This window comes from Clostridium sp. (assembly GCF_017888565.1).
Lineage (GTDB): Bacteria > Bacillota > Clostridia > Clostridiales > Clostridiaceae > Clostridium.
Genome location: NZ_JAGHFX010000004.1, coordinates 57672 through 115342 on the forward strand (window position 1 = coordinate 57672; position 57671 = coordinate 115342).

At 29.4% G+C, this 57671-nt stretch carries 48 protein-coding genes (2 of these 48 cut by a window edge); 5 read left to right on the top strand and 43 right to left on the bottom strand.

Going from position 1 to position 57671, the window contains the following annotated elements; translation table 11 throughout:
• The 25 genes from nifJ to ilvN all read right to left on the bottom strand — a co-directional run.
• Window positions 1-103 carry the start of a pyruvate:ferredoxin (flavodoxin) oxidoreductase gene (gene nifJ, locus J7M87_RS00535; protein ID WP_291647627.1) on the bottom strand. It extends 3425 nt beyond the left edge of the window, so 103 of the gene's 3528 nt are visible here — the first part of the coding sequence; its start codon is at window positions 101-103; its stop codon lies off the left edge, out of view.
• Between the two features lie 225 nt (window positions 104-328).
• Entirely contained in the window at window positions 329-1036 is a 708-nt protein-coding gene (locus J7M87_RS00540) for a pirin family protein (protein ID WP_291647628.1), read from the bottom strand.
• A gap of 319 nt (window positions 1037-1355) precedes the next feature.
• Entirely contained in the window at window positions 1356-1955 is a 600-nt protein-coding gene (locus J7M87_RS00545; protein WP_291647630.1) for a nitroreductase family protein, read from the bottom strand.
• 94 nt (window positions 1956-2049) lie between these two features.
• On the bottom strand, window positions 2050-2472 hold the full coding sequence (locus tag J7M87_RS00550; RefSeq protein ID WP_291647632.1) for a MarR family transcriptional regulator: 423 nt from the start codon (window positions 2470-2472) through the stop codon (window positions 2050-2052).
• 254 nt (window positions 2473-2726) lie between these two features.
• Window positions 2727-8591, bottom strand: a complete 5865-nt coding sequence (locus J7M87_RS00555) for a glycoside hydrolase domain-containing protein (RefSeq protein ID WP_291647634.1) — start codon at window positions 8589-8591, stop codon at window positions 2727-2729.
• A 584-nt stretch (window positions 8592-9175) separates the two neighbouring features.
• Entirely contained in the window at window positions 9176-9337 is a 162-nt protein-coding gene (locus J7M87_RS00560; RefSeq protein WP_291647636.1) for a hypothetical protein, read from the bottom strand.
• A gap of 142 nt (window positions 9338-9479) precedes the next feature.
• The gene (locus J7M87_RS00565; RefSeq protein ID WP_291647638.1) at window positions 9480-9872 is read right to left on the bottom strand and encodes a hypothetical protein; all 393 of its coding nucleotides are present in this window, start codon (window positions 9870-9872) and stop codon (window positions 9480-9482) included.
• 64 nt (window positions 9873-9936) lie between these two features.
• Window positions 9937-10950 carry a ketoacyl-ACP synthase III gene (locus J7M87_RS00570; protein WP_291647640.1) on the bottom strand — a complete coding sequence of 338 codons (1014 nt, stop codon included), beginning with the start codon at window positions 10948-10950 and terminating at the stop codon, window positions 9937-9939.
• Between the two features lie 370 nt (window positions 10951-11320).
• A complete protein-coding gene (locus J7M87_RS00575; protein ID WP_291647642.1) occupies window positions 11321-11839 on the bottom strand; it encodes a GGDEF domain-containing protein in 519 nt (172 codons plus the stop codon).
• Between the two features lie 23 nt (window positions 11840-11862).
• The gene (locus J7M87_RS00580) at window positions 11863-12954 is read right to left on the bottom strand and encodes a cache domain-containing protein (RefSeq protein ID WP_291647644.1); all 1092 of its coding nucleotides are present in this window, start codon (window positions 12952-12954) and stop codon (window positions 11863-11865) included.
• 331 nt (window positions 12955-13285) lie between these two features.
• A complete protein-coding gene (locus tag J7M87_RS00585) occupies window positions 13286-15388 on the bottom strand; it encodes a hypothetical protein (RefSeq protein WP_291647646.1) in 2103 nt (700 codons plus the stop codon).
• Between the two features lie 388 nt (window positions 15389-15776).
• The gene (locus tag J7M87_RS00590; protein ID WP_291647648.1) at window positions 15777-15947 is read right to left on the bottom strand and encodes a hypothetical protein; all 171 of its coding nucleotides are present in this window, start codon (window positions 15945-15947) and stop codon (window positions 15777-15779) included.
• Window positions 15948-15971: 24 nt separating this feature from the next.
• Entirely contained in the window at window positions 15972-17798 is a 1827-nt protein-coding gene (glmS, locus tag J7M87_RS00595) for a glutamine--fructose-6-phosphate transaminase (isomerizing) (RefSeq protein WP_291647649.1), read from the bottom strand.
• Between the two features lie 757 nt (window positions 17799-18555).
• A complete protein-coding gene (locus J7M87_RS00600) occupies window positions 18556-18816 on the bottom strand; it encodes a GIY-YIG nuclease family protein (protein ID WP_287598081.1) in 261 nt (86 codons plus the stop codon).
• 139 nt (window positions 18817-18955) lie between these two features.
• Entirely contained in the window at window positions 18956-19501 is a 546-nt protein-coding gene (locus J7M87_RS00605; RefSeq protein ID WP_291647655.1) for a hypothetical protein, read from the bottom strand.
• Window positions 19502-19803: 302 nt separating this feature from the next.
• Complete coding sequence (gene menA / locus J7M87_RS00610) at window positions 19804-20760, bottom strand: 1,4-dihydroxy-2-naphthoate polyprenyltransferase (protein WP_291647657.1); 957 nt, start codon at window positions 20758-20760, stop codon at window positions 19804-19806.
• Between the two features lie 242 nt (window positions 20761-21002).
• On the bottom strand, window positions 21003-21431 hold the full coding sequence (locus tag J7M87_RS00615; protein ID WP_291647659.1) for a hypothetical protein: 429 nt from the start codon (window positions 21429-21431) through the stop codon (window positions 21003-21005).
• A gap of 101 nt (window positions 21432-21532) precedes the next feature.
• Window positions 21533-22537 (bottom strand): ketol-acid reductoisomerase, encoded by a 1005-nt coding sequence (gene ilvC / locus J7M87_RS00620; RefSeq protein ID WP_291647661.1) that lies wholly within the window; start codon window positions 22535-22537, stop codon window positions 21533-21535.
• 16 nt (window positions 22538-22553) lie between these two features.
• Window positions 22554-24227, bottom strand: a complete 1674-nt coding sequence (gene ilvB, locus J7M87_RS00625; RefSeq protein ID WP_291647663.1) for a biosynthetic-type acetolactate synthase large subunit — start codon at window positions 24225-24227, stop codon at window positions 22554-22556.
• Between the two features lie 20 nt (window positions 24228-24247).
• Entirely contained in the window at window positions 24248-25906 is a 1659-nt protein-coding gene (ilvD, locus tag J7M87_RS00630; protein ID WP_291647665.1) for a dihydroxy-acid dehydratase, read from the bottom strand.
• A 14-nt stretch (window positions 25907-25920) separates the two neighbouring features.
• Window positions 25921-26997 carry a 3-isopropylmalate dehydrogenase gene (gene leuB / locus J7M87_RS00635; protein ID WP_291647667.1) on the bottom strand — a complete coding sequence of 359 codons (1077 nt, stop codon included), beginning with the start codon at window positions 26995-26997 and terminating at the stop codon, window positions 25921-25923.
• Window positions 26998-27064: 67 nt separating this feature from the next.
• Window positions 27065-27553 (bottom strand): 3-isopropylmalate dehydratase small subunit, encoded by a 489-nt coding sequence (leuD, locus tag J7M87_RS00640; protein ID WP_291647669.1) that lies wholly within the window; start codon window positions 27551-27553, stop codon window positions 27065-27067.
• Between the two features lie 100 nt (window positions 27554-27653).
• Window positions 27654-28913, bottom strand: coding sequence for a 3-isopropylmalate dehydratase large subunit (gene leuC / locus J7M87_RS00645; RefSeq protein ID WP_291647671.1), 1260 nt, complete (start codon window positions 28911-28913; stop codon window positions 27654-27656).
• Between the two features lie 16 nt (window positions 28914-28929).
• Entirely contained in the window at window positions 28930-30525 is a 1596-nt protein-coding gene (gene cimA / locus J7M87_RS00650; RefSeq protein WP_291647673.1) for a citramalate synthase, read from the bottom strand.
• 173 nt (window positions 30526-30698) lie between these two features.
• Window positions 30699-31211 (bottom strand): acetolactate synthase small subunit, encoded by a 513-nt coding sequence (gene ilvN / locus J7M87_RS00655; RefSeq protein WP_278599614.1) that lies wholly within the window; start codon window positions 31209-31211, stop codon window positions 30699-30701.
• Between the two features lie 839 nt (window positions 31212-32050).
• On the opposite strand from ilvN, the gene J7M87_RS00660 reads away from it, so the two are divergent.
• Window positions 32051-32401 carry a hypothetical protein gene (locus J7M87_RS00660; protein ID WP_291647678.1) on the top strand — a complete coding sequence of 117 codons (351 nt, stop codon included), beginning with the start codon at window positions 32051-32053 and terminating at the stop codon, window positions 32399-32401.
• A gap of 179 nt (window positions 32402-32580) precedes the next feature.
• On the opposite strand, the gene glmM is transcribed toward J7M87_RS00660, so the two are convergent.
• The 3 genes from glmM to J7M87_RS00675 form a co-directional block, all read right to left on the bottom strand.
• Window positions 32581-33924, bottom strand: a complete 1344-nt coding sequence (glmM, locus tag J7M87_RS00665) for a phosphoglucosamine mutase (protein WP_291647681.1) — start codon at window positions 33922-33924, stop codon at window positions 32581-32583.
• A 116-nt stretch (window positions 33925-34040) separates the two neighbouring features.
• Complete coding sequence (locus J7M87_RS00670; RefSeq protein WP_291647683.1) at window positions 34041-34340, bottom strand: YerC/YecD family TrpR-related protein; 300 nt, start codon at window positions 34338-34340, stop codon at window positions 34041-34043.
• 94 nt (window positions 34341-34434) lie between these two features.
• Window positions 34435-35268, bottom strand: a complete 834-nt coding sequence (locus tag J7M87_RS00675; RefSeq protein ID WP_291647686.1) for an AIM24 family protein — start codon at window positions 35266-35268, stop codon at window positions 34435-34437.
• A gap of 146 nt (window positions 35269-35414) precedes the next feature.
• Between J7M87_RS00675 and J7M87_RS00680 the strand changes: the two genes are divergently transcribed.
• Complete coding sequence (locus J7M87_RS00680) at window positions 35415-35594, top strand: hypothetical protein (protein WP_291647688.1); 180 nt, start codon at window positions 35415-35417, stop codon at window positions 35592-35594.
• A gap of 415 nt (window positions 35595-36009) precedes the next feature.
• The gene (locus tag J7M87_RS00685; protein ID WP_291647690.1) at window positions 36010-37140 is read left to right on the top strand and encodes a zinc-dependent alcohol dehydrogenase; all 1131 of its coding nucleotides are present in this window, start codon (window positions 36010-36012) and stop codon (window positions 37138-37140) included.
• Between the two features lie 320 nt (window positions 37141-37460).
• Here the strand turns inward: J7M87_RS00685 and buk (J7M87_RS00690) are convergent, their stop codons facing one another.
• From buk (J7M87_RS00690) to cdaA, 6 genes are all read right to left on the bottom strand, one after another.
• Window positions 37461-38531 carry a butyrate kinase gene (buk, locus tag J7M87_RS00690; RefSeq protein WP_291647692.1) on the bottom strand — a complete coding sequence of 357 codons (1071 nt, stop codon included), beginning with the start codon at window positions 38529-38531 and terminating at the stop codon, window positions 37461-37463.
• A gap of 20 nt (window positions 38532-38551) precedes the next feature.
• Entirely contained in the window at window positions 38552-39622 is a 1071-nt protein-coding gene (gene buk / locus J7M87_RS00695; protein ID WP_291647694.1) for a butyrate kinase, read from the bottom strand.
• 26 nt (window positions 39623-39648) lie between these two features.
• Complete coding sequence (gene ptb, locus J7M87_RS00700) at window positions 39649-40557, bottom strand: phosphate butyryltransferase (RefSeq protein WP_291647696.1); 909 nt, start codon at window positions 40555-40557, stop codon at window positions 39649-39651.
• A 225-nt stretch (window positions 40558-40782) separates the two neighbouring features.
• Window positions 40783-42384, bottom strand: coding sequence for an FAD-dependent protein (locus J7M87_RS00705; protein WP_291647698.1), 1602 nt, complete (start codon window positions 42382-42384; stop codon window positions 40783-40785).
• 337 nt (window positions 42385-42721) lie between these two features.
• Window positions 42722-43987 (bottom strand): CdaR family protein, encoded by a 1266-nt coding sequence (locus tag J7M87_RS00710; protein ID WP_291647701.1) that lies wholly within the window; start codon window positions 43985-43987, stop codon window positions 42722-42724.
• Entirely contained in the window at window positions 43960-44811 is an 852-nt protein-coding gene (gene cdaA / locus J7M87_RS00715) for a diadenylate cyclase CdaA (protein ID WP_291647702.1), read from the bottom strand. The genes J7M87_RS00710 and cdaA overlap by 28 nt, the downstream gene beginning before the upstream one ends.
• A 151-nt stretch (window positions 44812-44962) precedes the next feature.
• Between cdaA and J7M87_RS00720 the strand changes: the two genes are divergently transcribed.
• Together J7M87_RS00720 and J7M87_RS00725 are read left to right on the top strand one after the other, a co-directional pair.
• A complete protein-coding gene (locus J7M87_RS00720) occupies window positions 44963-45955 on the top strand; it encodes a hypothetical protein (RefSeq protein ID WP_291647704.1) in 993 nt (330 codons plus the stop codon).
• A gap of 68 nt (window positions 45956-46023) precedes the next feature.
• Window positions 46024-46605, top strand: coding sequence for a cell wall hydrolase (locus J7M87_RS00725; protein ID WP_291647707.1), 582 nt, complete (start codon window positions 46024-46026; stop codon window positions 46603-46605).
• Between the two features lie 208 nt (window positions 46606-46813).
• Here J7M87_RS00725 and iadA read toward each other — a convergent pair whose 3' ends face one another.
• From iadA to J7M87_RS00770, 9 genes are all read right to left on the bottom strand, one after another.
• The gene (gene iadA / locus J7M87_RS00730) at window positions 46814-47986 is read right to left on the bottom strand and encodes a beta-aspartyl-peptidase (protein WP_291647709.1); all 1173 of its coding nucleotides are present in this window, start codon (window positions 47984-47986) and stop codon (window positions 46814-46816) included.
• Between the two features lie 17 nt (window positions 47987-48003).
• Window positions 48004-49167, bottom strand: a complete 1164-nt coding sequence (locus J7M87_RS00735; protein WP_291647712.1) for a tetratricopeptide repeat protein — start codon at window positions 49165-49167, stop codon at window positions 48004-48006.
• 21 nt (window positions 49168-49188) lie between these two features.
• A complete protein-coding gene (locus J7M87_RS00740) occupies window positions 49189-49713 on the bottom strand; it encodes a chromate transporter (RefSeq protein ID WP_291647714.1) in 525 nt (174 codons plus the stop codon).
• Window positions 49714-50250 (bottom strand): chromate transporter, encoded by a 537-nt coding sequence (locus J7M87_RS00745; protein WP_291647716.1) that lies wholly within the window; start codon window positions 50248-50250, stop codon window positions 49714-49716.
• A gap of 135 nt (window positions 50251-50385) precedes the next feature.
• Complete coding sequence (ptsP, locus tag J7M87_RS00750; protein ID WP_291647718.1) at window positions 50386-52005, bottom strand: phosphoenolpyruvate--protein phosphotransferase; 1620 nt, start codon at window positions 52003-52005, stop codon at window positions 50386-50388.
• A gap of 384 nt (window positions 52006-52389) precedes the next feature.
• On the bottom strand, window positions 52390-53424 hold the full coding sequence (locus J7M87_RS00755; RefSeq protein ID WP_291647720.1) for a ribonucleotide-diphosphate reductase subunit beta: 1035 nt from the start codon (window positions 53422-53424) through the stop codon (window positions 52390-52392).
• Window positions 53425-53461: 37 nt separating this feature from the next.
• Window positions 53462-55693, bottom strand: coding sequence for a ribonucleoside-diphosphate reductase subunit alpha (locus J7M87_RS00760; protein ID WP_291647722.1), 2232 nt, complete (start codon window positions 55691-55693; stop codon window positions 53462-53464).
• A gap of 225 nt (window positions 55694-55918) precedes the next feature.
• Window positions 55919-56275: an arsenate reductase family protein gene (locus J7M87_RS00765; RefSeq protein ID WP_291647724.1), complete on the bottom strand. Its 357-nt coding sequence runs from the start codon at window positions 56273-56275 to the stop codon at window positions 55919-55921.
• Window positions 56276-56356: 81 nt separating this feature from the next.
• Window positions 56357-57671, bottom strand: the 3' portion of a protein-coding gene (locus J7M87_RS00770) for a HAMP domain-containing sensor histidine kinase (RefSeq protein WP_291647726.1). Its footprint extends 461 nt past the window's final position; the window shows 1315 of its 1776 coding nt (coding positions 462-1776); its start codon lies off the right edge, out of view; its stop codon occupies window positions 56357-56359.

Below are 57671 nucleotides of genomic sequence, written 5' to 3' on the forward strand. Positions count from 1 at the left end.
TAGGTGAAGATGGAGTAATTGGAAAAATTGCACTTACTTCTGTAAAAGCATAGGAAACATATGCTGCAGCAGTATTCCCATCCATTGTTTTTGTTTTTCTCATATCTTTATTAGTCCTCCTTATGATTTAAAAATAACTGCATTTATAAATAAACTTATAATAATTTAAGTATTTGCATAGAACTCGTCTATTATTCAATTTTAAAAACATGTATTTAAAATACTATACCAAAATTTTCTTCTATTTAAAAGATAATAATTATTCTTAAATAATTATTAAACAATATTCTTTATTCAAAATAAAAAAGCAGGAGATAATTCTCCTACTTTACCACTTTAATTCCTTCTTCATTTCAATCACAAGTATATGTGATTTTTTATCAGCCTTTATTAAAATATCTTCTTCAACTATTTCAAGTGCATCTCTTTCATTTAATTCTAAACTATTAATTGTAGAATTTCCTTCTATTTGAACTAAATAAGCTTGTCTATTAGAAGCAACTTGAAAATCTATTTCTTTTCCTTCATCTAATTCTACTACATAAAAGTTTGCATCTTGATTTATTTTAATAGCAGCCTCTCCATCTTTGCTTGAAACTATATTAAGCCATTTATTTTTTCTATCGTTCCAGTTAAATCTATAATCACCATATGCTGGCTTATATCCTTTTTTATCTGGAATAACCCATATTTGTAATAACCTAGCTGTACTGTCTCCTAAATTATATTCACTATGATATACACCTGTTCCTGCACTCATATATTGAACATGGCCTCTAGAAATAGTATTTTTATTTCCCATAGTATCGCCATGAGTTAATTCTCCATCAACTACATAAGATACTATCTCCATATCCTTATGTGGATGTAAATCAAAGCCAGTATTCCCTTCAATCAAGTCATCATTTATAACTCTCAATACTCCAAAATTCATATTATCTATATTAAAATATTCTGCAAAAGAAAAATGGAATATACTCTTAAGCCAACCTAAATTACTTTTTCCCATGTTCCTATGATCTAACTTTCTTAACATAATCAACCCTCCTTAGTTTCTTATAAAATGAAAAATTAAACTTAATGATATGTATCAATGAAACTAATTCTTCATTTAATAATTTTAAGTAAAGAATTATAAGTTGGCGAAGATAAATAGAATATGTGAAATAAGCATATAGCGAGCAATTAGAAGTACTTGGTGAAGGAAAAACTACTAGGCCTTAGTGTTGTTGGTTTGTTTGAGCGCAGCGAGTTAACCAAAACTCTTGGCATAGTAGTTTTTCCAATCCTAGTACTTCTTTGCACAGCTATTTGGCTTATGGAACATATCTAGTTATCGTAGCCTTTATATTCACTTATTTCATTATCTTTACTCTGTTTTCTATTGGTGAAAATTCTTTTTCTCCAGCTGGAGCAGTTCCTTTACCAAATGGCATTTGAGCAATCATTTTCCAGTTACTTGGTATATCAAATTCTTTTCTAACTTCATCTTCAATTAATTCAGTATAATGTTGTAATGTTGCTCCAAGTCCTTCAATTGATAACGCTGTCCAAATAGCAAATTGTAACATTCCTGAAGTTTGCTCTGCCCAAACTGGGAAGTTATCTTTATAAAGTTCAAATTGTTTTTGTAATGATTCTACTACACTAAAATCTTCGAAATATAATACTGTTCCGTGACCAGCTTTAAATGAATTTATTTTTTGTTCAGTTGAAGCAAAACTTTCTTCTGGAACTATTTTCCTTAAAGCTTCCATTGCAATATCCCATAACTTATCATGTTTTTCTCCAAATAATACAACAACTCTTGAAGTTTGTGAGTTAAAAGCAGATGGAACGTGCTTTACTGCATCCTCTATTACTTCTTGAATTCTTTCGTCTGATACAGGTGACTCCTTACTAATTGAATATATACTTCTTCTTTCTTTTATTGCATCATAAAAATTTTTACTCATTTATATCATTCTCCTATCACATTATATAATCATTAAGGTTAAGTTCTTCAAATAAATTTTACTTAATCTCTATAGGCATCTTATTCAAAAAATATTATTTTAATGCCTTTCTTAATTGAATTAATTTATCTACTAAATCTTTCTTTGACTCTTCATTTAATTCACTAAATAAATCATCTAAAAACTCTTTATGTTTTGGAAATATATATGAAATAAATTCCTTACCTTCCTCTGTTAAAGAAACGTAAAATATTCTTTTATCTTTTTCACATTTCCTTCTAACAACTAATTTCTTTTTTTCTAATTTATTTATTACATATGTTATTGTTCCACTTGTTACCAAAATCTTTTCAGCTACTTTTTGTACTGGTTGATCACCTTTATGATATAGCATTTCTAAAACGCCAAATTCGCTAATATTCAGTCCAAATTCTTGAACATTTTTTTCTATTTCAAAAAACATATCATTATAAGTTCTAGCCATAGCAATAACTAGTTTTAAATTTATATCACTCATATCTTCACCTACATTATCTTGATTTCAAGATAATTATATTCCTAAAATATCTTTAAGTCAAGATATTTATTGATAATAATTATCGCTTAATAAATCCTTATTTTTCCAAATATAAATATTCAAAAGCAAAAAATCAAATATATACGAAAAAATATTGATGGCTCTTTTGAATAAAAGTGGATTCAACCGAACCCACTTTTTCTATTCATTAATATTTTCTCATAATATTTATATATTTTTACATATCAAATATATTACATTCTCTTTCTGTAAACCACTAACCCTGATAAAAGTAAAATAACTCCTATTACTATAAATTCACTCTTTTCTGATCCGGTATTAGGCAACTTACTATCCTTTATAGTATTGGTTGTTATTATTGTATTCTTATGACTTGAAATATCATTATCTAAACTATTAGATGAACTACTTTTTTTAATTAAACTATTTAAGGCTAGTTCTAACTCTTCTACTGATTTCTCAATTTCCTCCTTAGTTGCCTTTTCATCCACCATAACAGTCATAGATGATTTTAAGTATAACTGCAATTTATTCCAACTTTCATCTGTATAATCATTAGCATTTAACATTTCTATTTTATTTATTAATTCTTCTAATCTCGCCTTACTTGGCTTTAATCTTAACCTTAGAAACCTTTTAACTAACTTATCATATGTTTTAGCAACTTCTTTCTCCAAAGCATTTTCATCATTTATTACTTTCTTAGCATAATCTAATTCACTTTGTAATTTTCTCCAACCATCTTCTAGATATTCATTCTGATCTAAAGAATCAATCTTTAATATTAATTCTTTCAATGCAGTTTTATCTCCTTTTTTAAATGATAGCATGCTCATTACTTTACTTAATTTATAAAATGCTTTATCTATTTCCTCTTGTGTTGCATTTTCACTTTCTAATATTTTTTCTGCTTCTTTTAATGATTTCTTAAACTCATTAACAACTATTGGTACAACACTTAAAAGCTCTTCCTCTGTAACTTTCTTAGCCTCTAATACCGCTATCTCCAAGTGTTTTTTAAATTGCTCTGTAGGAGGATTGATCTCTTCATCTTTTTCTACTAACGTTTCAATAGCATCTGATAACAATTTTTCTGCTTCATCTATTTGAATTTGTGATGATTCATTAGAATCAAAAATCGATTTAGCAAATTTATATTTATCCATTAAATTGCTATAAGATTCTTCAGTGTATAAAGTTGAATCTATTTTTTTAACTTCTTCTAATAATTCTTCTAGGTCATAGCGATTAACTAATCCCAAAGCATTATCAATTTCTCCTAATTTAAATCTAACACCCATAATATACGTATTATTATTTGTATTAGTATCAAAGTTACCATATGAATTAAGGAAGAATGTACCATCATTCATGACAACATTTCCTGCATATCCGCAATCTCCTGCACGAGCTGAGTTAGTATAGTCATCACCTAAAATAATTCTATATTCTCCTTCATTACCATTCATTAAATCATCATAGGTTCCAACCCATCCAACCCAATCTCCTGCCATCCAATCATTATCATTAGTACTACCGTCATTATTAGTATCTAATTTAATTTCTCTAAAGCTAATTAATAACCTTCCACTTATTGGATCATAAGTAGCCTTGTGTCTTTCTCCATTTAAAGAACCTTGAACATATCTTGGACGACTCCATGTTTCACCTTCATCATCTGAGTAAAAAATAGTAGATGTATGCTTGTGTGATTGACTTCTTGCAAGTGCAACTATTCTATTTCCATCTGGTGATCTAAACATTCCAACTTCACAAATTTGAGCTTCTGATTCAACATCTCTATATTCACTTAAATATGGTTCAGGAGTTGACCATTGCTCTTCTCCATTCTCATCAAATGTCAAATAGGATTTATAATTAATATATGAGTAATCATGAAATACTCCCATCCATTTATCGATAAAATTACCATTTTCATCTTTTAATTGAATTAAACTTGCCATTGCAACAATAGTATTTATACCAGTTTCCCATTCTACATAGTCACTCCAAGTTTCACCATTATCTTCAGATATTGATGTCTTGAAACCTTTAAATGTACTTCCATGCCAAGCTGGTCCTCCTGATATTGATATTAACTTTTGACTTCCATCTATAAAGTTTAATTTATAAATTGTAGGCGTCTCCTCTGAATTTTTCCAAGTCTCATTAACTGAAATCCTTTTCTCCCATGTTAATCCTCCATCTGTGCTTTTACTCAATAATGCCTCTCCAAATCCATGCCCTTTTGGATAAACAGTTAAAATTGTCTTATCATCGTCTAATAATATGCTATCAGGCTGTCCAAGATATTGCCCTTCTTGTCTATCTATAACTATTTGTTTACTTGGATCTATTTCATAAGTTTTTAAAGCATTTTGTAAATTTATTGGTTTATTAACACGAATTTTAACTTCCTCAGAATATCCTCCTGCCTCATTTTCAACTCTTACTATAGTATCTCCATACCTAACCCCTGTTACTGATCCATCTGATTCTACTATGGCTATATTAGTATCTAAACTCGTAAACTTTATAGTCTTATCATCATTATTTGAAACTAAATTGGTAATTATTTGAGTCTTTTCTCCAATATTTATTTCTTTATATTTACTATCAATATTTAATCCATTTATAGATTTTATCTGATTTACTTCAGATTTAGTCAAAGCTCTATTATATATCTTAATCTCATCTAAATCTCCAATAAACCCGCGCCCACCAATAATTTTTAATGGTGCTCTCATTAAATTAGTTTTAGTATATGCATTAGTATCACCAACTTGGCTTCCATTAACAAATAAAGATAATCCATTTGATTTTGAATTTGTAACAGCCATATGAATCCACTCGTTATTAGGAACTATATACTTAAAACTTAATGTACCTGAATTAACATGGACTCCAGCATTTTTTGAATTAGCTCCAACTCCTACAGCTAAATCTATAGATTCTGAGTTTTGTTGCGTTGAACCAGTAGACTCTCTTCCATCCCACATAACCGAGGATGTCCCTGTACTATTTCCTCTCTTTACCCAAAAAGCTATTGTCCAATCCCATTCTAACTCTGCTGGTTCATTAATAACTAATTGGTCACTAGTTGAAGTAAACTTTAGAGCATTACCTGACTTGCCTTCTATAATTTCTCCGCCAGTCAAAGCTCCATTATAATAAACTCCATCTCCCCAATCATTCTTTATAGTATTATCATTTACATCATCAAAACTATAGTATGCTACTTCAGCTTCTTTTTCTATAAGTCTATTATTTACCACTACAGTTATAGTTGAACTCTTTGTTTGATCAATAACAGATGTGGCTGTTATATTTGCTATCCCAACTTTATTTGCTGTTATTAATCCCGAATTTTCAATAGAAACAATATCATTATCACTTGATATCCATTTTACAGTTGGATTTAAAGTGTTTTCTGGCAAAACACTTGTAGTTAACTGCAACTTATCTCCTACTAATATAGTTTTGTTTCCTTCATTTATTGAGACTGAATCTATAGTATTACTTCCACTATCCCTTAATGAAATATATTTCTTACTTATATTTTTTATTTCGTCCTTGATATTTTGCATATCCTGTGGCAGTGCTTCTCTTGTTTCATTAGTAGCATATTTTGCTCCACCATGTTGCCCAACACCATTTTTAGCTCCAGAATAGTTTAGTTTAACCATTTCAAATAATTTATTAATATCATCTTCTAGGCGTGGAATCTCTTTTTTCATTAGATACAATTTATTTACATCTCTTATACCTTCGGCCATTTTCTCCAGTCTTACTGAACTTTTCACCTTTCTACCTTCAGAATCCTTTTCATCCGGATATATTAAAAATGTATCTCCAGCTTCAAATGCCCAATGTGTTGTATCTCTTAATGGATCAGCTACCCATGCATCATAGGCCCAACGCATGTACCCTGTAGCACCTTGTGCTGCTGTAAACATCATTGTCCAATAACTCTCTCCTGGCATACTTAAAGCTAAAGAATTAGGAAAATGTTCTGTACATGTATAAATTGTAGTTTTATATTCCTTTTCAGATTCATTCCTTTCATTCACAAAATTCTTATACGCTTCTAAAGATCCCTTGGCTGCTGTTGATCCCACACTTAAATCATCTACTCTATTCGTTATATACTTGTAATTTTCACTAAAGTGATCCATTGCTGCTGCTTTCTTTAGTATATTACCATGTCTATTTTTAACCTTATCTACTACATCAAAAGCTTTATCCATATTTCCTCTTTCATCTATACCTATATAAACATCATCAAACCATGTTTTTTCATCTAAATGAGCTACTAGCTTATTTAAAAATTGTAACCATACTTCCTCATACCTAGCTGTCCCTGGTGATAACTCCTCTGACTTAATAGATGAACTTGTTTCATCATAATAAGTAACTCTATTTCCCCAAGGTATCATACTATAACAAACAATTTTATCTCCTATTCCTAAATTTTTATTAAATTGAATCCACTTATCAAAATCAGTAAAATCAAATTCAAATTTTCCATCTGCTCTTTTAGTCCACTTTACCATAGATGGATATCTTACCTTATTTTGACTATACGTCTGTCCTCCCCATGCTTCTTCTACTATTGAAGCCGTAATAGCATGTCCCCCTAATTCCTTGTACTTATTCATAATTGGTGTCAATATATCGAAATGCTCTTGTGAAAATGGCTCTACTCCATAGTACTCCGCCGAACTATATGGATACTGCCATAATTCTATATCAAAATCATATTCTATACTTTCTGGCATAGTTACATCTAATACCTCTAATGCATAGTTAAACTCTATATCATCTACACCTTCACCACTCACCGTTAATGTTCCCGTGTACATTCCAGGGTTAGCATTTCTAGGTATATTTATCTCAATCCAAACTTGCTGAAGAGAATTTGCAACCATATTTATTGGATTTGATGTATACAATATATCAGGCACACTTTTTTTCAAGCTATCATCACTTGGCGTTTGACTTGGATTTGAATTAGGACTATTATGATACCCCGCATCCCCTATATATGCCTTTGTTTCTTTTATAAAGGTAGATACTATATTTTCTTTAGATATAACTCCACTTTCAGAATTAAAATCACTTGCAGTTACTATTAAATTACTTATTGCACCTTCTTTCGATGCCAAAACGATTTCAGATATGACCTTATCAGCTTTCCATCCATATAATTCTTCATTCATGGTACCAAGAGTCATAACTTCAGCGTATCTATCCTGAGTATAGTGAGAATTAGTATCAACAATTGAACCATGAATCTCAGGATTTCCTGGTATAACTGTTATAGCTACAGAACTAGTTATATTAAACTCCTCTGAAGTTACTTGTATAATTGCTTTTCCATCTGAAACTGCTGTAATTAATCCCTCATCTGAGACTACTGCTACTTGTTCATTATCACTTGAATATTTTAAATCATCTGCCGCAGCATAACTTGGAGTAAATGTAGGATTTAATTGTTTCTTAGATCCTTCTATAATTTCTATGTCTTTTTCTAAATTGATTGATTCTACAACATATTTATTGTGTGTAATTTCAACTCTATCTACTTGTAGTACTGCTTGTTTGTGATTAGTATCAGAGTTTACACCTATTGCTTCCACCTTCAATGTATATTTACCTTCTGATAATCCTCCCCAAGCATATAAAGGATCTGTTTTATCTACTCTTGCATCAACTATATGTTCACTACCTGATACAAGTTCCCCTTTATCATTATAAATGGAGTACTTAGCTTTACCATTTTGAGGTGTCTTATTTCCATACACTTCTACTCTATTACCTATAAAATCTACAGTATAATATTTTTTTTCTGGATTTTCTTCTCCATTTTTTAATACATTATAATGCTCTGAACTATTTTCACTACCTGTCGAAACCCAATTATCTCCATAATAAGTAAAATAATTACTTTCTCCTGTAATAACCGAATCATCAATAATTGTCCTTACATTACTATTTTCCATTCCATGAACTAATACCATACTTACTTGTGTATACTGTACAAAAAATATAAAGGATAAAAGTAATACGCCAATTCTTTTCAATTTACTATTTTTCAAATTATTTCCTCCTTAAATTTAAAAATTTTTTTAAATTCTTTATTTAATCCCCCCTTTTAAACCTCTATACTATAACAGCGTAAAAATACTTAAATAACTTTATATCTAATTAAAACATTTACATCGTTTTCTTTTAAAATCCATTTACTACTTTTAATTTATCTCTAACTTTAATAACGCTATTATACACCTTTTATTTTAGCTTACTTTATAACCTTTTGTATATATTTTCCATTTTATATAATTCATATATTAATGACTATTTTTATAAACAATAAACTATACATATATTTATAAATTAAATAACATATAGATATTTTATATTTCCTTAAATCTAAAAAAAGCACATAAACTCTCTAGAACAAACAATTTAGAGATTTTATGTGCTTTTATATTGTTATTTACAACAATATAATTATTTTTCTTTTATGTATAATATAACTATATGTAGGACATAGAATATAAAAAATTCGCATCTGATTGATTTTCTTAGTTATTATATCAAACTTCTATGAAAGTAAACCCCTATTTTTTAATGATTAATTATAATTAATTACTTTATCTAAATTCCCATCTAACTTACTCTATTTATCTTTTAATTCTACTAATTGTGATATTCTATGATTTATCGTAATAAAAATAGATAACGGTACAATCCAAAGAACCTTTATATACTTTGAATTTACCTCTTCTATAATACAAGCTACATCAACAGTTAAAACAAGTAATATTATCCAAGTAATCACTCTTCTCTTAGACGTTTCTGTAATCCATTTTAATTATTTTAAATTTAATTTAGGTAATAAAAAAATACATAAAGCCTCTGTCAAAATTAACAAAGGCTTTATGCACTATAACTTTTATAAGTTTAATATTAATGTTTATGTATTATATTCTTTCTAAGGCATCATTAAAATTATCTACATATTGAATTGATTCCGTCCACCCAGGTATTTCTTTTCCTAATCTCTTAAATTGAGATATAGTAACAACATTGCCTTGTGTAACTAAAAATCTGCTCTTAAAAGGAACTTCCATATATCTTTGTAATAAAGTTCCTAACATATTTGCTACTGCTGGACTTGACGGCTTTAATTCTGCCGCATCAATTACTAAAGCATAATCCTTTGATGGAAATGTCTTAGTAATAGCATCATAATCCTTTAAAAAAGATCCCCCATCTTCTTCACTAAAAAATCCTGAAGCTTGTGCATGAAAAACCTTCTTTATCTTGTCCACATTTAATTGATAATTTGAAGTTTTCCCTTGGTATTTTATCATAATTAACCCTCCTAAATTTTTTTATAAATTTACCAATATCACTGAAACATTGGTGTATTTATCTTTAGAATTTAAATAATAGTACAGTTACTACTGAGCCTGACCCCATAGATGCTAATGTAACATAGTCACCTTTTTTTATTTTTTCTGACTTCAATGCTCTATCAAGAGCTATTATAGGACTTGTAGTTCCAGTATAGCCGAATTCATCTCCAATATAAGTTGTCCTACCTTTATCTATATCTAACTTCTCTAATGTAAGTCTAGCATCAGGAATTGTAAATTGAGAAAAAATAAGATGATTAATATCATTTACCCTTATTCCATTATCTTCAGCAACTTCTTTAATTAGTTTTACCCAAACATCAGATATGAAACTTCCATCAAAAGGCTTCCATGACCATTTTTTATCATCCTCTTCTTTTATTCCATCTCTTATAATTTTTGAGTATCCAGCTTTAGGCATAAGTATATTATTACATTCTGATGCTTGAGCTAAATGCGTAGAATCAATAAATCCTCTCTTTTTATCTTCATCAACCTTTTCTAAGGCAACTGCAGCTGCTGCATCTCCAAAGTTTGAATATGATACTGAATCATTAGGACTTCCCACAGAACTAAATAGAATTCCACCCACAACTAGCGCTCTTTTAAATCTTTTATTAGTCATTAGTATTCTGCTTGCTTGATCTAATGCAGTTATCATACCTAGACAATTTGTATTTGTGTCATATGCCATTTGTATTTTAGCTTCTTGACCACCTAACATCTCTAGCACCTTGATTGCATTAGATGGTGATGTATATTCTGGTGTATCTGTTGCAAAAATAAGTAAATCTATATCATTGATATTTAATTTTGCATCTTTTAATGCATCTATACTTGCCTTGTTAGCCATTGTTATAACAGTTTCATTAGGATCATTAGAGATATATCTATACTCTCTTTCTAAATGCTTTAATAACCCTGCCACTTCGATTCCCATTTGATTAAAATGATTAATAAAATAATCATTATGTACTCTATGTGCAGGATGATATACTCCTGTACTTATAATATTAATATTTTGATGTCTCATAGATATCTCCCCTTACCGCTTAACTATTATGTATTTTTTAATATTAATAAATTATTACCCTATATATCATTACAATAACCTTCATATTTTTCATTATATATACATATTATAGTATAATATCCCAAATTACAACATTTTAATCAGAATTTTATTATGATTATAAATATTCTTATATATTATTTATTATAATTTGTAAAAAAAAGATAAGGATTATGCTTTCTAGTGATACATAATCCTTATCATTCTAATTGCCTTTTTTTTCAAAATCTAATACTATATATTTTCATTAAATATATAACACTAAATTAATAAACTATTAGAATCGTTTTTGATTAGCTAAAATATTTTGTTATGCTAAAATATTTATATATCAATCTTTCAACTTAGCATAAGTATATCTATTTTTCCCTGCACTTTTAGATTTATATAAATACTCATCTGATAATTTAATTGCATCAATTGGATTTTTGCTATGATTTGGATAAAAAGCTCCCCCAATACTGCATCCTACATTCATTGTTTTTCCTTGTATAATATATGGTTTATTTATTTCTTCAATTAATATATTTGCAAAGTTTATACTATCTTTTATAGGCTCATCTGAATTAGAATTTGTAATTACAATAAATTCATCCCCACCCATCCTTGCTACAAATACATCTTCCCTAGCATTGATATTGAGTCTTTTAGAAACTTCCTTTAACATCAAATCACCTGAATCATGTCCATATGTATCATTTATTAATTTAAATCCATCCAAGTCTAAATAATAAAATGTATAAATTGATTCTTCAGTTATTTCCTTTACTTTTATCTTTTCAAAATATCTTATAAGTGCTTCTCTGTTTGGTAAACCTGTTAATTGATCACGATGTGCTATTCCTTCCATCTCACCAAGAGCATTTTCAGTATTTATAAACTATCTATAAGGCTTCTTAATGATACTGAAAGTAATTCTATATCTTTTATTCCATGATATTCTGGTATTTCTACTTGCTCTCCTAACCTAAGTTTATCTGCTGATAAAACAATTTTCTTTAATGGTTTTGCTATAACTCCTGCAATAATCCATCCAATATAAGCAAATATAATAGCTAATACAACTCCTATTATAATAATAAAATTTCTAAGTTCTTCTACTGGTTTATAAGCTATACTTAATGGCTGACGCACTAAAATTGTCCATCCTAATCCCTTATAATCTTTATAACCATTTTCAGATGAATATCCAGTTAAATACTCCTTTCCATCTTGCCATGTCTCAACAATCCAATTACTTTCATTGCTTTTAGAATTATCAATACTCTCTAATTCAAGATTTTCTCCTAACATTCCATAAGGTCCAAGTAATACAGTATTGTCATTACTTATAATAAATAAATCTAGGTCATTCCTATACTTTAATGGGTTCATTATAGAATCTTTTATTTCATCTGCCCATTTCCAACTTAAGTGAGTAGCTAATATACATTGTAAATTTCCATTCTCATATTTTATAGGAATACTAATATCAACAAATTTCATTTCCTCACCTGTAGGATTAGAAAGCAAACTGGAAAGCAATACAGCTTCATGTACATCTCCTATAAAAGGTTTCTCTAAAGCTTGATTATATACCGGTCTTGTTGATATATTTTTATCTTCTAAAATTCCATCTGTAGCTATAACTACATTTCCTTCTGTATCTAAGACTCCTATCCATGCATATTCTGGAGCATTCTTTTGTAATTCTTCAATAAGATTTCTTATCTCAGTTATATTTTCTAAATTTCTAAAAGTATAAATCTTACTTAAAAGCGATACTTCTCCATACCTTGACCACATATAATGATCTAATTTATCAGCCATCTGATATGATACTTCAGAAAGTGTATTCCCAATTTGATTTTTATATCCTTCTGTACTTCTAACACTTATGGCAGATGTAATAACTACAATAAGAATTGTAATTATTATTGAAAAGCTTAGAGCAAATAGTGATCTTAAACTTATAGACTTCTTCATTCCACTCCCCACAAAATATGTATATAATTTCAAAATTAAACCATATTTATATTATCATGCATATTAATATGTAAACAATATCTATAAACTATATAAAACACTTAAAACTATATAAATTAATTTTCTTAGCACTTCTAAGCAATTTACTAAAAATCCATATACTATAAGATTCTTAAAATCACTTTCTTTTTTTGTAATTGTACAAATTTCTCTTTCAATATTATTAGAATTAAATTTTGTATTAATAACCTACACTAAAATAAAAAACTATTGCAAAGAAGTAAACTTCAATACAATAGTTCTTTATCTTATTTTATTTTATAATATATCTTTACCATGGGAGCTTTATTTCCCATAAAAAGTTATATGTTATTTCGTCAAATGATTTTTCTGATATATTTATACGCAATCTATTTTGAATGTCTTTTTCACTTTTGGTAATATCAAGAAGTATAATATAAGAATTAGTAGCTGACACTGGGTGATTATATACGTTATAAACTTTCCCTCCAATACGAGGTAAATATAAATCAGATTTTAAAACATCGTCTATATAAATTTTTGTGTATACTCCACAGTAATATACTTCATAATATATAAGTATCCCTTTATCAGCATCTAAATAACCTTTCCCAAAAAGCTGGCCTTTATCCATTGAACAAACAGTTTCAATATGAGGAAAATATGGTGCTATTAAATCATTTTCATTATCTACTGGATTTATATATAGATCATAACATACAAGATTTTTGATGTTTTGGATAGAAATATCCATATATTTTTTAATTTTACTTTTATCTGCTGCTCTATCTATGCTATAACCCGAGAGTATATTATCTTTAAAGCTTTTAACATTAAGCCAAAAAAATATTGGCAATCCCTCTGGAGTAACCTCTTTTAATGTTACAAATATCCACATACCAAGTCTACCACATTTATATATAGTTTTTATTAGAGATTCTTCATCCATAGTGTGATTCATTCCAAAATAGGAGAATTGAGGTTCACTTTGTACATATTCTTCTTCTGGTGAAATCGGGTTAGGTACCTGATGTGTTCTTTTGCAGATACTACTTGGATATATATACATGTATTTCTCTGCAATATACATAGAATCATATAGCATTTTGCCCCTTAAACCACCAGTTACTAAATCAGCTAAAGATGCTTTCTTTTCCCAAGGAACAAAACGTTTTTCCATCACAAAATCTATAGATACATATTTTTCAATAGCTTTTATGAATTCATCAAAGCCTTTTGTATTGGTTATATTTTCCAAATCCTTTTTAAAGGTATTATATACATCAAATAAACACTTCTTAAATGTAGTCCAATAAGTTGCAAATGCATTTGAAATAGCTGGAGGTATAGTTGCTCCATAGGTATTAATTATAGATGGTATATATCCTGCAAAAATGGCTATAGCTGCTTTTTTAGCTTTTTCTAAGCATCCATAAATATAATATTCCACAAGTTTTTTAAAATTAGATACATACTCTAATTGTATTTGCAGTGAATAAGGAGTATTTTTAATAAAAAGGCACATATTATACTTTTGTAGCTCTCCTATTGCTTTATTTTGGATATCCTGAAGTACTTGCTGAGGAGAATAGGATAAACTATCAAACTGTATTTGCTTTTTTAAATTATCTAAATTCGTGTCAAGTTTAATATCACTTGGTATATTTAGCATTGTTCCTATATCTTCTGGAATAGGAATTTCTTTAATTAATGATGGATTTATATTCATATCTTTTAGTGTTTTAGGAAGATCCAAATGTTTTTCTGCTATTACAGGTAAAAATTCTATTTCTTCTAAGCTTGGCCAGCTTCTTGGCCATGAAACATTGGGAATTTCATCATTAGCAAGCACCTTTAAATCGTTTTGGAATTTATTTCTAGCACCATTTAATGAATCCCAGAAATTTTTTCTGCTTCTTAATTCTATTAATTTTTCTTCAAGCTCTTTTAGTTCTTTTGTATGTTTAAGGCATTCATCATTTATTTCAGAGCCATAAGGTGCACATTCATTGCTATATAGAAGCCGCTTTTTTTCATCTATATCCTTTTCCAATTTTCTAATTTCTTCATTATTATTTCCAATCAATTTATTAAGCTCATCGTTGATTCTTTGGGCTGTTTTTTTTACTGAACTTTCAGTATTTTTAAACTCTTGTTTAATTTTATTCATACTTATTTTAAAAGATCTGTAGTATTGAGGATAATCATTTACTCTAGTTATATTGCATTGAGAAATTTTAAATTCTGGTATAAAAAACTCTTCTCCTATTGGAATAACTTTTTTTGTTTTTGCATAGTCTGGTATTGTAAATGTATCATCCTGCCTAAGATAAAGAGGTAAATTATAATTTTGGAGAATATAAGTACAGTAGGATTGTTGGTAATACCAAGGATAATTCTTAAAGTTATTCAATTTACCATACCTCTCTTTATATATTAATACTGGAAAAGCTACGATTAAAGAAGTTAGTGCTAATAAACTTCACTGATTGGCATTTTCTATTTATAATATTTAATTTGAAACCTATATATAAATATGAAAATGATAACATAAAGGTTACTGTATCATTTACTCAAGCATGTATTAAATATAAATGAAAATAATGCTACACTATGAGAGGTTTAACTGTCTATAGCTTCAAGTTTTCTTGAATATTCCCCACAAACTTATAATATGTGGCGTGTTTTATATACTAAATTATATAATAATCTTTATGTAACCACCTACTAAAAGATTAGTATTAAAATACAAAAAAACTATGCATCCAAAGGTACATAGTTTTTCTTGTAATTTATTTAGATTAGTTAGTTGCCTTATTTGATAACTTTTCTAAATCAGCAATAATGACTTTTACTAAATCTAATTTACCTTTAGCATAATCTTTTTCACTTAGTAAATCCATTCCAAGCTCTAGTGCTTTTTCTGTTTCTCTATATTCATTTAATAAATTATTAATTAATTCTTCTCTCATAACTCTTCTCTCCTTATAATAAAATTATTCAACAGTAACTGATTTTGCTAGGTTACGTGGCTTGTCTACGTCACAACCTTTTTGTTTAGCCATATAATATGATATTAATTGAAGTGGAACTACTGATAATACTGGTGTTAATAAAGAATTTGTATTTGGAATATAAATTACATCATTGCAAACTTCTTTTGCATCTTCGTCCCCTTCATTTGCTATTGCTAAAACTCTTGCCCCTCTTGTAACTACCTCTCTGATATTACTTATCATTTTGTCTCTTAATCTATTTTCTGTTAATAATGCTATTACTGGAGTTCCATTTTCTATTAATGCTATTGGACCATGCTTTAATTCTCCACCTGCATATGCTTCTGAATGGATATATGATATTTCTTTAAGTTTTAAAGAACCCTCTAAAGCAACAGCATAATCTAATCCTCTTCCTAAAAAGAAAAGATCTTTATCCATATAATTTTTAGATGCAAACTTTTGTAATTCATCTTTCTTAACTAATATTTGATTTACCTTTTCTGGTAAGTTCATTAACTCTTCTTTAAGCTCTTCTGCTATTTTATTATTAATTATACCCTTAACTTCTCCAAAGTATATTCCCAAAATATACATTGCTATTAATTGTGTTTCGTAAGCTTTTGTTGATGCAACAGCTATTTCTTGACCTGCCCAAGTATAAAGAACATGATGTGCTTCTCTTGAAGCTGAACTTCCAACAACATTTGTTATAGCAATAACTTTTGCTCCTATTTTCTTAGCATCTCTTAAAACTGCTAGAGTATCTGCTGTTTCTCCTGATTGGCTTACAACTATTAATAATGAATTTCCAGTTATTAATGGCTCTCTATATCTAAATTCTGATGCTATATCAACTTCAACTGGTATTTTAGCTAATCTTTCAATTATAGTTTTTCCAACTAATCCTGCATGGTAAGCTGTTCCACAAGCTACAATAAACACTCTATCAAAAGATTCTAATTCTTCTTTAGTGATATTTATATTATCTAATTGAACTTTTGAATCCTTTAAAACTCTTGAAGTTAAAGTATCTTTTATTGCCTTTGGCTGCTCATGAATTTCTTTTAGCATAAAATCTTCATATCCACCTTTTTCAGCAGCATCAACATCCCAAGTAACATGATATACTTCTTTATTTATAACTTCACCATCTTCTGTTTTAATTTCTATTCCATCTCTAGTCATTACTACAAACTCTTTATCTTCTAATAAATAAACTTCTCTTGTATGATTAAGAACTGCTGGTATATCTGAAGCTATAAAGTATTCACTTTCTCCAAGTCCGACTATTAATGGACTATCTTTTCTAACTGCAACTATTTTATCTGGTTCATCTTTGCAAATAACACCTATTGCATAGCTTCCTTCCATTTTTGAAGTTGCCTTTACTACAGCTTCAAATAAATCACCTTTATAATAATAATCTACTAAGTTTGGAATAACCTCTGTATCAGTTTCTGAGTAAAACTCATATCCCTTTGTCTTAAGCCATTCTTTTAACTTAATATAATTTTCTATTATTCCATTATGAACAACACTTATTGTTGCGTTTCCATTTGTATGAGGATGTGAATTTATATCTGATGGTTCTCCATGAGTTGCCCATCTAGTGTGTCCTATTCCCATACTTCCCTTTAAAGGACTCTGCTCTAAATCATCAGCTAAGTTTTTTAAACGTCCTTTAAACTTTCTAACTTTAATTTCTCCATCCTCTAATACAGCTACTCCTGCTGAGTCATATCCCCTGTATTCAAGCTTTGCTAATCCCTCAACTAATATTGGAGATGCTTCCTTTTTTCCTACGAATCCAACTATTCCGCACATGTTCTTTTCTTCCTTCCACTTATTTATATTATTGATTTTAAAATTAAGAAGCTATCATAACACCTTTAAATTTAAAATTTATAATGTAAAATATATCCATTTTAGAAACTCTTTATTTAGTTTCTTCTTTAACTTTACATTTTTAATTATTAATTTTAAATTGTGCGATAGCACCTTGAAGGCTTTAACACCAAGCTAATCTTGTCCTGCAAATCACTTCACAGTTTTATTAGCTGTTAACGGTAGTGTGCAATACCGTGGGGCACCCGCCGAAGTATCGATACTCCCCAACCTCGTCAGCTATTTACATTATTAAAAATAACAAATAGCTCTGGCGCTTTTATATTCTTCTATCCTCCTTTTAATTTTTATAATTTATCTTATGCACTTCAAATTAAAATCTACACTAATTCTAACATAATTTTTCTTAAAATCAACCATTTTAATTTAAATTTAATTATTTTAAGCTATTTTGTCAAATTAATTCTGTATACCTTCTATTATCTTTTGTTTACTCCTATTAATAACTATACATGTAGATGTCTAGACATATTTACAATGGACAATTGATAATTGATAGCTATGGAAAAAACTCAGCTTGAGCTGAGTTTTTATATTTATATACTTTAAAGCTTAATATTTTATAAATTATCTATTCTTACAAAAAAGATGTAGTTACTTTAGCTTTTTTTAAAGTAACTACATCTTTCTTAATTTCATTTTTATTATAAATATATATAATTCACTAGTATTTAATTTAAACTGCATCGTCCTCAATAAAACTACCTATTAATTTTAATTTTTCCTGTCTAGATAATTGCTTTATTGCATATTCTCTTTTCATTGCATCTTTTTTATCTTCAAATTTTTCAAAATATACTATTTCTACTGGCAATCTAGCTCTTGTATATTTAGCTCCCTTTCCACTATTATGAGCTTTTATTCTTTTTTCTAGAGAGGTTGTCCACCCTGTGTATAAGGTATTATCACTACATTTTAATATATAAACATAATTCATTTTATCACCTAGTCTAATCTTCATTATATTTTTAATAAGTAAATTATAACTCAATAAAAAGCTTTTATAAAAGTAATTTATAGCTTAATAAAAAGGTTATCTTAAACTATACTTTTTAAGATAACCTTTTATTCACTATCTACTTTAATGCATTTTCTATTCTATTTCTCATTTCTTCTACTTTATCTTTAGCTACATCTGTTTTTTGTCTTATTGCTGTATCATATTCATTAAATAGATTTTCCATGTCATCTACAGTACTTTTTATTGAAGCATCTTGAATCGTATTCCTTGCATTTGTAAGTTTCCCTTTAAACTCACTGCTATATTTATCCCAATCTTCAGTTTTTATATTTTCTATTCCGCCCTCAACTTTTCCTTTAAATTCTGTGTACAAATCGTTTATGGAAGTCCTACTATCATTTACTGATGCCCCTTGATTATTGGTGCCATTAGCATTCGGATTTGTATTATCTGACACACCAGTACCATTTGCACCATTGTTCATTCCATTATTCGCTTCATTATTTGCTCCATTATTTGGCCCATTATTTGTTCCGTTTGTACCATCAGTTACTCCTGTGCCTGAATTGTTTTTTGTTGATGGATCTTCTGCATTATTTGTTCCACAGGCTGCTAATCCTAAACTACAAGTTATTAACATTCCTATTAATAATTTTTTCATTTTATTTCCTCCTTTTTTCACCATATAATTTTTTTCTCTCTCTTAACCACATAATTATTTTCTCTCTTAATTTTTAAATTATACTTATTAGATAAGTATAATATTGATGGTCCCTCACAAGCTCTGTAAGCTCAAAGTTACCACAAATATGATACTTATATCATCTAAACTTATGTTAAAAAAGAAGGATCTATCTTAAAAGACAGGTCCTTCTTTAAAATTAAAAATTATTTATGTAATTTTACACAAATTGATAAAATAATTTAGTTTATTTCAAATTTCTTAAATAACATTTTCATTTTTTAAAATACATTTAAAATAACTCCAACTAATATAGTTAATGCATAAGTAACATTCATCATAACAAAATTTTTTACTGCTAATATAAAAGTATCTTTTTTAGTTTGAATTTTATTGAATTTATTTATATTTTCTCTTATTAATTTTAACACTAATAATGTTACTATTGAAACTATTGGTAATACTCTAAGTAATACTCCAACTACTATAGCTATAAATCCAATATAGTATAACCATTTAAATACCTTTAAGGCATTTTCTTTTCCAATATATATTGGAAGTGTGTATCTTTTATTTTCTATATCTTCATCTATGTCGCAAATATTGTTTGCAAGCATTATATTTGAAATTCCTAGTATAACAGGTAAACTTACAATAAATATGTACACTAATTCAACTATATTGAAATTAATGCTTATATTACTTAAATTATTGAAGTTAATTGATAATATTCTTGAATCAAAAATATGTATATATATAGTTAAAAATGTTATTATAAAACCCATTGCAAGGCCTGAGAATATTTCTCCAAACGGTGTCCTTGATATTGGTATTGGACCAAATGAATATGTAATTCCTATAACAAATGAAACTGCGCCTATGAATAGAACTATTATATTTGTATTTTTAACTAATAATAAGCCTAAAGCTGCTGCTAATATAAGCATAAAATAAATCGTCATCCTAACTACTCTTGGATTTAAATTATAATTAACTATAGCATTATGAGTTTCATATCCATATCCTTCTTTTTTGATTGCTTTTGCATAATCCATATAATTATTAATTGCTGTAGTAGTCATATCAAATATTATCATTGATAAAAACATTATTGTTGCATTTTTTATATTAAAATTATCATATCTGTATAAAGCATAAAAAGTCCCTAATAAAAATGGAATTACACTTGCTACTTTAGTTTGCATTTCTACTAATCTTAAAAAGCTTCCTATTCCCAAAATAAACTCTCCCTTCAAAATATTTCATTACTTATTTTATTACTTATTTATAAAATAGCAAAGTGAAAATATGTAAGTTTACTAATTTTATAAATTTGCTTAAAATTAGAATAAACTAATATATTTTCACTTGAAGATTAAAATAAAAAGTAGAGAAAGGCACTTTTATTATTTTTATAAATAAGTTCTCTAATATAAAAGTATAAGTTTTCTCTACTGATTCACTTTCATTTATTTAATTTTTAATTTAAAAATGCTTGTGCTTCTATTTTAACTGATTCTTGACTTTCTATATTCTCTTCATCATATTCTGAATGCTTATAAAAATAATCTGCCATTTGGAATCTTTTAACCCTAGAAATACTTAGTTCTTCAGCTAAATCATCTAAAAATCTTACTTCAGACATCTCATATTCAGCATCTGCTAATGCAACTCTAGTTAATTCAAAAAATACTATGTTTATTATTCTCTCTCCAGCATTCTTTATGATATTAATTGTTTCTTCATGGCTAACTTCTTCTAAATCAAAGTTTTCCATATTCATTTCTTTTAAGGCTCTCTCAATTAATTCCTTCTCTTTTTCTTCTACTTTATCATCTACTAATGCAAATTCTACAAGTAAGTTGATATAGGCAGTACCTAACTCTCTACTAAGTTCATTCAAAAACATACCCAATCCTCCTTTGTTTTTCCTTATTTTATTATATCATATATTAAATGTGTATAAAATAAAGTTGTTATGGACAAACCATAACAACTTTGTAAACTTTTTTAATCTAACTTCTTAGTATCTATCCAACTCATCATTTCTCTCAATTCTTGACCTACTTTTTCAATTGGATGTTCTGCTTCCATTCTTCTTCTTGCATTAAACATAGGTCTTCCAACTTGATTTTCTAATAACCAATTCTTTGCAAAAGTTCCATCTTGGATTTCTGATAATACCTTTTTCATTTCCTTCTTTGTTTCTTCAGTTACTATTCTATTACCTACCATATAGTCACCATATTCAGCAGTATCTGATATAGAATATCTCATCATGCTCATTCCGCCTTGATATAGTAAATCTACAATTAACTTCATTTCATGTAGGCACTCAAAATATGCATTTTCAGGAGCATATCCTGCTTCTACTAAAGTTTCAAATCCTGCTTTTATAAGTGCTGTACAACCTCCACAAAGAACTGCTTGCTCTCCAAATAAATCTGTTTCTGTTTCATCTTTAAATGTAGTTTCTAAAACACCTGCTCTAGCTCCACCTACTCCATTTGAATAAGCTAAAGCTAAATCTCTAGCATTTCCTGTTGGATTTTGATATACAGCTATTAAACATGGGACCCCTGAACCTTCTGTATAAGTTCTTCTTACCATATGTCCAGGTCCCTTAGGTGCACACATAAATACATCTACATTTTCTGGTGGAACTATTTGTCCATAATGAATGTTAAATCCATGAGCAAATACTAATGCATTTCCTTCTTCTAAATATGGAGCTATTTCTGATTTATATACCTTTGCTTGTTTTTCATCTGGTAATAATATAACTACTACATCTGCAACCTTTGCAGCCTCTGCAACTGTTGCTACTTGTAATCCTGCATTTTCAGCTCTTTCCCAAGACTTGCTTCCATCATAAAGTCCAACAACAACATCTACTCCACTTTCATGTAAATTTAATGCATGAGCATGTCCTTGACTACCATATCCAACTATAGCAACCTTTTTCCCCTTTAATAATTCTAAATTTGTGTCCTTTTCATAATACATTTTTGCCATTTTTCTAACCCCCTAATTATTCTACATCTTCTTCACTTATTATTTCATTAATTGGTGCACCAGGTGCAACCATAGGAAATACCTTTTTATCATTATGAATTACATAATCAATTACTACTGGCCCTTTAAACTCTAAGGCTTCCCTTAACGCAGGTTCTAGTTCTTCTTTTTCATAAACCCTAAAACCTCTTCCCCCAAAAGCCTCAATTAATTTAACAAAATCAGTTGATCTATTTAAAGTTGTTGATGAATATCTTGCTTCATAGAAAAAGTTTTGCCATTGCCTTACCATCCCTAATGAATTATTATTAACTATTATTACAATTACAGGCAAATTATTTTTAACTGCTGTAGCTAGTTCATTACAATTCATTCCAAAGCTTCCATCACCAGCTATATTAAAAACCTGCTTATTCTTTAATGCAATTTGAGCCCCAATTGATGCTCCTAATCCAAATCCCATAGTTCCAAGCCCGCCTGAAGATATGAAGCTTCTTGGATTTTTATATTTAAAGTATTGAGCTGCCCACATTTGATGTTGACCAACTTCAGTTGCAATTACAAAACTTCCATCATCTAATTCACTTAACTTTCTAAATAAAAACTCTGGTGTTAATTCTCTTGTAACAAAAGTATCTCTATCATTTAAAGACTTGAGTTCATTCATTTTACTTAACCATTCTTCATTTTTCTTTTCTTTTAATAATGGTATTAATTTTTGAAGAACAATCTTTAAATCCCCAACTATAAACGAATCTACTTTAATATTTTTATTAATTTCTGCTGGATCTACATCTATATGAACTACCTTTGCATTCTTTATATTTTTTTGATTATTTATAACTCTATCACTAAACCTTGCTCCTAAATTTATTAAAAGATCACATTTAGTGGCAAGTATATTTGATGCTTTAGTTCCATGCATACCTATCATGCCCGTATATAAAGGATGATTATAATGAAATGCTGAAATCGCCATAAGAGAAGTCGCTATTGGTGAATTTATTTTATCAACAAACTCCTTTAGCTCTTCAAAAGCTTCTGATGCTACTATTCCTCCTCCTGCATACACAAAAGGATTTTCTGCCTCATTTATTAAAGCTGCTACCTCTTCTAAGGCTTCATTAGTTATATGCTTTGTTTTTCTCGTTACTTCCTTTGGCACTATAGGTTCATATTTTGCTTTAGCTGCTGTAATATCTTTTGGTATATCTATTAGCACCGGCCCCGGTCTTCCTTCTTTAGCTATATAAAAAGCTTCTCTTATAATATTTTGTAAATCATTAACATCTTTAACTATATAATTATGCTTTGTTATCGGCATAGTTATTCCAGTTATATCTACTTCTTGAAAACTATCTTTTCCAAGAAGCTGCTTTGTAACATTTCCTGTTATTGCAACCATAGGTATGGAATCCATATATGCAGTTGCTATGCCAGTCACAAGATTAGTTGCCCCAGGTCCAGAAGTTGCTAAACATACCCCAACCCTTCCAGTAGCCCTAGCATATCCATCTGCTGCATGTGCCGCCCCTTGCTCATGCGCTGTTAATATATGATTTATCTTATCCCTATATCTATACAATTCATCATATATATTAAGAACAGCACCACCAGGATATCCAAAAATAGTATCAACACCCTCATCTAAAAGAGATTTAATCAATATTTCAGCCCCTGTTAAAAACATAAATACCCCCCTTTTTTACATTATTTAAGTATTGCTCCTTTGCTAGCAGAGCTTACTAACTTAGCATACCTCGCTAAGTATCCTTCTTTTACTTTTGATTCTAGTAATTTTAGATTTTTTCTTCTTTCTGCTAAAACTTCATCATCTATTAAAAGTTCTAGTTTACCCTTTGGTATATCTATTGAAATAGTGTCTCCTTCTTCAACTAATGCTATTGTTCCTCCTTCTGCCGCTTCTGGAGATACATGTCCTATTGCAGCTCCTTTTGTTGCCCCACTAAATCTTCCATCTGTTATTAATGCTACGTATTTATCTAAGCCCATTCCTGCTATTGCGGATGTAGGAGATAGCATTTCTCTCATTCCTGGTCCACCTTTTGGTCCTTCATACCTTATTACTACTACATCACCTTTTACTATTTTTTTAGAAAGAATTGCTTCTATTGCTTCTTCTTCGGAATCAAATACTCTTGCCGGCCCCTTATGTGTTAACATTTCTTCTAATACTGCTGATTTTTTAACTACTGCCCCATCTTCTGCTAGATTTCCTTTTAATACTTGAATACCACCTGTAGCGCTATATGGATTATCTATATTTCTTATTACATTATTATCATTTACAACTGCACCTTTTAGATTTTCCTTATGTGTCTTAGAAGTTGCTGTTATACAATCTAAATGTAATAAATCTTTCTTTGAAAGTTCTTTCATAACAGCTTGTATTCCACCAGCCCAATATAAATCTTCTATATGAGTTTCTGATGCTGGTGCTAATTTACAAAGGTTTGGAGTTTTTGAAGATACTTCGTTGATAATATCTAAGTTCATTTCAACCTTTGCTTCATTTGCAATTGCAGTTAAATGAAGCACACTATTTGTTGAGCATCCTAAAGCCATATCAACTGTTAAAGCATTTTTTATAGATTTTTCATTAACTATATCTCTTGGCTTTATATCTTTTTCTAATAAATTCATTATTTTCATCCCTGCATATTTAGCAAGTCTTATTCTTTCTGAATATACTGCTGGTATAGTACCATTACCAGGTAATGCTAACCCTAAAACCTCTGCTAAACAATTCATTGAATTTGCTGTAAACATTCCCGAACATGATCCACACGTTGGACACGCCTTATTTTCAAGATCACATAAATCCCCTTCTAACATAGTCCCATTCTCATACGCCCCAACTGCTTCAAACATAGTTGAAAGTGATACTTCCTTACCATTAAATTTTCCTGCAAGCATTGGTCCTCCACTCACAACAATTGCTGGAATGTTTAACCTTAATGATGCCATCATCATTCCTGGAACAATCTTATCGCAATTTGGTATTAAAACTAATGCATCAAATCCATGAGCCTTGACCATGCACTCTATGGTATCTGCTATAAGTTCTCTTGTAACTAATGAATACTTCATTCCTTCATGTCCCATGGCAATACCATCACATACTCCTATAGTAGGAAATACTAAAGGGGTTCCCCCAGATAACAATATTCCTTTTTTAACTGCTTCAACTATTTTATCTAAATTTATATGACCTGGAATTATATCATTTTGTGATGTTACAACTCCAATTAATGGTCTATTTATTTCTTCATCTGTGAGACCTGTAGCCTTTAGTAATGATCTGTGAGGAGCTCTTGATGGTCCCTTTTTAACTACATCACTTCTCAAATAACTCACCTCTTTTATCCTAATATTTTTTGTAAAACTAACTCTCCCATTTCCTTAGTTCCAACTAGCTTCATTCCCTCACTCATAATATCACCTGTTCTATATCCATTTTTTAGAACTTCTACAACAGATTCTTCTATAAGTCTAGCTTCTTCTTCTAAATTAAAACTAAACCTTAGCATCATTGCTGCTGAAAGTATTGTTGCTAGTGGATTTGCTATTCCCTTTCCTGCAATATCCGGTGCACTTCCATGTATCGGCTCATACATTCCAAGAGTACCATCTCCTAGTGAAGCTGAAGGTAACATTCCTATAGATCCTGTTATCATACTAGCTTCATCAGATAAAATATCTCCAAACATATTAGATGTTACTATCACATCAAACTGTCTTGGGTCCCTAACTAATTGCATAGCTGCATTATCAACATACATATGATTTACTTCTACCTCTGGATAATCCTTAGCTACTTCTTCTATAACACTTCTCCATAACCTTGAAGTTTCTAAAATATTTGCCTTATCAACACTAGTAAGTTTTTTCTTTCTCTTCATTGCTGTATCAAATGCTATTTTAGCTATTCTTCTTACTTCATTTACATTATATCTTTCAGTATCATAAGCTCCATCAACACCATTTATATCTTCTCTTCCTCTTTCTCCAAAATATATGCCACCAGTTAATTCTCTAACTACACATATATCAATTCCATCTCCTATAATGCTATCTTTAAGTGGAGATGCATCCTTAAGAGGTTCATATAATAAAGCTGGCCTTAAATTACAATATAAATTCATTCCACCTCTAAGCCCAAGTAACGCTTGTTCTGGCCTGATTTTCGAATTTGGATTATCCCACTTATGGCCTCCAACTGCACCAAGCAATATGGCATTAGCCTTCTTACATGATTCCAAAGTTTCATCCGGAAGAGGTGTTCCTTTTTCATCAATTGCACATCCTCCAGCTAATAAATACTCATATTCAAACACATGATTAAACTTATCCCCAACACAATTTAAAATATTCACAGTTTGTTCCACAACCTCTGGACCAATTCCATCCCCTGGTATAACTGCTATTTTATAATTCATATCTAAAAGCCCCCCTTGTATTAATTGATAATGGACATTTGACAATTGCTCTTCCATTATCCATTGACTATGAATTTTTCTTAATATAGTTTACTAGTCCATTGCTATTTATTATTTTTTGCATAAACTCTGGAAACGGCTCTCCTTGATATTCTTGATTTTTTGATTTATTTTTTATAATTCCTGTAGTAAAGTCTATTTCAAGCTCATCTCCTGCATCTATTGACTTAACTGCTTCCTCGCACTCTATTATTGGCAGTCCTATATTTATTGCATTTCTATAAAATATCCTTGCAAATGTTGATGCTATTACACAACTTACTCCACTTTCTTTTATTGCTATTGGAGCATGCTCCCTTGATGATCCACATCCAAAATTCTTATTTGCAACAATTATATCTCCCGCTTTAACATTCTTAGTAAAATCAGAATCTATATCCTCCATACAATGCGTTGCTAACTCCTTAGGATCCGATGTATTTAAATACCTTGCAGGAATTATTACATCAGTATCTACATTGTCACCATATTTAAAAACTCTTCCACTTGCTTTCATTTTTATACCCCCTTATTTTAATTGACAATGGAAAATTGATAATTGTGGATATAACTCAGCTCGCCTGAGCTATTTCCTAGATTGTCCATTATCCATTGCTCTATACTTCTTCAGGATTTGTTATCTTCCCCATCAATGCTGATGCTGCTGCTACTGCTGGACTTGCTAGGTATACTTCTGATTCAACGTGTCCCATTCTTCCTACGAAGTTTCTGTTTGTTGTTGATATTGCTCTTTCACCTTTTGCAAGTATTCCCATATGCCCACCTAGGCATGGACCACAAGTTGGTGTTGAAAATACTGCCCCAGCTTCTACTAAATCTTTTATTATTCCTTCTTCTAAAGCCTGAAGATAAATATTTTGAGTTCCTGGGAATACAATACATCTAACTCCCTTTTTAACTTTTTTACCTTTTAGTATATTTCTTGCAACTCTTAAATCTGATATCCTTCCATTTGTGCAAGATCCTATAACAACTTGATCTACAGCTACTTCCCCAACTTCATCTATAGTTCTTGTGTTATCTGGTAAATGTGGAAATGCTACTGTTGGTCTTAATGCGCTTAAATCTATTTCATAAATTTCATCATATTCAGCATCTTCATCTGCTTCATAGACTTTCCATTCTCTTTGTGCATGGTCCATTAAGTATTTAATTGTTACATCATCTACTGGAAATATTCCGTTTTTTCCACCAGCTTCAATAGCCATATTGGCCATTGTAAATCTATCATCTATTGATAAATGTTTTAGTCCATCTCCTACAAATTCCATGGATTTATATAAAGCACCATCAACACCTATCATCCCAATTATATGAAGTATTACATCTTTTCCACTAACCCATTTTGATGGTTTGTTTTTTAATACAAACTTTATTGCTGAAGGAACCTTAAACCAACATTTACCTGTAGCCATTCCAGCTGCCATATCTGTTGATCCTATTCCTGTTGAAAATGCTCCTAATGCTCCATATGTGCAAGTATGTGAATCTGCCCCAATTACAACATCTCCTGCAACTGCTAACCCCTTTTCTGGTATTAAGCAATGTTCTATTCCCATTTCACCAACTTCAAAAAAATTAGTTATCTCTTTTTCTATTGCAAATTCTCTAATAAATTTACACTGTTCTGCTGCTTTTATATCTTTATTTGGTGTAAAGTGATCTGGTACTATAGCTATTTTATCTTTATTAAATACCTTATCTAAATTTAATTTATTAAATTCTTTTACTGCAACTGGAGATGTAATATCATTACCTAATACTAAATCTAAATTTGCTTCAATTAATTGACCTGCCTTTACACTTTCTAGTCCTGCATGATCCGCTAGAATCTTTTGAGTCATAGTCATTCCCATGTTTTTAGTCCCCCTTTTAAAAATACATTCTTACTGTTTTTTCTATATCTTTTATTAATTTATATTCTAAAGAATCGACTAAAGCTATCCAACTAGCCTGCACAACATCTCTTGATACCCCAACTGTACTCCAATTTTCTACCCCGTCTGTTGATTCTATAAGAACTCTTACCTTTGCTCCTGTAGCACTTTCTGAATCTAAAACTCTAACTTTATAATCTACTAATCTGATTTCTTTTAATTGTGGATAAAAACTTTCAAGAGCTTCTCTTAACGCTTTATCCAATGCATTTACAGGTCCATCACCTTCACATGCAGTCATTTTATTCTTACCATCAACTGTTATATTAATTAATGCTGTTGAAGTAAAATCCTTATTATTCCATGGCTGTTCTCCTATGGTTTTAAAATGATTAAGCTTGAAGAAAGGTTTATACTTTCCTATTGTCTTTCTTATTAAGAGTTCTACTGTCCCTTCTGCCCCTTCAAACTTATAGCCCTCATATTCTAATTCCTTTAGCCTATTAGTTATCTTTTCTACTTCTTCACTTTCTCTTGTTATGTTTGGAAAAATTTTTTGTATTTCTTTTAGAATTGTGCTTTTACCGCTTACTTCTGATACTAAAAACCTTCTATCATTACCTATAAGCTCTGGTTTTATATGCTCATATGATTTTGATGATTTACAAACTGCATCTATATGCATCCCACCCTTATGTGCAAAAGCTGATGCTCCTATATATGGCATATTATCTAATAAATTTATATTCGAAATTTCTGAAATGAACCTTGCTGCCTTTGTTAAATTTGCTAACTTTTCTTGTGGTATGGTCTCATATCCCATTTTTAATTGTAATGTTGGAATAATAGCTGATAAATTAGTATTGCCACATCTTTCCCCAACACCTATAAAAGTTCCTTGAACATGGCATATCCCTTCTTCTATAGCCATTATTGAATTAGATATCGCCATTCCAATATCATTATGACAATGAATTCCTACTCTTCCACCTATTGATTCTATTACATTTTTTGATATATTTTTAATTTCAGATGGAAGCGTCCCTCCATTTGTATCACATAATACTATTACATCAGCCCCAGCTTCCTTTGCAGTATTTATAGTTTCCATAGCATATGCTTTATTTTCTTTATATCCATCAAAGAAATGCTCTGCATCAAATATGACTTCTTTATTCTTACTTTTTATATATTTAATTGAATCAGTTATCATATTTATATTTTCATTCAATGAAGTTTTCAATATTTCCTTAACTTGAAAATCCCATGCTTTACCGAAGATAACAATAACATCTGTTTCTGCTTTTATTAAACTTTTTATATTAATATCATCTTCAGCCTTAATGTTCGCTTTTCTTGTTGCTCCAAATGCTGCTAACTTAGAATTCTTTAAATTAACTTTTTTCATCCTTTCAAAAAATTCCATGTCCTTTGGATTTGACCCAGGATTTCCCGCCTCTATATAAGATACCCCTATCTCATCTAACGCCATAGCAACCTTTATCTTATCTTCAAGAGAAAATGAAATATCTTCACCCTGTGCCCCATCCCTTAAAGTCGAATCAAAAATCTCTATTCGCCTATTGCTCATTGCTAAAACACCCCCAAAGATAATTAACAATTGACAGTGGATAATCGACAATTGATAATTATGGATATAATTCATCTATGCTGAATTATTAATTTTTTTCTAAACTCCTTAGAAGTTTATTCCTTAATTGCCCATTATCAATTATGCATTATCAATTAACTTGTCATTATCCATTAATTAAAATATTCCCCATAACTTGTTATATCCTTGTCTCCTCTTTCTAATGCTGTTATTCCTGTTCTTACTATTTCAACTATTCCGTAGTCTTCCATAAGTTCAATCAAAGCATTTATCTTGCTATCATCACCAGTTAATTCTATTGTTACTGTGTTATGGGCAACGTCTATTATTTTACTTCTAAATATTTTCACTACCTCGTTTATTGCTCCTCTTTTTTCTGGCGAAGCCTGAACTTTAATTAAAACCAACTCCCTATATACTGAAAATTCTGACTTTAATTCATGCACTCGTAGAACATCTTCTAGCTTATTGAGTTGTTTCGTAAATTGTTCTAGAATATCTTCATTCCCCATCAATACAATTGTCATTCTTGATATTTCTGGATTTTCTGTTCTTCCAACAGTTAAACTATCAATATTAAACCCACGTCTTGCAAATAATCCTGAAACCCTAGTCAATACCCCAGATGAATTACGCACCAGTACAGATAATACGTGCCTTTCCAACTTTTTAGCCCCCTTTATTAAAAAATTGTGTAAAAAAACCACCCTTAATGATATGACTCAATATGGTGGTAATAAACATTCCGCCTTAAATTACACTATCACTAGGTTCTAACAAACCCTTGCCTTTAACGGTGCTTACCGGTAGTCTCTTACTCATACCCCCTTGTACTTTCTGGACACTGCTCTGGAGTGATAATTATTTAGTAAAGTATCCATTCACACCTACCATGGACTCTCTGTAACTTTATTTTCTAAACAAAAGTCTCCGTCTTCGCATTTATAAAATTTATAAGGACATATTAAATTTTGTTATTGTTAAAATTTTACTCCCCAATTCTTCAAGTGTCAATTGCAAATTGAAAACTTTACCAATCTGTTTTTTGAATACAATTTCAAAGAGATAATATTATTATTTTAATATTAAATTAATATATTTATTTATAAATTACTAATATTTCCTTTTTTATAATATATTTATTTCATCAAAATATCTATTTTTTTATTAAATTTATTTATCAATAAAATTATCCTATACACTTATTGTTTATCTTATTTACACTTTTTATAATAATAGTAAAATATTATATATAATATTAGAAATCATTTATCATAGCTTAATAGCAAAAATTAAATGTAATGAAAATCAATTGTAGAACTGATATTGCTATAAATGATGTTAGTAAAGTTGTTTATTAATCCTTAGACATTAAATAGATCAATAAAATATAATTTTATATTCTAAGTTAGATATTAGACATAGTGAATTTAGTTAGATAATAAAGTAGATAATTTATTATTTATTTTAATATAAAATATGTAAATTGAGAGGGATGTTTTTTATGTACGGATTTCCACCACTACAATTGACTGTAGTAAATATTACCAATAATACTGATACAACTATTAATGATATTTCCTTTAATTATGAGGGAAGTATGGTAGAAGATGTAGTTATTTCTACATTAAAACCTAGACAAAATAAACAGACAGGAATTTCTACTATCAATCTAAAAAATCATACTGATATTATGATGTATAATAAAACAAATGAAGAGAAATTCTCATATGCATTAAGACCTGATGCAATTAATCCTGGTGTTGCTGTTAAATATTCAGGAGTACTTCATATAAGAATAAATGACGTAAAGGATAATGGGGAATTACAATTATTAGTAACAATAGAGGGATAGACATAAAAATAAAGGACCTAACGAAACACGAACCCCTTGAAATTCAACCAAACTTGTAAAATAATTGTATATTATAATTAAAGAATAAACTCAGCTAAAGAGCTGAGTTTATTCTTTAATTATTTCATTCACATTTGAAATGATAATTTCAAACATCACTTTATTTTTTCATTATTCTACTATATTTTACTTAATATTAAATCTGCTAATCCATGTGCCATTTTATCTATTTCTTCTTGGTTTTCACCTTCAAGCATAACTCTAACTAGTGGCTCTGTTCCTGAAGGTCTTATTAAAACTCTACCTGCACCATGCAGTGCTTCTTCTATTTTCTTTATTTCATTAATTATTTCTTCATCTTCTAAGTATATATTTTTCTTTTCGTTTGGAACTTTGGCATTAACTAAAACTTGAGGAAGTTCTTTCATTATTCCAGCTAATTCACTTAATGTTTTCCCACTTCTCTTTTTTATAGCTGCAACTTGAAGAGCTGTAACTAATCCATCACCAGTTGTATTATAATCTAAGAATATTATATGTCCAGATTGTTCTCCACCTAAAATATAACCATCCTTAACCATTTCTTCTAATACATATCTGTCTCCAACTTTAGTCTTTATTGTCTTTATATTTTCTTTCTTACAAGCAATATCTAACCCTAAGTTACTCATTACTGTAACAACTAAAGTATCATCCTTAAGTTTTCCTAAATCCTTAAGATGTTTTGCACATAGCATTAGTATGAAATCCCCATTTATAAGATTTCCTTTTTCATCTACAGCTAAACATCTATCTGCATCTCCATCAAAAGCAAATCCTAGATCACATTTTTTTCTTACAACATAATCTTGTAATTCTTCTGGATGAGTTGATCCACAGTTTTCATTTATATTTGTTCCATCTGGATTATCGTTTATAACATAAACTTCCGCTCCAAGTTGTCTAAATGCCTTTACTGCGGCTTTGTAACATGCTCCATTCGCACAATCTAAAGCTACTCTTAAGCCTTTTAAATCTACTGGAATTGTTGATAATGCATAATCAGTATATTCGTCAAGAGCTCCAACTTCCATAGATGATCTTCCTAAGTTATGTCCTGTTGGGCTTGGCACTCCTTCAAAGCCACTTTCTATAACTCTTTGGATTTCATCTTCTAGTTCATCTTGTAACTTATATCCTTTATTATCAAAAAACTTTATACCATTATATTCTACAGGATTATGTGATGCTGAAATCATTATACCTGCATCAGCATTATACTCTCTTATTAAATGTGCTACTGCTGGAGTTGGAACAACGCCTAATATAACAGCTTCTGCTCCTACTGATAGTATTCCTGATACTAAAGCTGCTTCTAGCATATCTCCTGATATTCTTGTATCTTTAGCAACTAATATTTTTGGCTTGTGAGTTCCTTCTGTTAATACATAAGCTCCTGCTCTCCCTAAGCCATACGCTATTTCAGATGTTAATTCTGTATTGGCAATACCTCTAACTCCATCTGTCCCAAACATTCTACCCATATTTTTTTACCTCACTTTTTCTATTGGTTTATTGGTTTTACATAATGTCCTAATAAATAGTATACATTCCCAATTGATATATTACAACTTTATTATTATTACAACTTTATTATATTCTACTTCTCTTCTAGTCTATCTAAAATTAAGTTATATCCTCCAGTACCATAATTCAAACATTTATTCACTCTGCTTATAGTTGCTGTACTGGCTCCAGTCTCTTCTGCAATTTCCGTATATACCTTCTTTTCCTTTAACATCTTTGCAACATGCATCCTTTGTGCTAGTGCCTTAAGTTCGTTTATTGTTGCAACATCTTCAAAGAAATTATAGCAATCATCTATATTTTCTAACTTTAAAACAGCTTCAAAAAATAGATCTAGTTCTGGATTTTTAAGCTTGCTTTCTGCTTGACCCAAATATCTCACTCCTTGTTTTCTTTTGAATACTACTAATAAATTATACCTATCTTTTTATTAGTTTACAACGTCATTACCTTGAAGTACTATTTATTTAAATTTCTGTATTTCTATCTCCCCTTGGATCTGTTAATTCTTTTAATCCCTTTTCCTTTAATTCATCATATATGGCCTTAGTTGGAACTAACCACACTTCTCCTGTTCCTCTATATACATTAAGTAGACCTTCTCCATTGAGTGCAGTTCCTATTAATGTAGTTCCTGATTTTTCTACTGTAAATTCTATATTTGCACTTCTTAAAATAGCAAAATTACCATCTAACTTTAAAGTGTCTCTAAACATTTTACATCTTAATATTTCTTTATCTGGAACTGGTATTTCTAATACTACTATTCCACTTCCCCTTAATTTAGTTTGGTATACTCCTTCATTTCCGAAAATTAATGAAGATACATTTTTATGCATTACGGGCTCTACTTCTATGCTCTCTTCACATGCATAAAATAATCCATCATCAACTATTATTTCTTCATCTTCTAGCTCTATTAAGGTAAAATGTCCAAAGGTTGGTTCTAAAAACACCTCACCAGTCCCCCTAATAATTGGCTTGAACATTGGCTCGCTTGTCACCTTACTTGAAAAAAACTTTTTACCAAGTCCTATAATTCCTCCTGTTTTATTTTCTATCTCTATATTCCCCTTCATATAACTTAGGGCTCCTGCTTCTATTTTAACAGAACTATCATCTAGTATTAATCTAATTTGTCTTAATTTAATTGATGATTTTTTCATAAAATCTAACTGGATTGATAAATTCAAATCATCCGATCCCTCTAAATCATCATACTCTAAAATTTGAAATATGGTATCACTTCTCATTTCTGATACCATTGTCATCTTATTATTTGTATTGAACGAAGTTATCATAATATTTCCCCCTTCATCTATATTCTACCATAATTTTATATTTTCAAACTACCATACATTTTAATGTATATTCCACATGTAAATTTGGCAATATTAAGATATATCAATTAGTTCTAAAACTTTATTAAATTTGTTGGAGGTGCTTTATGAAAGCAATTGTATATGAAGGTATTAGGAATACTAGACATACAACAGACATAATAAATCAAGGAGTTTCTTCAAATAATGTAAATGACCAATCTAATGCATTTAACAATCAAAATTACTCATCTAACATATTTAGCAGCAAAAATAATTCTTACATAAAAATAATATTAAAACCCTAATATTTATCAGACTTTATTTCAATTCATCTATCAACTGACTTTATAAATTTTCCTTGTATAAAAATTAGTAAATCTATCCTCATCTGAAAATTTAATAGATATTGATTAAGGTATAGACACTATATCCTTAATCAATATCTTAATAATATTTATATAACACCACTCTATTCTATTAATAATCAAACTCTCTTTTTCTATCATCTTAACATATTCTTTTTTCTATCAAATAAAATTATTACAAGCTCTCACTTATATTTAATATTTCTCTTTTCAGGTAAAAAATTTAATTTTTATGGATAGGATTATCCTAACTATATAATATTTACTCTTCTTAACTCCCCTTATTTTCCATGTATATTTTTTACAATGAATTGTAAAACTAAATTATATTTATTATATTCTTGGGAGGTATATTATGAAAGCAATTGTTTATGAGGGTATTAAAGATGTTAGGGTTGAGAAAGTTGAAGATCCTAAAATACAGCATAGTGAAGATATAATAGTAAAAGTTACATCCACAGCAATATGTGGATCTGATCTTCATTTAATTAATGGCAGAGTTCCTAACCTTAAAAAGGGCTCAGTTTTAGGTCATGAAACTATGGGGATAGTTGAAGAAGTGGGCAAAGATGTAGAAAAAGTAAAAAAAGGCGATAGAGTTATTGTCCCTTTCCCAGTTTCTTGTGGACATTGTTGGTATTGTGATCATGATTTATATTCACAATGTGACAATTCTAATCCATATGGAGAAGTTGGTGGTTTATTTGGATATAGTGATACCTTTGGCGGCTATGATGGGGGGCAGGCTGAGTATTTAAGAGTTCCTTTTGCTAATGTTGGACCTACAATAGTTCCTGATGAACTTGAAGATGAACAAGTATTATTTTTAACTGATATATTACCAACATCTTATTGGGGTGTTGAAATGAGTTGTATGAAAAAAGGAGATACTGTTGTAGTACTTGGATGTGGTCCAGTTGGACTTTTATCTATAAAGTGGGCAATATTTAAAGGTGCAAAAAGAGTTATAGCTGTAGATTGTGTAGATTATAGATTAAACCACGCTAAAAGCTATAAAGGTGTAGAAACTGTTAATTTAGAAGATTATGATGATACTGGAGAATACCTAAAAGAATTAACTAATGGTGGTGCTGATGTGGTAATTGATTGCGTTGGTATGGACGGTAAAATGTCTACATTTGAAAAAATAGAATCTATGCTGAAACTACAAGGAGGCTCAAAATCTGCAATAGAAATTGCTAGTAGGGCTGTTAGAAAATGTGGTACTGTCTCCATGGTTGGAGTTTACGGTGCTAGATATAACTTATTTCCACTTGGAGATTTCTTTTCTAGAAATGTAACTTTAAAAATGGGGCAATGTCCAGCTCAAGCATATGTTGATCCAATATTAAAACTTATACAAGAAGGTAAATTCGATGCTACAGATATCATAACACACAAAATAGCATTAGATAATGGTGACCATGCATATGATATTTTTAGTAATAAAAAAGATAACTGCATAAAGGTAATATTAAAACCTTGATAGTATTTTACAAAGCAAAATAGTTAAAGATTGAAAAGTGAAGAATGAAAAAGTTAAGGATGTTTTGCTTCTCAAAACTTAGAATACATTAGTGCAAAACACTATTTTTCTAAAAATCCATTGAGGATTTTCACCTTCACTCTTTCACTTTTTCCCCCTTTCACTTTTCACTATTAATTTAAAGTAGGAATATAAGTTGACAAAGATAAATAGAATATGTGGAATAAGCATATAGCGAGCAATTACAAGCCTAGTACTTCTTTGCGTATCTATTTAGCTTATGTAATATATCTAGTTATCGTAGTCTTTACATTCTCAGTTTAAATGTATTCCTTAGCTTCTTCTTCTCCTGTCATAACTCTTATTGCTCCTTGAGCTAAGGCTAATAATTCATCTTCTCCTGGATAAATTGTAATAGGTGCTATCCATCCTACTCTTTTCTTTAATTCATCTATAACTTTTTCTGAATAAGCTATTCCACCTGTGAATATTATTCTATCAACTTTTCCTTCTAAAACTGTTGCCATTTCTCCAATCGATTTAGAAATTTGATATATAAATGCATCGAAACAAATCTCTGCTTCTCTATTTCCTTCTGTTGCTAATTTTAATACATCTCTAGCATCATTTGTATTTAAATATGCTACAAATCCGCCTTTTCCAACTGCCTTAGTATATACTTCTTGCTCTGTAAATTTACCGCTATAGCACATTTTTATAAGCGCTCCTACTGGCAGCGAACCTGCTCTTTCTGGCGAAAATGGGCCTTCTCCGTCTAAAGCATTATTTACATCTACTACTTTTCCATTTTTATGAGCTCCTACTGAAACTCCGCCTCCCATATGAACAACTATTAGGTTTAAATCTGTATATTTAATTCCTGATTCCTTTGCATATCTTTTAGCTACAGCTTTTTGATTCAATGCATGAAATTTACTAACCCTTGGTAGTTCAGGAACACCTGAAATTCTTGCAACTTCATTAAGTTCATCAACAACAACTGGATCTACTATGAAAGCTGGTATATTCAGTTCATTACCTATTTGGTTTGCAATTATTCCCCCTAAATTTGAAGCATGCTGTCCTTGCACACCATCTTTTAAATCCTGAAGCATTTTTTCATTAACTTTATAAGTACCACTTTCCATAGGTTTTAGCATTCCACCTCTACCTACTACTGCATCCAAAGTGTTTATGTCAAAATTCTTTTCTTTTAATACATTTACTATTATATCTTTTCTGAATTTAAATTGATCATATATTGTTTCATATTTTGATATTTCCTCTGATGAGTGTCTTAAAGTTTCCACTAATACTTCTTGCTCTCCATCATATACCCCTATTTTAGTTGATGTTGAACCTGGATTTATTATAAGTAATTTTAAAGCCATTTTAACGTCCTCCTAACTGCTTATTTATATTCTTTAGCTATCTCTTCTCCCCTCAAAACTCTTAAAGTTCCTTGAGCTAAAGCTAACAGCTCGTCTTCCCCTGGATAAACCGTAATTGGTGCTATAAAACCTACTCTGGTATTTAAATCAAATATAAGCTGCTTCCAATAAGCTATTCCGCCTGTAACTATAATTCTATTTACTTTTCCTTCTAAAACTGTTGCCATTTCACCTATTGCTTTTGCAATTTGATAAACAAATGCATTATAGTACTTTATAGCCTCTTCTCTTCCTTCATTTACCCAATCTTCTAATTCTATAGCATCATTTGTATTTAAATATGCTACAAACCCACCTTTTCCAACTATCTTGCTATATATTTCTTTTTCTGTATATTTACCACTAAAGCATAACTTAATTAATTCACCAATTGGAACACTTCCTGCTCTTTCTGGTGAAAATGGTCCTTCTCCATCTAAGGCATTATTTACATCAATTACTCTTCCATTTTTATGAGCTCCTATTGAAACTCCTCCCCCTATATGTACTACTATTAAATTTAAATTATCATAACTTTTTCCAGATTCTATCCCATATCTTTTTGCAACTGCTTTTTGATTTAAAGCGTGAAATTTACTAACTCTTGGTAATTCAGGTACTCCGGATAATCTTGCTACGTCTTCTAATTCATCAACAACTACTGGGTCAACTATATATGCTGGTATATCTAATTCTTTAGCAATTTCATTTGAAATTATTCCACCTAAGTTAGAAGCATGTTGTCCTTGTACTCCAACCTTTAAATCTTCTAACATAATTTCATTTACTAAATATGTTCCGCCTTCCATTGGCTTTAGCATTCCGCCTCTACCAACGATTGCATTTAGGGTCTTTATGTCAATATTATTTTCCTCTAATGCCTTTATAATTATTTCTTTTCTAAATAGGAACTGATTATAAATACTATCATATTTTCCTATTTCTTCTGCGGAATGTCTTAAGGTTTTAACAAAAACCTCTTTTTCATCTTGGTAAACACCAATTTTAGTTGAAGTTGATCCTGGATTGATAATTAATAGTTTGTAAGACATAACAAAGTCTCCCCCATATTCTTATATTATTTTTTTGCTTCTGCAACTAATGCAGCTAGCGCAATGGAGTGTACCTTTGTTTCAAAACTATCAGCTCGTGATGTCAAAATTACAGGTGAAGATGTTCCAACTAAAAGTCCTCCATTTCTTGATTTTGATGTATATGTTAATGTTTTGTACATAACATTTGCTGTTTCAATATTTGGAAGTAAAATTACATCTGCTTTTCCTGCTACTTTTCCTGTTATTCCTTTATGATGTGCAGCTTCTTCTGATAAGGCATTATCTAGAGCTAAAGGCCCGTCCACTATACAGCCTTTAATTTGCCCTCTATCATTCATCTTTGATAATAATGATGCATCTATTGTTGCTGGCATATCTGGATTAACTACCTCTACTGCACATACTGGCGCTACTTTAGGAAGCTCTATTCCACAAGCATGGGCAACATCTACTGCATTATTTAATATTTGAACCTTTGCTTTTAAATCTGGATACGTATTAAATGCTGCATCAGTTAATAAAATTAATCTATCTATTCCTTCTATTTCAAAGACAGCAACATGAGACATAAGTTTTCCTGTTCTTAAACCTACTTCTTTATTAAGAACACTCCTTAAAAATGTAGCTGTATCTACTAATCCTTTCATAACCATATCAGCTTCACCAGATGATACTAACCTTATAGCTTCTAAAGCTGCCTTGCTTACATTTGATTCATTCACAATTTCAAATTGTGTAAGATCCATATCAATCTTATCAGCTATCTCTTTTATTTTTATTGAATCTCCTACTAATATTGCATCTGCAATTCCTCTTTCCTTAGCGGCTTTAATTGCTTCTAATACCGGTTCATCTTGTGCCACTGCTACTGCTACTTTCTTTTTAGCACAATTATTGACCTTTTTTAATAAGTCATCAAAATTCTTACTCATTTCTGCACCCCTTATATTACTAGTGTAAATTTATTTTAATAATTAAATATTATTCTAAGAATTAAGAATTTTCTTTCTTTAATATCTATTATAATCCTTAATTACTATTTACACACCACTTTTGTTAAATTTATATCAATAATTAATATAAATTACAAATATTTACCTTTATATTGTAACAAAAAAAATTCTGAAAACTTAAATTTTCAGAATTTTCCCAAATATTTATTTCATTGGTTTATATTCTTGAATTATTTTCTCTGCAACCTTTAATCCATCAACTGCAGCTGATATTATACCACCTGCAAATCCAGCTCCTTCTCCTGCTGGGAATAAGCCTTTCATAGATATACTTTGCAAGTTTTCGTCTCTTGTCATTCTAATCGGAGCAGATGTTCTTGTCTCTATTCCTGTTAAAACTGAGTCATAGTTTCCATATCCCTTTATTTTTTTATCAAAATCAATTATACCTTCTTTCAATGCTTCTATTACGTATTCCGGAAGGCATTCTCTTAAATCCTTAAACACATATCCTGCTGTATAACTAGGAGTGACAGAACCAAGCTTTGTACTTACTTTATCTTGCATAAAATCTCCAACTAATTGCACTGGAGCTTTATATCTTCCTCCTCCCACCTTAAATGCTAGGCTTTCATAATGTCTTTGGAATTCCATTCCTCTAAGTGGCGAATCACCTTCAAAGTCATCTGGTCCCACAGTAACAACTAATGCTGAATTTGCATTAGCTAAATCTCTAGCATGATAACTCATACCATTTGATACTAATCTTTCATTTTCTGATGCCGCTGCAACTACAACTCCACCTGGGCACATGCAAAATGAATATACAGCTCTCTTAAGCTTTTCACTTTGATATGTTAATCTATATTCAGCTGCCTTAAGCCTTGGATGCTGATACATATCTCCATATTGACTTTTATTTATTAGCTCTTGTGGATGTTCTATTCTAACACCAATTGCAAAAGCTTTTGGCTGCATAAAGACATCTCTTTTATGTAGCATTTCATATGTATCCCTTGAACTATGCCCTATTGCAATAATAAGATTTTCACACTCTATTTCTTTCCCATTTACTATAATAGATTTTACTCTATCCTCTTCCGTTTTTATATCCTCTAATTTAGATGAAAATAAAACTTCTCCACCTAATTCCTTTATTCTTTCTCTAATATTCTTAACTACACCTTTTAAAAGATCTGTTCCAACGTGAGGTTTTGCAACATAAGTAATTTCTTCTGGTGCTCCAGCTCTAACCAATTCTTTTAATACATAATCGCATCTTGTATCTTTGATTCTTGTAGTTAACTTACCATCTGAAAAGGCTCCAGCTCCACCTTCTCCAAATTGAACATTAGACTCTGTATTTAATTCACCAGTTTCCCAAAACTTATCAACAGTCTCAGTTCTTTTATCCACATCTTCTCCACGTTCTATAACTAGCGGCTTATATCCCTTCTCTGCTAATAGTAATGCTGCAAATATTCCTGCTGGTCCAAATCCAACTACTACTGGTCTATTTTTTAATTCCTTATCTCCTGAAACTATCTCAGCATTATAAGATGGTACCTCAAACTTTACATCTTTATCTTTCAATCTATTAACTAATTTTTCTTCATTTTTATGTTGTATTTCTACACAATATATGTACTTTATATCATTTTTCTTTCTAGCATCTAGGCTTTCTTTTATTATTTTAAGATTTTTTATTTCCTCTTCTGAAATTTTTAATTTCTTAGACACCTTTTTAATTAATGCATTTTTATCTTCATCTATCTTTAAAGCTACATTATTAACTCTAATGGACATATTATAATCTCCTTTCTATAAGTTACTGTATATAAATTTAGTTAAATGTAAAAACTTTATTTTAACTTATATATAATTTAAATTAAACATTAATTTGTTAGCACTTATTTTAACATAAATTTATTATTAATAGTATTATTTTTATATGTTTTATTTGTTACTATTTTCTTATAATGAACAATCTACATCATTCTATTTTATAAGCAGCTTAAGACAAAAAATGAATATCCATAACTCTTATTACTTTTTCTCTTTGTTTAGTTTTAATGTAAAATTTTATCCTTTTTAATCCATAAAAAAGATACATAGAAAATAACTATGTATCTTTTCACTTAAATTACTCATTATTATTACTATTATTATCATTATTATCAGATGGATTTTGAGCTACTTCTTTAGCTACTGTAAATGATACTTTTTCAATAGAAGCTATACTAAAGCTCTCATCTAAACCTTGAAGTATAACTTTAGGTTCTTGCTCAAAGCTTCCATCTTCCTTAAATGAACTTACATCTATAGAAGCTTTTATATTATCGGCAGTTATATTTCCTATCTCATTTTCGTACCCACTTATAGTCACTTTAATAGTATCTTTAGTCGGTGTAACTTTTACTCCTTCAACTACCCCTGTTATACTATATTTTATATTAAAATCTCTAGTTGCAAATTTTATTACATTAACTTTAACTGTAACATAATCTTCACCCTGAGATATTTTTAATCCTTCTGGAATCACTATTCCAAGAGATACTTCTTTACTTTCATTTATTGAGCTTAAATCTAAAGGAGTCGAATTTACTTCACTTATTGTATCTAATATCTCATTAGGTCCTAAAATTTCTACAAACTTTTTGTTGCTTTCCATAGACTTTAGTTTAAGCCCATTAGGTAATTGTCCACTAGTTACTATATTTACTTTTACAAATTTACCTTTGCTAACTCTTATTTCCACATTAGCAGATTTTTCTGAAAGCAAAACTCCCACAACTTCATTTCCATTTTCATCTAATGGTTTTATATCATAACTACCTACTAAATTTTCAAAAACATCCTCTTTATTATCTGAAACAACTAAACTTGCTACTTTTGTGACAACTGACTCCGCTCCTGTTACCTTAACTTCTTTAGGTTCTATAGTAGCTGCAGATGCAAAATATCCCTGTCTTGGTGTAACTTTAATATTTGAAGTTATAGGCATAGTTTTTTCTACCATATCTTCTATTTTAACTGATACTGTCAGTGTATTAGTATTTCTTATACTTACCGTAATTGGATAATCTACTATAGAAACAGGAACTTTATTTTCTCCCTTTTTCCAAGCATACTCGCTTAAATCAACTTGAACTTTAAAGTCACTTTTCTTTATTTTATTTATATCACTTGTGTTTCCTTCTACTTTTAAAGTTACATATAATTCCTGATTTGGGGTTACTGCTAATTTTGAGCTAGTTAGAGCTTCTGTATTGATTAACTCAACTGGTATTTTGCTTATTTCTGTAGTTCTTATTTTATTTTCTACATTAGTTACATAAACCCATAAGCCTATAGATAATAAAAGACATATTACTGGTATTATTAATCTATTTTTTTCCTTCTTATCCAAGCTTTCACCCTCTCCCCAGCTGATTTAACATTCTTTCTATCATTATGTTGCATCATTTTAAGTAAAATTACTCTTAATCTTTCTCTATCATAATTTCTTGTTAACCTACCATTTATAGCTAATGAGATTACTCCAGTTTCTTCAGACACAACTAAAACTATAGAATCCGAAACTTCTGATACCCCTATAGCTGCTCTATGTCTTGTTCCAAGCTTTTTATTTATCATATTATTATTTGTAAGTGGAAGTACACATCCAGATGCTAATATTCTATCTTTTCTTATTATAGTGGCCCCATCATGTAATGGTGTATTAACAACAAATATATTCTCTAGTAAATTCGACGTTACTTTTGCATCTAAAATAGTTCCAGAATTAAGTATTTCTCCTAACCTTGTTGCCTGTTCTATAACTATTAATGCACCTGTTTTTGATTCTGCTAAATTCTCAACTGCAGTAATTATTTCACTTACAGTTATGTTTCTTTCCTCTTCATTTTGAATATTGTGTATTTCTTCAAAAGCACTTCTACCTATGTGTTCTAATGCTCTCCTTATCTCTGGTTGAAATATTATAACAACAGATAAAAGACCAACGGTCAATGTCTTATTTAAAATGAAATTTAACATTTCTAATTTTAAGACATAACTTATAGGTATCAATGCCACCATAAGTACAATACCCTTTAAAAGTTGTTCTGCCCTTGTTTCTTTTATTAGTATATATCCTTTATAGAATATATAGGCAACTACTAATATATCTAAAACTGCAAATATAGATATATTTTTTAGTGTGTTTGTTATAAATGTACTAATTTCCTGCATAAAGGGCACCCCCTAATTTTCATATATTATTAATTATACACCAATAAGTAAATTCTTAGTATAATATTTAATTTTTTTTTAATTTTATAATATTTTTCACTTTACTGTAATATAAATTTATGTAAAGAAATTTATATGGGGTGATAAACTTATGAAAGAAAAACTTAGTACTTTGTTCAAAGATCATAAAAATTTAATGGTATTCATAATATCGCTACTGTTACTCGTATCATTTTCAATGTTTTTTATCATATATAACTCAGATTCTAATAGAGCTAAAAGAACTATAAAAAATATTGGCAATGAATTAAATGACGTAAATGCAAATCTCGAATTAGGCATAAAAGATTTAACCATTGATACAACTAAATCCTATGATCTTTTGGTATCTGGCTCAAATAAACTAAAAGAATTATTAAATTCAACTTCTCAAATTGAAGATATTGATGCTGAAATTTCATCTATAAAAAACGATCTAACCAATGCTATAAGCTCTACTATAAGTTTATATGATAGTTGTATCAATATTCTTTCTAATCCTAAAGATATAAAGTCTAGTACTGATTTGGATAATTTTAGCATATCCAAAGAAAATTGTATAAAAGATTATTCTATTTTAGCACAAAACAAAATTAATGTAGACTTTTCTAATAATACATTACAATTTTTTGACAATACTTATAATTACTTAAATACTGTAATTAAGGTTAATAGAGATTCTGAATTTCAAAATACTCAACAACGAGAATTCTTCCTGCAACTTGATTCATTTAATTCAGAATTCAACTCATTAAATGAGGACTTAATGCCTGCCATTAATAAAATAAGAGAAGACAAAAGAGATCTACAAGCTATAATTGATGATTTGTATATTAAGGAAAAATCTTATGAAAACCTAAAATCTAAAATTGTGTCTATGTCTATTCCAGATGGCTGTATGGATATATACGACGCTTTAAATGACTACTTAAATATGTACTATATATATTTAAAATCTATTAAAGAAGCAACTATATATGAAAAAACTTGTTCTGACGTAGATAAGTTTTCTAAAGAAATTAATAGAAATTACAAAAATGCTTCATCTAAAAGAGATGACGTAATAAATGCTTATTCAGATTACAAAAATATTCTTGAAAAATAATTTGTATTAAATTTTTTCTTTTGGAAATAATAATCTTGGATTATATGTTATCCAAAAGGAGGTTATTTATGAAATATTTAAGAACAATACCTATTTTGTTTTTAACCTTTTTATTTTCAGCAGAGATACCTGTATTGGCTTATAAAAATGTTAGTTTAGTAGGTAATTCTAACAATTTAATAAGCACTAATTTAAATGGAGAATTAAATAGTACTATAATAAATATGCCAAAAGAAAACGTGGTTGATGTCTTCAATCACAACGACAACATAATATATTTAACAGAAGACGACGTAAATTTAATGGCTAAAATCGTTTATGCTGAAAGTAAAGGTGAGCCCTATGAGGGTAAAGTTGCAGTTGCATCGGTTATATTAAATAGGGTATTAAGTCCAGGATTTCCAAATAGCATTAGTGAGGTTATATTCCAACCTAACGCATTCTCTTGCGTAGTGGATGGTCAAATATCTGTTACACCAACTGAAGAGTGCTATAATGCAGTTTATGACGCAATAAAAGGTAATGATCCTACAAATGAGGCATTATTCTTTTATAATCCTGCAATAGCTACTTGTTCCTGGATGCAAGATATTGAAAAAGCTGATAGCAAAGCTATTGGTCAACATTTATTTTTTAATACAAAATATTAAAAGTTAAATGGAATGTTACAAAATAAATAAGAATTTATTTTGTAACATTTTTTATTTGTTAGAAACTTATCTAAAACTTCTCTTCACATAAATTCTATAGAAAATTTTTTAAATATATAATATTATGCTAACATTTCCAATCATTATCAAATTAAACAAAAAGAAATTCAGCCAAAGCCGAATTTCCATCTCAGTTATCCATTATTAATTATTCAAAAGTTCCCCTTACAACCGCTTCTCCATTTTGTACCATTACTTTTCCCATAGCTATAACAGTATCTATTTCTAATGAACTTTCATCTACTAAAACTAAATCTGCATCTTTATCTTTTTCTATTGATCCCTTATTCGAAAGTTTTAATATTTCTGCAACATTGGATGTAATAACTTTAATTGCATCCTCTATCTTTATATTATATGTCTTAATAGCTTCTCTTACTTCTCTATATAAAGTTGATACAGAACAAATTCCTACTTTAGTTAAACTTCCATCTATATCAAATATTGGCATACTTCCGTTTCCATCTGATGAGAATGTTATATGTGATAAGTCAACTTTATTATTAATTAAGATGCTTAATCCTTCACTTGCTCTTAATTCACCTGGTTCTAGGCAATCTGGATCTGAACTTGTAGTAAGATCTATAAATCCCCCTTTCCTTACATATTCTTCTCCTGCTTCAAATAAGTCTTTATTTCTATTAATATGGGTTGGAAGTAACTGTGTTGGAGGAATTTCTGTTTCTTCAATTAACTTGAACAAATAATCTAATTTCCTATCTCCATTACCTAAATGAATATTTACTATTCCAGATTTTCCAGATAATAATCCTCCAACTCTAGCTTGTGCTACTGTTTGGGCAAACTGCGTAAATGTAGCTTGAGAACTTCTATTGTCAGAAATAGCAACTTCTCCTACTCCAATAATTTTATCTACCAACATTATATCTCTCTTTATATTACTAGTTAGAGTTTTTACTGGTATTTCATATGAACCTGTATAACAATATGTAGTTATTCCCTCTTCTTCTAAAGCTTTTGATTTAGCTATTAAACTAGCCATATCTCTACAAATTCCATCTGTTCCTATACAACCAACAACTGTTGTTATTCCAGCCATTGTTAAATCTGTAAGCTTTATTTCTGGTGTTCTAGTTTTAAAACTACCTTCTCCACCAGCTCCATTAATATGAACATGACAATCTATGAATCCTGGAAAAAGTAATTTTCCTGCTCCATTTATTATTTTTATATCTATAAAATCCGTAGGAATTTTTATATTTTCATATATTCCTTCAATTTTATTTGACGATATTACTACATCCTTTTCTCCTTTATACTCAGGAGAATACACTTTTATTCCTTTTATTACTGTTAACATCTACGCCACTCCTATAGTTAGTTATTTAAAATATCTTTTATGTTAGTATTATTATAAATTGAATTTGAATATTTACTTATAAGCTCTTTTGCATAATGCTTACTTTTATCTCTATTCAAATCTTTATAAAGTAAAGATATTCTATAATAAGACTCTTCTATATAATTCCCATTTTCATAACTAGATATATATTTTTCAAATTTTTTTATTGCCTCGTTATTATCTCCTAATTTCTCATATGTGGAGGCTAATAAAAACATTATGTCATCATTTAAATGACTATTTTCTGAATAAATAATGGTACTTTCTAATATGACCTTTGTATCATTGTATTTTTCTTCATCAAATGAATCAGTTGCTTTTATGTAGTTTTGTCTTATCTCATCTTCACTCAATATATGTTCATTTAAATTACTTTTTTCTTTTTTATCTATGTCATTATTAATTTCTTCATTACTCGTATTAATAGATCCTGAGTTAGTATCTAAATTATTTACATCAATATCTTTATTTACATCAAAATTCTCATTTCTATTAACTATCTCTAAATTATCTTCTCCATTATCCTTACCCTTTTGTAGTCCACCTCTTATTAGTATTACTGATGTTACAATAATACATATGATAACTGTTATAGTTATTGGCTTTATAACTACACTACCATTACTTTTTATGTTTAAAATTTCATCAATTTCTTTTTTTAGATTTTTAGCCTCTATATTATATTTATCTAATGAAAATACTTTATCAATACATTTTTGACACTTATTATATTCTGCTTTTCTCATATAGCATATTGCTAAAGCATTATTTACATTTATAGAATTATAATCGCTTTCCTTGCAAATCATTAAAGCTTGCAACGCTTCATCTATATTTAAATTTCTTATTAATTCTTCTGCCTCTTTAAAAAAATCCCTTCTATTAAAATCCCTTTGAATATCCTTTAAATATGCTTTAGCAATCTCATCATCATTATGATATTTATTTATCTTCCATAATGAAATAGCCTCTTCAAGCTCTCCCTTTAAATATAATAGCAATCCCTTTAAATTAAGTAAGCTTGAATCCTCTAAGTTTCTTGATATACCTATCTCACAGATTTCTATAGCCTTGTCTATATATCCATTGTTATATAAATTGAGCGCTTTTTTATATTCCCTTTTATCCTTATTTTTCATTCATTATTACCTCATTCAAATTTATAAGTAGAATATTAATCCTATAATAGCCGCTATCACTATAACTAATATAGGATGAACTTTTTTGCTTAACAGTACTACTCCTATTATCGAAGTGATTATTATACTCTTTAAATCTAAATAAGATTCTTTTGCTAAATCTAAAAAGGCTTTTATTATTAATGCAATTAACACAGGCCTCATTCCCATTAAGGCAGCTTTAACAACAGTAGATTCCTTAAACTTATCTAATGTCTTACTTATTATAGACACCAATACAAATGAAGTTATTACTACTCCTATAGTAGCCATAATACTTCCTAAAACCCCAGATAATTTATATCCAACAAAAGTTGCTGAGTTTATTGCAACTGGTCCAGGAGTCATTTGTGATATACCTATGATATCTAAAAATTCATTTATACTAAGCCAATTATTAGTTTCGACTATTTCTCTTTGAATGAAAGGAAGCATAGCATATCCTCCCCCAAAGCTAAATGAACCTATTTTAAAGAAAGAAAAAAATAACTTTATTAATAATTCCAATTAACTCACCTTCTTCCTTAAAAAGACAGCTCCATATATAGCTGATGCTATTATTACCATAATCGGATGAATATCAAAGAATGTCAATGCTATAAGTGCTACTATAATAGTTGCTACAGTTCTTGTATTCTTTTGTAACCCCTTGCTTAAGCTTATTGCTCCTACTAATACTAACATTGGAACTGCTGCAGTTATTCCCTTAAATGCTGCATTAACATAATAATTATTTCTAAATTGCATAAAGAAGGCTGCAATTATTATAATTATAAAAAACGACGGTAATATAACTGCTAATAAAGCCATTACTGCTCCTATTAATCCTCCAATTTTATATCCCAAGAATATTGAACAGTTAATTGCTAATGCCCCTGGAAGACTTTGTGATACAACTAATACATCCATAAATTCTTCTTTCTCAATCCATTTTTTATTTTTAACAACTTCCTCTTCTATTAATGGGATCATCGCATATCCTCCACCAAAGGTAAAAGCTCCTATCTTTAAAAATGAAATGAACATTTCTATAACTTTCTTCATCTCTTCACCACCTCGATTATTTTTATTATACTTTATATTATACCTTTATTGATTATATAAATCATTTATTAAAATAGATATATTTCTCCAAAATAAAAAGTCGCATTAATAGTATGCGACTTTTCTTTATTTTAATTATTCTTGTTCTAATATTATTTTCTTAGCTGTTAATATTGATGTAGCACTCATTGAGAATTCATCTAAACCATATTCAACTAATGTTGGAATTGCAGCTTCATCTCCTGCCATTTCTCCACACATTCCAACCCATTTACCATGCTTATGAGCTCCATCTATAGTCATCTTTATTAATCTTAATACAGCTGGGTGCATTGGATTATAAAGGTATGATACTTTTTCACTCATTCTATCAGCAGCTAAAGTGTATTGGATCAAGTCGTTTGTTCCTATTGAGAAGAAATCTACATGCTTAGCTAATTCATCTGCATATACAGCAGCTGCAGGGATTTCAACCATTATACCCCATTGAATTTTTTCTGAGTATTCTATTCCTTCAGCCTTTAATTCAGCTTTACATTCTTCTACAAATTCCTTTGCAGCTTGGAATTCTTCTAAGCCTGAAATCATAGGGAACATTACTGCAAGATTTCCATAAACAGAAGCTCTAAGTAAAGCTCTGATTTGAACCTTGAATATATCTTTTCTATCTAAACATAATCTTATAGCTCTGTATCCTAAGAATGGATTCATTTCTTGTGGTAATGGTAAGTATGGAAGTGTTTTATCTCCACCGATATCTAGTGTTCTTATAACAACTTGTTTTCCATCCATTACTTCAAGAACTTTTTTATAAGATTCGAATTGTTCTTCTTCTGTTGGAGCTGAATCTCTATCCATATATAAGAACTCAGTTCTGAATAATCCAACACCATCTCCACCATTTGCAACTACTGCTTCAGCATCTGCTGGTGAACCTATGTTTCCACAAACTTCAACTCTTCTTCCTGATTTAGTAACTGTTTTTACAGTTATTAATTTCTTTAATTCTTCTTGTTCTGCTAAGAATTTTTCTCTCTTAGCTGTGTATTCATCTATAACTGATTGCTCAGGGTTTATTATACATATTCCTTCAATACCATCAACTATAACAGTATCTCCATTTTTAACTGATGTAGTTATATCTTTTAAACCTACTATTGCTGGTATTTCTAAAGTTCTAGCCATAATAGCAGAGTGAGAAGTTCTTCCTCCGATATTAGTTAAGAAACCAACAACTTTACTTCTATCTAATTGTGCTGTATCTGATGGAGTTAAATCGTGAGCTACAACTATAGTGTTTGCTTCAGTTATAGCAAATGCATCTCCACCTTTTCCCGCTAAGTTTGAAATTATTCTCTTAGAAACGTCTTTTATGTCAGCAGCTCTTTCTTTCATGTACTCGTCTTCCATAGAATCAAAAATCATTACAAATGTATTTGTAACACTTTCAACTGCTTTCATTGCATTTACGCTATTTGATTCTATTTCTAATAACATTCCACCAGTAAATTCTGGATCATCTAATAGAGTTAGGTGAGCTTCGAAAACTTGAGCTTCATGTTCTCCTATTTCTGCTAAAGCTTTATCTCTAATAGCAGTTAATTGAACTTTTGCTTGCTCTAAAGCCTTTTGTAGAACTTCTTTTTCTGCCTCTACATTAGAAACTTTCGCATCTGTTATTACTATTTCTTCGTGTTCTTGTAAAAATACTTTTCCTATTGCATAACCTTTAGACGCAGCTATACCTTTTTTCATTTCCGAGATTCCTCCTTAATAATAGCTATAAATTCAAATTATATATGAAATTTATAGAAAGTACTAATCTGTTTTATAAATTACAACTACATGTATTATAACATATTTTTCACCTATGTTAATACGAATACACATAATTTTTATTATTTTCTATCATTAATTTCATTTTTTTATTTATTTTATTTACATATTTTCTGTATAAGCAAAATTATTCTAAAAAATTTTACATTTTTTTCAATACAATATGTTTTTTCATCCTTTTTTCAGTATGTTTATTGATTTTATTATAGTATTATAGCTAAAAGATTTTGAAAAAAGGCTGCTTTAAACAGCCCTTTATTATAAACTATAATTCGACAATCTTTCCTCATATTTTATTATTGCCTACAAATCATCTATAAGTGCTCCTGCCTTAGCATAAGCGGTTGATTTTGCTTCAAAGAAGTCTGTCTTTACTGAATTAGCATCTGCTAATGTATCTACCCACGCTGCTGGATTATTATAATAACCTTCGTAAATTTCATCTAAGCCTATGGCCTTCATTCTTAAATTTCCTAGATACTTTATATAATCATTAATTAAATTTTTATTTATTCCTTGAATATTATCACCAATAACATAATTTCCCCAAAAAATTTCATGTTCAACTGCAATTTTCATCATTTCTTTTAGCTGACTTTTTAATTCTGCTGTAAATATTTCAGGTTGCTCTAACTGTAATTCTTTTAATATATTTCTAAATAACCAAAGATGAGTATTTTCATCTCTATTGATATATCTTATTTCTTGTGCTGAACCAGGCATTTTACCATTTCTCTCTAGATTATAGAAAAACATAAATCCTGAATAAAAATATATTCCTTCTAATATATAGTTTGCCATTATAGTTTTAATAAGATTTTCTTGAGTTGGAGATTCTAAGAAGTTATTATACAATTCTCCTATAAATTTATTTCTTTCTAATAATCTTTTATCATCTTTCCATTGATATAATATTTCATTTCTCTTTTCTGGAGAGCATATTGTATCTAACATATAACTATAACTTTGTGAATGTACTGCTTCTTGAAAAGCTTGTATTGTTAGGCATAAATTAACTTCACTTGCTGTAATGTAATTATTAATATTAGATAAATTTGCAGTTTGTATTGAGTCTAAGAATATTAAGAAAGAAAGTATTTTATCATAAGCTGTTCTTTCATCATTTGTTAACTTATTATAATCTTTTAAATCTTGAGCAAGATTTATTTCTTCTGGAATCCAGAAGTTATTCATCGCTTGCCTATACCAATCTGAAACCCAAGTATATTTCATATTATTGAAATCATTTAAGTTAGTCGTATTTCCATTTATCATTCTCTTTTTAGATGTTTCTGTGTCACCAAACTCATTAAAAAGAGGCTTTTTGTTTATAAACATTTATTACCCTCCAAGACCTTATTAGTATTATTCGAACTTATGCTGAACAACTTTCACAATCACTTACAGTTAGTGATTTTGAACGAACATAGTATATTGATTTAACTCCAGCTTTGCAAGCTTCTATATATAGATTCATAATTTGTCTCATAGTATAATTAGTTGTTATATATAAATTAAATGATTGCCCTTGATCTATATGTCTTTGTCTAACCCCATTTATTTGCACACACCATTTTTGATCTATGTTATATGCAGAATTATAATACCAATAGTTATCTTCATTTAAGTTTGGTGCAGTTTTTGGTATTATACTTCCCTTCTTCTCTTCAAGCCAAAATCTAGCCATTACTGGATCTACTCCTTCTGAAGTCCCTGCTATAGTTGCTGTTGAACCATTGGGAGCTACAGCCATCAGATATCCATTTCTCATTCCATGAGCATTTACTTCTTCCCTTAATTCATTCCACTTTTCTGATCTATATCCTCTAATATTAAAATAATTTCCATTATCCCAATCTGACCCTTCAAAACATGAATACCTTCCCTTTTCTTTTGAAATATTCATACTTGCTTTTATTGCATGATAGTTAATTCTTTCATAAACATCATCTGCAAATTCTTTATGTCTATCTTCTGTCCAATGAATTAAATTATTTGCAAGCATATGATGATATCCACTTGTTCCTAGTCCTATAGCTCTATATTTTTTATTAGTAACTTCTGCAAATGGCACTGAATAGTAGTTTAAATCTATTACGTTATCCATAGCCCTTATTTGAGTTTCTACAACATATCCAAGTTCTTCATCATTTTTAACATCAACATTTCCCAAGACTACTGATGATAAATTACATACTACAAAATCACCTGATTTTATTTTTTCAACTATTATAGTATCTCCATTTTCATCTTTTATTTCTGATTGCTGTATATCCATTGGGCTCATGTTTTGCATAATTTCTGTACAAAGGTTTGATGAGTAAATCATTCCTTTATGCTTATTTGGATTCATCTTATTTACTGTATCTCTATAAAAAGCAAATGGAGTTCCAGTTTCGGCAGCGCTCTTTATTATTAATCTAACAATTTCTTTTACCGACATAACTCTTTTACTTATGTTATCATCTTCAACACATTCGTAATATTTCTTCTCCCACTCTTCTCCATAGAAATCTTCTAATGAATATCCCTTTGCTAATCTAATTTCATGAGGACACATCATGTACCAATTTGCATCTATATCTGTTTCTGCAAGCTTCCAAAATAAATCTGGATAACAAAGCCCTGGAAAGACATCATGTGCCTTCTTTCTATCATCGCCATTATTAGTTTTTAACTGTAAGAATTCAGGTAAGTCTTTATGCCAAGCATCTAACCATATGGCTACTGATCCATTTCTTACTCCTAGCTGATCTACTGCTATTGCTGTATCATTAAATAATTTCACCCATGGTATTACACCACCAGAAGCTCCCTTGAATCCTCTTATAGGTGATTCTAAAGCTCTAACTTTACCGATATATATTCCCATTCCGCCACCAAACTTTGAAACTTCTGCAAAGTTATCAAGTGACTTATATATACCCTTTAAACTATCCTGTACTGTATCTATAAAGCATGAGCTTAATTGATAAAATGGCTTTCTAGCATTAGACATTGTTGGTGTTGCCATTGTTGCCTTAAGAGAACTCAATACATCGTAAAATCTCTTTGCCCATAATACTCTTACTTCTTTTTTTTCTGGAATAGCTAAATGCATTGCTATTCCCATAAACATTTGTTGTGGAAGCTCTAATGTACTTCTATCAAAATCCTGAATTAAATATCTTTTTGCTAAAAGATTTATTCCACTATAAGTAAATAAAAAATCTCTTTCTGGTTTGATTTCATTTTCTAGCTCTAATATTTCATCTCTTGTATAATTTTCTAATATGTATTTACCATAAAGCCCTTTTTCAGTTAATTGATTTATAAATACATATAAATCTCCATATATATCTTCATCATTAGTAAGTCCTCTGTTTTTTCTTATCTTATCATAAAGTTTAAATACATAAAGTCTTGCTGCTGCATTTTGCCATTTTGGCTCTATATCTGATGTAAGCTCTAAAGCTACTTGTATTATTGAATCTCTTATTTCCTCATCTTCCATATTAGGTCTAACTATATGATTTAATGCTTCTAAAAGCCTTTCTTCTGTATAAATCCCCTGACCATTATCTATCCCATCTAAAGCTAATCTACAAATATTAAGTAAATGTGTCATACTCTTCCCCTTCCACTACATATAGTATGTAATATTCTTTCTCTTTCCATGAATATACAATATATAGTTCATTATAATTTTTATTTTTTCCTTTGTAAAATTTAATAATCTAATGCTAAACAAGAAAAAATGGAGATATTCATTTAATATCTCCTTTTTTCACCTTTAATAATAGTTTTCACAAATAATTTTTATTTTTTAAAATTAAAAGTTAAATAATACTAATTACTTTAACTTCTCTATCCAATCAGCTTCCTTAAATCCAACTAAGACAGTATTGTCCTTTATTACTATTGGTCTCTTTACCAGCATTCCATTAGATGCTAATATATCTAAAAGTTCATCTTCTGGTAATACTTTAACCTTATCTTTTAATTGCATTTCTCTATACAATACACCTGATGTATTGAAGAATTTATTAATTGATAAACCACTTTTAGCTATCCATTCTTTAAGTTCTTCTTTTGTTGGATTTTCATCAGCTATATGTCTATCTATAAATTCTATATTATTTTCTGTTAAAAACTTCTTTGCTTTTCTACATGTAGTACACTTTGGATATTCAATAAATAAAACTGACATATTATCACTCCTATATTTAATTATTATTATTATTTAATTATTATTATTTAATTATTATTATTTAATTATTATTATAACATATTATTTCTTAGGTATGATTAAATAAATTTTAAACATGTCACCTTCTACTTCTATTTTTATACTTCCATTATGAAGCTCTACTATACTTTTTGTAATGGCAAGTCCCATACCAGAACCTTCTACAGATGAATTTCTTGATTTATCAGCTCTTGCAAACCTCTCAAATATATCTTGAGTATTAAAGTCCATTTCGTAATTAGATATATTTTTAAAAGATACTTCTACAGAGTTTTCTTTAGACGTTATATCTATATAAACTCTAGTATTATTAAGTGAATATTTTAAGGCGTTTACAATTATATTTTCAAATACCCTAGACATTAGCTTTCCATCTAAATCAACAAATATTTCTTCTTCATTTGAGCTTACCTTAAATTCCATATTTTTTTCTTCATATAAATTTGAATATTCCCCTACTCCTTGATAAACTAAAGAAACTATATCTATTTCATGTTTTTCTATAGTCATTTTACCACTGTTTAATTTTGAAACCTCGAACAAATCTTCTATAAGGGTTTTTAATCTCTTTGAATTTCTATCTAAGATAGTCAAATAGTCCTTTCGTTCCTCTTCTGTTATATTAGAATCATTTAATATATTCACATAGTTTATTATTGATGTTAATGGTGTTTTTAAATCATGAGAAACATTGGAAATTAACTCTGTCTTTAATTTTTCATTTCTTATTTTTTCATTTAAAGCTATTATATATCCTTCTCTTATTTGATTTATATTTTCTACTAACTCTTTAACTTCTCTTTCACCAATATCACTTAATTTATATTCTAATTCACCTGAATTAATTTTCTTTAACCCATCATTAATAACTGAAATATCAAGACTTTTCTTTAAAGAATATAGCACGCATACTAATGGAATTAATACTAAAATTAAAGTCCCTTTAAATGGATATCTAGTTAAAAATGTTACTAAAACATTTTGGTTTCTTATTCCTGCAATTAAATATAAATACACCAGTATTACTGCAATTGCTCCACCAAAAGAAAATATTATTTTATTTCGTGTATTTTTGTATTTATACCCATATCTTAAAACATAAACAAGTCTCTTTAAAACTTTAATTTCTAAGTGTATATTTTTACTATTAATTATAGAATTTATTATTATCTTTAGTAAAAGTACTATAGCAAAGATTGTTAAGACTATCATTACTTTTGCTGTTATACTATCTGTCTTTATAAGATATGTATATACACTAGGATCTCTGTAATATATCTCTATATATTTATCTACATTTTGCTTACTTATCTTATCCGTAGTGCTTGTAACATAATAATTATATTTATCTTTATTG

What these genes read in the sequence shown, in the direction of transcription:
- J7M87_RS00540 (WP_291647628.1), bottom strand. Translation starts at nt 1,036, where the DNA reads ATGTTAAGAAAGTTAGATCATAGGAACATGGGAAAAAGTAATTTAGGT.
- J7M87_RS00545 (WP_291647630.1), bottom strand. Translation starts at nt 1,955, where the DNA reads ATGAGTAAAAATTTTTATGATGCAATAAAAGAAAGAAGAAGTATATAT.
- J7M87_RS00550 (WP_291647632.1), bottom strand. Translation starts at nt 2,472, where the DNA reads ATGAGTGATATAAATTTAAAACTAGTTATTGCTATGGCTAGAACTTAT.
- J7M87_RS00565 (WP_291647638.1), bottom strand. Translation starts at nt 9,872, where the DNA reads ATGATAAAATACCAAGGGAAAACTTCAAATTATCAATTAAATGTGGAC.
- J7M87_RS00570 (WP_291647640.1), bottom strand. Translation starts at nt 10,950, where the DNA reads ATGAGACATCAAAATATTAATATTATAAGTACAGGAGTATATCATCCT.
- J7M87_RS00575 (WP_291647642.1), bottom strand. Translation starts at nt 11,839, where the DNA reads ATGGAAGGAATAGCACATCGTGATCAATTAACAGGTTTACCAAACAGA.
- J7M87_RS00580 (WP_291647644.1), bottom strand. Translation starts at nt 12,954, where the DNA reads ATGAAGAAGTCTATAAGTTTAAGATCACTATTTGCTCTAAGCTTTTCA.
- J7M87_RS00590 (WP_291647648.1), bottom strand. Translation starts at nt 15,947, where the DNA reads ATGAGAGAAGAATTAATTAATAATTTATTAAATGAATATAGAGAAACA.
- glmS (WP_291647649.1), bottom strand. Translation starts at nt 17,798, where the DNA reads ATGTGCGGAATAGTTGGATTCGTAGGAAAAAAGGAAGCATCTCCAATA.
- J7M87_RS00600 (WP_287598081.1), bottom strand. Translation starts at nt 18,816, where the DNA reads ATGAATTATGTTTATATATTAAAATGTAGTGATAATACCTTATACACA.
- J7M87_RS00605 (WP_291647655.1), bottom strand. Translation starts at nt 19,501, where the DNA reads ATGAAAAAATTATTAATAGGAATGTTAATAACTTGTAGTTTAGGATTA.
- J7M87_RS00615 (WP_291647659.1), bottom strand. Translation starts at nt 21,431, where the DNA reads ATGTTTTTGAATGAACTTAGTAGAGAGTTAGGTACTGCCTATATCAAC.
- ilvC (WP_291647661.1), bottom strand. Translation starts at nt 22,537, where the DNA reads ATGGCAAAAATGTATTATGAAAAGGACACAAATTTAGAATTATTAAAG.
- ilvB (WP_291647663.1), bottom strand. Translation starts at nt 24,227, where the DNA reads ATGTTTTTAACAGGGGCTGAAATATTGATTAAATCTCTTTTAGATGAG.
- leuB (WP_291647667.1), bottom strand. Translation starts at nt 26,997, where the DNA reads ATGAATTATAAAATAGCAGTTATACCAGGGGATGGAATTGGTCCAGAG.
- leuD (WP_291647669.1), bottom strand. Translation starts at nt 27,553, where the DNA reads ATGAAAGCAAGTGGAAGAGTTTTTAAATATGGTGACAATGTAGATACT.
- leuC (WP_291647671.1), bottom strand. Translation starts at nt 28,913, where the DNA reads ATGGGAATGACTATGACTCAAAAGATTCTAGCGGATCATGCAGGACTA.
- cimA (WP_291647673.1), bottom strand. Translation starts at nt 30,525, where the DNA reads ATGAGCAATAGGCGAATAGAGATTTTTGATTCGACTTTAAGGGATGGG.
- J7M87_RS00660 (WP_291647678.1), top strand. Translation starts at nt 32,051, where the DNA reads ATGTACGGATTTCCACCACTACAATTGACTGTAGTAAATATTACCAAT.
- glmM (WP_291647681.1), bottom strand. Translation starts at nt 33,924, where the DNA reads ATGGGTAGAATGTTTGGGACAGATGGAGTTAGAGGTATTGCCAATACA.
- J7M87_RS00675 (WP_291647686.1), bottom strand. Translation starts at nt 35,268, where the DNA reads ATGATAACTTCGTTCAATACAAATAATAAGATGACAATGGTATCAGAA.
- J7M87_RS00680 (WP_291647688.1), top strand. Translation starts at nt 35,415, where the DNA reads ATGAAAGCAATTGTATATGAAGGTATTAGGAATACTAGACATACAACA.
- J7M87_RS00685 (WP_291647690.1), top strand. Translation starts at nt 36,010, where the DNA reads ATGAAAGCAATTGTTTATGAGGGTATTAAAGATGTTAGGGTTGAGAAA.
- buk (WP_291647692.1), bottom strand. Translation starts at nt 38,531, where the DNA reads ATGGCTTTAAAATTACTTATAATAAATCCAGGTTCAACATCAACTAAA.
- buk (WP_291647694.1), bottom strand. Translation starts at nt 39,622, where the DNA reads ATGTCTTACAAACTATTAATTATCAATCCAGGATCAACTTCAACTAAA.
- ptb (WP_291647696.1), bottom strand. Translation starts at nt 40,557, where the DNA reads ATGAGTAAGAATTTTGATGACTTATTAAAAAAGGTCAATAATTGTGCT.
- J7M87_RS00705 (WP_291647698.1), bottom strand. Translation starts at nt 42,384, where the DNA reads ATGTCCATTAGAGTTAATAATGTAGCTTTAAAGATAGATGAAGATAAA.
- cdaA (WP_291647702.1), bottom strand. Translation starts at nt 44,811, where the DNA reads ATGCAGGAAATTAGTACATTTATAACAAACACACTAAAAAATATATCT.
- J7M87_RS00720 (WP_291647704.1), top strand. Translation starts at nt 44,963, where the DNA reads ATGAAAGAAAAACTTAGTACTTTGTTCAAAGATCATAAAAATTTAATG.
- J7M87_RS00725 (WP_291647707.1), top strand. Translation starts at nt 46,024, where the DNA reads ATGAAATATTTAAGAACAATACCTATTTTGTTTTTAACCTTTTTATTT.
- iadA (WP_291647709.1), bottom strand. Translation starts at nt 47,986, where the DNA reads ATGTTAACAGTAATAAAAGGAATAAAAGTGTATTCTCCTGAGTATAAA.
- J7M87_RS00735 (WP_291647712.1), bottom strand. Translation starts at nt 49,167, where the DNA reads ATGAAAAATAAGGATAAAAGGGAATATAAAAAAGCGCTCAATTTATAT.
- J7M87_RS00745 (WP_291647716.1), bottom strand. Translation starts at nt 50,250, where the DNA reads ATGAAGAAAGTTATAGAAATGTTCATTTCATTTTTAAAGATAGGAGCT.
- ptsP (WP_291647718.1), bottom strand. Translation starts at nt 52,005, where the DNA reads ATGAAAAAAGGTATAGCTGCGTCTAAAGGTTATGCAATAGGAAAAGTA.
- J7M87_RS00755 (WP_291647720.1), bottom strand. Translation starts at nt 53,424, where the DNA reads ATGTTTATAAACAAAAAGCCTCTTTTTAATGAGTTTGGTGACACAGAA.
- J7M87_RS00760 (WP_291647722.1), bottom strand. Translation starts at nt 55,693, where the DNA reads ATGACACATTTACTTAATATTTGTAGATTAGCTTTAGATGGGATAGAT.
- J7M87_RS00765 (WP_291647724.1), bottom strand. Translation starts at nt 56,275, where the DNA reads ATGTCAGTTTTATTTATTGAATATCCAAAGTGTACTACATGTAGAAAA.